Origin of the sequence: Pseudomonas sp. 22526, assembly GCF_052044735.1 — a bacterium.
GTDB lineage: Bacteria > Pseudomonadota > Gammaproteobacteria > Pseudomonadales > Pseudomonadaceae > Aquipseudomonas > Aquipseudomonas piscium.
The window spans coordinates 131,986-184,222 of sequence record NZ_JBQENK010000010.1; the positions used below are offsets into that span (position 1 = coordinate 131,986).

Sequence of the window (52,237 nt, forward strand, 5' to 3'; positions counted from 1 at the left end):
TTCGAAGTCCACTCAGTCAATGCCTCAGCGAGCCGCTCCATGACCCGACTGTTGATTGAATGCACCTATGTGTTCGAACACCCCGAGACCAACTCGGGCATCCAGCGTGTGGTGCGCAACGTTATCCGCGAGTTGCCCGCAGCCGATGCTTCGGTGGAATGCATTCCGGTGGTCATGCTCAAGGACAGGCTCTACCGGGTATTGAGCCTGAAACCTTTGAAAACCAAGCGCTGGAACCTGATGGGGTTGCGGGTGCGCCTGGAGCAGATGGCCAACCTGTTCTGGCTGCGCCACCGGACCCTGGAGCGACGCAAACCCTTTGCCGATTCGTACATCGCCCGGCGCTTGCTCTACATCGCGTGCCGCCTGACGGCCTTTGCCTTTCTCAGCATTCCCCTGCGCCTGTGCAACCGCTTGGTGAACGTGGATGAAATCCCCCAGCGCTGCGTACCTCTGCAACATCAACCGGGCGATCAACTGGTGTTGCTGGACTCATCCTGGCACGCCGACTTTTTCCCCTTGGCCGAACGGCTCAAGCGCGATGGCGTGGGTATCGTCTCGGTGATCTATGACCTGATTCCCCTGACCCACCCGCAGTTCTGCGACGCCGGGCTGGTGCGGGTGTTCAACCACTGGTTCGACTGGATAGCGCGCACCGCCGACGGCTACATCGCCATTTCCGCGACCATCCGCGACCAGGTCCGCGAAGAGATGCTCCGTCGGGTCGGGCGCCAGCAGGTGGCGCAGCGCTGGTTCGACTATTTCCACCTGGGTTCGGAGCTGGACCAGTGCAGCGAAAACGCTCGGATCAACCCGGACCTGGCCCAGCTGTTCAAGGACCAGGCAGCGGTCTTCCTGATGGTCAGCACCATCGAGCCCCGCAAAAACCATGGCTTCCTGCTCGATGCCTTCGAGCGTGTCTGGGCCAGCGGTTCCCAGGCTCGCCTGTGCATCGCCGGGCGCATTGGCTGGAAGTGCGAGGCGCTGATCGAGCGGATTCGCCGGCACCCGGAGTTGAACCGGCGCCTGTTCATGTTCAACTCCCTGGACGACAACAGCCTGGAGTACGCCTATTCCAAGGCGACGGCGCTGGTGTTCCCATCCCATGTCGAGGGTTTCGGCCTGCCGCTGGTGGAAGCCATGCAGCGCGGCTTGCCCGCCATGGGCAGCGACATCCCGGTGTTTCGCGAGATCGGCGGCGAGTTCATGGCCTATTTCGACCTGCACGATCCGCAGAGCCTGGCCGACCTGGTCATCCAGCAGGAAACCAGCGGCGTGTTTCCCGCGGCCCGCCATGTCGATGAGTGGCGCTGGCTGGGTTGGCGAGAAGCCAGTACCCAACTGGTCGAACGCATTGTCTTCCACAGGAACCACGCTCCCACGGTCATGGAGACGCACGATGCGGATAGCCCTTAACGCGCGCATTCTCCAGTCGCCCCGCACCGGTATCGGCCATTACGTAGCGGAACTGGCCTCGGCCCTGGTCACCGAACAGGGGCTGGAGCTGTCGCTGTTCCATGGCTGGGGCTGGAGCCCCGAACTGCCGGCGGCGGCCATGCCGGGTTATTCCCAAGTGGCCCCCTGGCTGCGGCGGGTCCCCGGGGCCTACCAGGCCCGGCGCTGGCTGGAGCAGCGACGTTTCGACCAGGGGCCGCACGCAGCGATCGACCTCTACCACGAACCCAGCCTGTGGCCGCTGGAGTTCGAAGGCCCGACCGTGATGACCCTGCATGACCTGACTCACCTGCATTACCCCTCGACTCAGCCGCCGGCACGCTTGAAGGAAATCGAGCGGCGCCTTGGCGCAGGCGTGGAACAGGCGCGGCTGATCCTGACGGATTCGCAGTTCATCGCCGATGAAGCCCAGGATTATTTCGGCCTGCCGCGCGATCGCTTTGTCGTGGCGCCGCTGGGCGTCGCCCCGCGCTTCCATCCACGTGAGCACGCCGAGCTGGAACACAACCTCGCAGTCCATGGCTTGCAGCCTCAAGGCTACTTCCTCTGCGTCGGCACCCTGGAGCCGCGCAAGAACCTGTCCCTGGCCTTGCAGGCCCACACACAGCTGCCGGAAACCCTGCGCCAGCGTTATCCGTTGCTGATCGTCGGCATGGCGGGTTGGGAGCAAGGCCAATTCAGCGACACCCTGCAAAAGGCCCTGGCCAGCGGCCATGTGCACCTGCTGGGCTACCTGCCGGACGAACAGCTGGCACAGCTGGTGGCCGGGGCCAGGGCCCTGGTTTTTCCTTCGCGTTACGAGGGCTTTGGTCTTCCGGTCCTCGAGGCCATGGCCAGCGGTACGCCGGTGGTACTGGCGCGATGTGCGGCAATGCCCGAAGTCGCGGGTGCGGCCGGCAACTATGTCGACCCCGACGATGTGGACGGCTTGCGCCACGCCATGCTGCGCCTGATCGAAGACGACGGCCATTGGCAGGCGTGCCGCGAAGCGGGGTTGGAACAGGCAACACTTTTTTCCTGGGGGCGCTGCGCGCGGATCACCGCGCATGCCTACCGTCAGGCCATGGGAGGCTGAATGCGGGTCTTACACTTCTACAAAACATACCTGCCCGACTCGATCGGCGGCACCGAACAGGTCATCTTCCAGCTCTGCGAAAGCGGTGCCCACTACGGTATCGATGGCCAGGTTCTGACGCTGAGCGCCGATCCCTCGCCTGGCACGCTGAAAGTCGGTCAGCATGAGGTGCATCAGGCGAAGCTGGATTTCCAGTTCGCCTCCACCGGTTTCTCCTACAGCGTGTTCAAGCAGTTTCGCGAAATGGCCGCCGAAGCCGACGTGGTCAACTACCACTTCCCCTGGCCGTTCATGGACCTGGTGCATTTCATGAGTGGCATGAACAAGCCCTGCGTGGCCACCTACCACTCCGACATCATCCGCCAGCGCCACCTGCTCAAGCTGTACCGGCCGTTGATGAACCGCTTCCTGGGCAGCGTCGACCGGATCGTCGCCGCATCGCCGAACTACCTGCACACCAGCGATGTGCTGCAACAATTCCCGGACAAGACCCGGGTCATCCCCTACGGCCTGAACAAGGCCGGTTATCCACAGCCCAATAGCGAACGCATGGCCCAGTGGCGCCAGCGCCTGGGCGAACGGTTTTTCCTATTCGTCGGGGTGATGCGTTACTACAAGGGCCTGCACATCCTGCTCGATGCCCTCAAGGACGTGGACTACCCAGTGGTGATCCTCGGTGCCGGCCCGCTCGAGGCCGAGCTACATGCCCAGGCCGCAGCGCTGGGCCTGCGCAACCTGCATTTCCTCGGCCGCCTGGGGGATGAAGACAAGGTGGCCTTGCTGCAACTGAGCTACGCCATCGTCTTCCCCTCGCACCTGCGCTCCGAAGCCTTCGGTATCTCGTTGCTCGAAGGCGCGATGTACGGCAAACCGATGATCTCCAGCGAGATCGGGACCGGCACCAGCTACATCAATATTCATGGCGAAACCGGCCTGGTGGTGCCGCCCAGCGATCCCCAGGCCTTCCGCGCCGCCATGCGCCAGCTCTGGGACAACCCGGAACAGGCCGCGCAGATGGGCCTCAAGGCCGAAGCCCGTTACCGGCAGCTGTTCACCGCCGACGAGATGGGCCGCAGATGGAGCGAGCTGTACCAGGAGCTGCTGGAGGAAAAAGCCCTGTCCTACGCCTGATCCGCCAGGCGCCAATCTGTAGGAGCGAAGCTTGCTCGCGATGCAGACACTGCGGTGGGTCAGGTACGGCCCTTTCGCGGGCAAGCCTCGCTCCTACGTCTGATCCGTCCAGCGCAAAGCCAGCGCTGCAGGCCGGCGCACCAGTTGCTCGACCTCGAAGCGCCACAAGCGCTCGGCGCCCGGGAAGGTTGCGATCTGCGGGTCGTCGAGCACGACTTCAGTGCGTCCGCTGAGCTGCAGCAGGTCGCCACGGCTGAAGTCGATGAACAGCAGGCCGGCGCGGGGGTTGAGCAGCAGGTTGCCCAGGGTGTTGAAGTGCAGGTTGCCGGCAAAATCCGGAATGCTCAGGCGGTTGCCCTCGACCCGCACGAAACCGGCCGGGCCGCCGCGGTGGGAAACATCGACCCAGAGCCGTCCCTCGACCTCCACGTAACTGGCGACAAAAAACGTATCGGCGCCCCGGATCATTGCCCTCGCCGCCTCGTCCAGCGCGTTCAGGCGCTGCACCGGCCTGTGCATGGCCAGCGGCACCGACTCGAACTGACGCAGCTGGATGTAGCGCGGGCAGTTGCCGAAGGACTGCTCGACGCCCAGGGCAAAGCCGCTGTCGTCCAGCTGGACGATCCGACCGTTGAGGCGGTTGCGCCGCCGGGTGTGCAGTTCGATGCCCAACAGGCCGACGGCCGCGCCCGACGTCAGTTGGGCAGGGTCTTCGGCGGCTGGCAGGCTGTCGAGCCGCAGCAACCCAGGGGTTGGCGAGTGAGCGAAACCGACAGCCCCTTCGAGCACGCTGGCCCAGGGGTTGCCCTGGTTATCCACAGCCCCGAGCAGCATGAACGGCAGCTGTTGATAAAACTGCCGGTGCTGGTCGGGCATCTCACTGCGGATGACCTTGCGCCCGACGACGTCCATGCGCTCGGCCACGCCGGCCTGGGCTTGCAGGCGGGTTTCGCCTGCGTGCCAGGGGGATTCGGTGTTCATGATGGGTCTCCCTGCGTCGATGACGCAGCAGTCAGCGGGCCCGGGGGGTGCCGGGCCGCCAGGTTCAGGCGCTTTGCAGGCCCACCGCGGTGCGCGGCATGCCGACGAAGCCGGGCAAGGCTTCGATGCGCGCCAGCCAGGCGCGGACCTGTGGATAATCCGCCAGCGACACATTGCCCTCGGGGGCGTGGGCGATGTAGCTGTAGCCGGCGATATCGGCGATGGTCGGTTCGCTGCCCGCCAGGTAAGGGCTGGCCGTCAGTTCCTGCTCGAGCACCTTGAGCAACGCATGGGAGCGGTCGATGGCCTCCTCGGCGTTGCGCTGGGCGCCGAATACGGTGATCAGCCGCGCCACCGCCGGGCCGAACGCAATAGGTCCCGCCGCCACCGACAACCAGCGCTGGACCCGTGCCGCGCCAACCGGATCGCTGGGCAGCCAACGGCCCTGGCCGTACTTCTGCGCCAGGTACACCAGGATCGCGTTGGAGTCGGCCAGCACCACGCCCTGGTCGTCGATCACCGGTACCTGGGCAAAGGGGTTCAGCGCCAGGAAGTCCGCCTGTTTGTGCTCGCCTTTCGCCAGATCGACGAAGATCAGTTCAAAAGGCAGCCCCAGCAGCGACAACATCAGTTCGACGCGATGGGCATGACCGGAACGGGGGAAGTTGTAGAGCTTGATGGCGTGCATGGCAGACTCCGCTGGGCAGGGGTGCGGCTCACAGGAGCGGCACTGACGGACGCCATCTTCCCTCTCGGGTCAAAACAACAGAATCACCAGAAAACACAATCCATCATTTCAGCCAGCGCAATGATCAGCGCTACGGCTGCAACGCCGGATGTTCGCGCAGTGCCTGCACCGCGAAGTCGACGAAACTGCGCACCCGCGCCGGGGCCTTGCGCCCGCCTTGGTACACCACATGGATCGGCAGCGGCGCCAGTTCGAACTCCGCCAAAACAATCTCCAGCTCGCCGGCCGCCAGCTTGCCCGCGACCTGGTACGACAGCACCCGGGTCAGGCCCAGCCCCAGGCACGCGGCACTGATCGCCGCCTGGTTGGCGGTGACCACCAGCCGCGGTTCCGGACGAACGCTCAAGGGGGTTCCCCCATCGTCGAACAGCCAGCTTCTGGACTGGCCGATGGAAGATGGGGCAATCACCGGCGCCTGGCGCAATTCCTGCGGATGTCGCGGCCGCCCATGCCGGGCCAGGAAAGCCGGGGACGCACAGATGACCCGCCGCACCTCGCCGACGCGCATTGCGTGCTGGCCGCTGTCGGGCAACTCACCGATGCGCACCGCGACGTCCATGCCCTCCTCGACCATGCTCACCACCCGATCAACCAGCAGGGCATTGATGCTGACCTCGGGAAAGCGTTCCAGGTAATCCACCATCAGCGGGGTCACGAACAACTCGCCAAACAGCACCGGAGCGGTGATCGTCAGTTGTCCGCGCGGGAGGGCATGGATGCCAGCGGCCGAGGCCTCGGCGTCCTGCAACTCGGCGAGGATGCGCCGGCTGTCTTCCAGATAACGCTGGCCGGCTTCCGTCAGCAGCACATTGCGCGTGGTGCGGGTCAGCAACTGGGTGCCGATACGCTGCTCCAGCGCCGCCACCGCCCGGGTCACGCTGGGCGCGGACAACCCCAGGCGCCGGGCCGCGGCAGCGAAGCCCTGCTCCTGGGCGACGCTGATGAACACCTGCATTTCCTGGAATCGGTCCATGGCGGTCCTCGCACTACGGCGCCCTGCCCCGGCACCGTCCCGCATGGACCGCCCGGGCTCAGGCAGGGACCTGGAGTCGCTGCCACAAGGCCTCATCATTGAAGTCCCGGATGATACTCCGCGCACCCGCCTCGCGAAGCTGTGTTTCCTCGAGCCCCGACAGCATGCCGAAGGTGTGGATGCCCGCCGCTACCGCCGAACGCACCCCGGCCAGCGAGTCCTCGAAAGCCAGCGCCTGATCGGCCGCTCACCTCCAGCAGTCGGAGGGCCGTCAGGTAAGGCAGCGGGCCATATAGGCCCGTTGTCAGCATCGTCGAAGCGCTGGGAAAAATTGAAACCGGATAACCAAATCCGTCTCAGCAGAAGCCCGGGCCTCGAGCTGAGAGGCCTGGATACACTTGGCTTGCCTAGTCCCCTGACATGCCGCCGGATACGCACGGGCGATGAAATTTGATCGTTGTTGAGGATTATTGATTCGGATTATCCAGCCACTCCGGGCAGCATCCACCACGCATTGAGCGACAGGCAAGCATCCGCTTCGCGTAGCTCAGGTCGGTGCCGGGGGCCAGCTCGGAACCTGAATGACAACGTTCATCACTTGGGAACAGAACACATGTGCATGTCGAATAAATGGATCGTGGGAATTGCCTTGAGCTGCATATTCCAGGTCGGCTGTGTCTCGAAGGTGGCGCAGCAAGAGCAATATTCAGGCTTCCTGGCCAATTATCAGGGACTGGAGGAACACACCACGCCGAGTGAACAGAAGGTGCTGCGCTGGGTGGCGCCAGGGTTCGATCCTCACGCCTATTCCACTGTCGTGTTCAAGCAGGTAGAGCTGTATCCAGCGCCGAAACCGACCGAGCGCGTCAACCTGCAAACCCTGAAAGACCTGCAGGTCAGCGCCAGCAACAGTATCAGGAACGCATTCGCTCCCACCTACAGGATCGTCTCGAATGCACAGCAGGCACCGGCCCATTCGCGGACATTGATCCTGCAGGCGGCTATCACCGACGTCAGCGCCAGCAACGAGGGCATGCATTGGTATGAGGTCGTGCCCATCGCCGCAATTGTCGGGGCAACCCAGGCAGCCACCGGCCATCGCGACCAGACGGCCGAGTTGTATCTCGAAGCCGACCTGATCGACGCCAAGACCGGGTTGCCGGTCGCCAAGATGGTGCGCAAGGTGTTCGGCGAGACCTTGAAAAACGCCAGCCAGCCAATAGTCGCCAATGACTTCAAGGCCGCCTTCAAAAGCATGACCAACGACATGCAGACACTGCTTTCCAGACAGTGACGACCGCGGGATACCCAGCGCAAACCTTGCATTGCCTGGAAAGGCCTGGGGTTTCAGAACGACAGTCACGCTGCGTCTGCCAAACACAGGCCGCCAGGCCAGGCAATGACGTCCAACGAGAGTCCGACTTGATGAAAATACTGAGTTTTACCTTATCGGCCTTTGTATTGCTCGCCAGCTCCGGTGCGTTGGCGGCAACGGTGGTTCCCCTGAAAGGCCAGACTTCCCAGACGATCCAGCAAGACACCAGTGCCTGCCAGTCGCAGGCCAATGCTCAGTTCCCGATACAAAACACCGTGCCTTACGGCGGCCGGATAAAAGGCGCGACTACCGCCGCCATCGCCGGGGCTACTGCTGCGGAGGTTCGGGGCCGGCAACATGAAAACGTCTATGACCATATCGACGACGATATCAAGCAAGACTATCGCCAGAACCATGCCCGCAGCGCCGCGACGGCCGGCGCAATGATCGGCGCATCGAGACAGCGCCAGGAACGCAGACAGGACCTTAAAACTACCGAGCAAAACGTCACCGCCAACAACTCCGTGTACAGCAGTTGCCTGCAACAGCGTGGCTACAACGTTCAGCCTTGATCCAGCCGTTCCTTTACAGGGCACAGGCATTCTTGATGCAGATGGTGAAATCGATCCAACCTGCTGCCCTGGAATGCCTGCAAGTTCATCCTTGCCCCTGAAGTAATGCCACTCTTCCCCTCTCCCTCTCTGTTCAACTCTTCGCTTCAATACAGGGCGCGGATATCGCCAGGTCGCACGCTTGTGCTTGAATAACGAGCCGTCCGATACTCTGCCTTGCAGTTGGATGGCGCAGATGGCTCGTACTGAGCGTCATCATGACCTCCGATTAAACCCCGTGGATTACCCTTGCCTGATTCCAGTGAGACTTTTGATGGGTTGTTCCAGCATTGTCCAGTGACGCTCTCTGCACCTTGCGTGCTTGCCCACGCCTAGCCGTTCATCTCCCCGACAAGCCTGTATTGCCTCAGATCCAGCCCAGCAAAGCCGTCCCTATACTCAGCCAGAACCACCTGAACGGAGGATTCGCATGCGCTACGCCTTCAAGTTGAAAAATGATTCCATGGTTCTTTTCGACCCGGATACTGCCTTGCTCTCCATCACGACACCTCATGGAGATGTTCAAAACTCCACGATAGGCAGAGCTGAATCGCGTCTACTGGGTCTGCTGCTTATGGAGCCGGGCCAGACTAAAAGCCGTGAGGAGATCATCGACTACGCCTGGAATGACCGCGTCGTCGCCTCCGGCAGTTTGAACCAGGCCGTTTTTTCACTTCGAAATATTCTCAACGACAGTCGAGATCATGAGATCTTGATGACGGTTCCTCGAAGAGGATATTGCTTCAACCGTCATTATGTAGTTGATGCACCGACAGACTTGCCGACGCCTTCAAATGAAGCCGCACAACCTGCCGCACCCGTCATTGAACAACTTCCACCAAGCGCGAAAGATCATCTTCCGTTGCCTTCAGAAAACCCCATAAAACCAACTCGCATCACAAAAGCCCAGTTGATCGGTTATGTCTTGACCTTGGGAGTCTGTGCCTTCACGGGTTTCCACACCGCCTTCGACACACCGAAAATAGAAGTTTCCAGCATAAAACAGAACGAGTTGGTCATCCATGCAGTCGCCAACAGTGTCGCCGAGGCTCAATCGCTGAGAGATCTTTCGGCTAAACAGGTTCAACAGTTTTCACCGAACTTGAAAGGCCAGGTCTGGTTGAATCTCGCTAAATCACACTATTCCGTTTCGTGCGTTCGCCCGGATCTAAGCACTGCAAACCTGCAATTGAACAGCGAACAGAAAGACCTCGCACTGATGATCCGGCAATGTCTGGAAGCCGCCCTATGAAGCCAACAATATCGTCAACCGCTCATTGGATAGTGCTTGCACTCATCAACGTCGCCTGTATTTTTTTACTGACTTATTCGCCATCCCATTACATGGAAAACACCAGCTATCAAACCATCACTCGACAATGGCTCGAAGATTCGAATCAGCTCAATACGGAAGAGTACCTGACTATCGGGCACGGTCGACTGACCCAAACCATGCTGGAAAGCCTGAACGGAAAAATTCGTAACGCTACTGTGTCGGCGGAGGTTATCCGAGAAAGCAAGCATCACTTTCAGATAAAGATCAGCACTGTGAAACTTAGCCAGGATAACGAGCTGTTCGCCATCGAAAAGACACCTGATCTCTTTTTCAAACGCCAATACGTTCTGCAAGAAGGCGCTGTTCTAAACTACGAATTGCTCCCTACCACCGATAAAAACACCCTGTGCGTTTATGTGCATGAACTGAGCCGCTTGCGCTGCATGAGTCACTAGAACCTCCCAGCGCTGTCACATGAATTTGACCAGACGACAGGGCTTGATGCGCTCCTGTCCTGCCTAACGCTGATTCAAACCGAAAAATAATAATCACTGATTTGAATCAGACGTTCCTTCCCCTGCAAGATCTCTCCACTCTGGCGTTCGGAGCCGTGCCTGTTGTCACTCGGCACAAAACCGGCTCCGCGCCCCCTCATTCGAACACTCTCCTGGGTGCCAGATGAAAACATACATTTTTTGCGAGTCGTCAAATCGATGATAACCAGAATCTTGGCAGTTCTATCTTTAGCTGCAATATCCTTTCATTCGGTGGCGCACGATGAATACTCTGCCGGCAGCACGGAAATCGAACTCTACCAAATAGAATTGAGTCCGAATGAGAAACTAAAGTTGTCGCAACTGAACATCTACTTTGAGAATGAATACCATGACGATGAAGGGGCAATCGATCCTCCCCCAGCACAAAATACCATTAATGAGATTCACGACTTTTCGCTGATTACACTTTGATCATGAGGCCTTGCCTGGCTACCTGACTTTCTGAAAAACAGGGACCACTGCTTGGTCATCAAAAATATGAGTTTCTGACTTTAATACGCATCCTGGGAGCAAGACTATCAACAGGCCAAGCCTGTGACAGTGATGCGCGCTGACCCTGTGTCCTGCCTGAAAGTTCATTAACAAAGAACGCATATCGATGCTGCTGAAAAACCTCGCAATCGCATCCTTTGGTTTAGTGTTTTCTCTCAAGGCCATCGCCAAGGACAAGGAGCTTTACAGCGCCGACCTGACGCGCATTAAAAACAGTAAAAAGACGCTGGGCAATGAAAGTTCCAGTTACAGGATTTGCACAGGCTATCTAGCCAATGATTATTTTGCCTTTGATGCAGCCGCCATCGGTCCATCACGTCAGAAAACGGCAATCTTTGGTTCACAAACAGCGCCATGCAAACTTGAAAACCTGAATTTGCCATCGAGCGACAGGTACGTTTTTTCAGCAGCCTTGGAGCTTGCGCCGAAGTCATTGACATAGACTCCTGAAAAAACGCTTGGCCTGAATTGCCCATATCGACTTTTTCCAACTCGAGGGAATAAGTATGCATTTTCGATTAAACGCACTGTCACTCAAGCAGAAAATCTTCTTCTGCCTTGCCGCCTATTTATGTGGTGTAGCCCTAGCCTGGTTGATTGACGGTTAATAACGGCGCCCAGGCCAGATCCCGCCCAGCCAAATCATATTATTTCGGACTCGACAGCAACTAGCACACGGGTTTCAGAGGCTGTGTTATTGGCTGAAGAACGCCCTGCTCATGGGCTGGCGAAGTTACGTAAAAATATCAAGCAATGACTTTTATCAGTCTTCGCGATCACTCGAACTCTCAGTACCCCCTCACAATCGACAACCTGTAGAAGGACACTGCTTCACATGCTATTTCGAAACCTTGGCTTCCTTTCACTGCTTTCGTTGCTGTCTTTTCAGGCATTGGCTGACGACAAAGGCCTGTATCTTGGGGCAGGCGTAAGTAATATCGAAACCGACAAATCCCATCTGAGCGATGAAGACTATAGCTATAAGGTTTTTGCAGGCTATCGTCTCAACGGTTATCTGGCCTTCGAGGGCGCCTTCGTGGATCTCGGCCAATTCAAGGACAAGAATCTCGATTTCGATGGTAAATCCGTTCAGGCCAGTGCCCATCTCGGCTTCCCGCTGGGACAACGGGTGCGAGTTTTCGGTAGTGTCGGTGCTCATGCCTGGGATGCCGGCGGTAATGCCAGCGATGATGACACCGGGGTGAGTCCGACCTACGGTGCCGGCGTTGAATTTGATGTGTTTCGCAACATCGGTATCCGCGCCGAATATGAAGTCCTGGAGGTCGGCGACATCAACCTGAATCAAACGACGGCATCGGCGTTTATTCTCTGGTAATGCCAACATGAATCGAGCGGCCATACTGGTCGCTCAAACCATCATCCTCGTCGGGCTTGCCGCCCAGGATTGCGAAGCAACCTGAACGACGGCAAACCGGTCGAACCGGCGCTGGCAAACCAATCCAATACCCGCGTGCGAAAAGCACGAAAAAGCGATTGGGAGCCAGCGCGCGAATAGCCCAGCATGCCCCGGCGCTGGAACGACACTCAATTCAGACACCGGGGTATATCTGTACAACCGGGTTGTGGATAACTCACTCCACCGTCACGGACTTGGCCAGGTTGCGCGGCTGGTCGACGTCAGTGCCCTTGAGCACCGCCACGTAATACGACAGCAGTTGCAGCGGGATGGTGTAGAGGATCGGCGACAGGATGTCGTGGATATGCGGCATGTGGATAACATGCGTGCCCTCGCCATTGGTCATGCCGGCTTTCTCATCGGCGAAGACGATCAGCTCGCCGCCACGAGCGCGGACTTCCTGCAGGTTGGACTTGAGCTTTTCCAGCAGCTCGTTGTTCGGCGCCACGGTGACCACCGGCATATCGTTATCCACAAGGGCCAACGGACCGTGCTTGAGCTCGCCGGCCGGGTAGGCTTCGGCGTGGATGTAGGAGATTTCCTTGAGCTTGAGTGCCCCTTCCATCGCCACCGGGAATTGCGCGCCGCGACCGAGGAACAGGGTGTGGTGCTTCTCGGCGAACAGCTCGGCGGTTTTTTCCACCGTGCTGTCCATCGCCAGGGCTTCGCCCAGGCGGGTCGGCAAGCGCCGCAGTTCTTCCACCAGGGTGGCTTCGACGCCTTCGCCCAGGGTGCCGCGGACCTGGCCCAGGGACAGGGTCAGCAACAGCAGGCCAACCAACTGGGTGGTGAAGGCCTTGGTCGAGGCCACGCCAATTTCACGACCGGCCTGGGTCAGCAGGGTCAGGTCGGACTCACGCACCAGCGAGCTGATGCCGACGTTGCAGATTGCCAGGCTGGCGAGGAAGCCCAGTTCCTTGGCGTTACGCAGGGCGGCCAGGGTGTCGGCGGTTTCGCCAGACTGAGAAATCGTCACAAACAAAGTGTCCGGCTGCACCACCACCTTGCGGTAGCGGAATTCGCTGGCCACTTCGACCTGGCACGGAATCCCGGCCAGCTCTTCCAGCCAGTAACGGGCAACCATGCCGGCGTGGTAGCTGGTACCGCAAGCGACGATCTGCACATTGCGCACTTTGGCGAACAGCTCGGCGGCCTGTGGACCGAAGGCCTGTACCAGCACCTGGTTCGGGCTCAGGCGACCTTCGAGGGTACGTTGCACCACGGCTGGCTGCTCGTGGATTTCCTTGAGCATGAAGTGGCGGAACTCGCCTTTTTCGGCGGCTTCGGCACCGTCGCGGTACTGCACGGCTTCGCGCTCGACCGCTTTGCCGGCGACATCCCAGATCTGCACGCTGTCGCGGCGAATCTCGGCGATATCGCCCTCTTCCAGGTACATGAAGCGGTCGGTTACCTGACGCAGGGCCAGTTGATCGGAGGCCAGGAAGTTCTCACCCAGGCCCAGGCCGATCACCAGCGGGCTGCCACTGCGGGCGGCGACCAGGCGGTCCGGCTGGCTGGCGCTGATCACGGCCAGGCCATAGGCGCCGTGCAGCTCTTTGACGGTGGCTTTCAGGGCCAGGGTCAGGTCGCCCAGGTCCTTGAGCTTGTGGCTCAGCAGGTGAGCGATGACTTCGGTGTCGGTGTCCGAGGTGAACACGTAGCCCATGCCTTTGAGCTGCTCGCGCAGGGCTTCATGGTTCTCGATGATGCCGTTGTGCACCACTGCCAGGTCACCGGAGAAATGCGGGTGGGCGTTGCGTTCGCACGGCGCGCCGTGAGTGGCCCAGCGGGTGTGGGCGATGCCCAGGCGACCGACCAGCGGCTCGCCGGCCAGGGCCTGCTCCAGCTCGCTGACCTTGCCCGGACGACGCATGCGCTCGAGCTTGCCATCGTTGGTCAGGACCGCCACCCCGGCGCTGTCGTAGCCGCGGTATTCGAGGCGCTTGAGGCCTTCGAGCAGGATGGCCGTGATATTCCGCTCAGCAACGGCGCCAACAATTCCACACATGGTTTCTCTCCTAGATGACTGCCGCGCAAATCAGCGTGATGCCGCGGGCTTGAATCTGGTCGCGGGCCTCTGCAGGCAGGCGATCATCGGTAATAAGGGTATGGACGCTGCTCCAGGGCAGCTCCAGGTTGGGAATCTTGCGGCCGATCTTGTCGGCCTCGACCATCACCACGACTTCCCGCGCCACCTCGGCCATCACCCGGCTCAGGCCGAGCAACTCGTTGAAGGTGGTGGTCCCGCGCACCAGGTCGATGCCGTCGGCACCGATAAACAGCTGGTCGAAGTCGTAGGAACGCAATACCTGCTCGGCAACCTGTCCCTGGAAGGACTCGGAATGAGGGTCCCAGGTACCGCCGGTCATCAACAGCACCGGCTCGTGCTCCAGTTCGCTCAGGGCATTGGCCACATGCAGCGAGTTGGTCATCACCACCAGGCCCGGCTGCTGGCCGAGTTCGGGAATCATCGCCGCGGTGGTACTGCCGCTGTCGATGATGATGCGTGCGTGTTCGCGAATCCGCGCCACCGCCGCGCGGGCGATGGCTTGTTTGTAGCGGGACACCGGCTGGCCGATATCGCTGACCAGTTCCTGCGGCATGGTGATGGCGCCGCCGTAGCGCCGCAGCAACAGGCCGTTGCTCTCCAGGGCCGCCAGGTCCTTACGGATCGTAACTTCCGAAGTTTCGAAGCGTTTAGCCAGCTCGTCCACACTCACTTCACCCTGTTCATTGAGCAAGGCGAGAATATTGTGGCGTCGTTGGGGTGTGTTGCGTTTCGACATGAGCACTTAAGTTTCGATTCGAAAGATAACGGAAGCAATCAAAACCTATTGGCGAATCGCCGTCAAGCCGGCGCAAGAAAAAAATCTGTGGATAAAAAGCATCGCGGGCAAGCCTCGCTCCTACAGAGGGAACGAAGCTTGCCCGCGAAAGCAATCTCGAGAGCACCGACCACTGCGTTGTGGATAACTCAGCTCTTCTTGATTTTCACCGGGCGTTTCCAGCCGTCGATGTTCTTCTGGCGGGCACGGGCCACGGCCAGCTGGGCTTTTTCCACAGTCTGGTTGATGGTGGAACCAGCCGCCGTGGTCGCGCCATCCTGGATATCCACAGGCGCCACCAAGGAGTTGTTGGAACCGATGAATACGTCTTCGCCCAGCACTGTCCGATGCTTGTTGGCGCCATCGTAGTTACAGGTGATGGTGCCAGCGCCGATATTGCTGCGCGCACCGATCTCGGCATCGCCCAGGTAGGCCAGGTGACCGGCCTTGGCGCCCTCGCCCATGCGTGCGTTCTTCAACTCGACGAAGTTACCCACATGGGCACGGGCTTCAAGGATGGTGCCCGGACGCAGGCGAGCGAACGGACCGGCATCGCTGCCCTCGCCCAGTACCGCACCTTCGATGTGGCTGTTGGCCTTGATCACCACACCCTTGCGCAGGGTACTGTCCTTGATCACGCAGTTCGGGCCGATCACCACGTCGTCCTCGATGACCACGCGGCCTTCGAGAATCACGTTGATGTCGATCAGCACGTCGCGGCCGACGCTGACTTCACCGCGCACGTCGAAACGCGCGGGATCGCGCAGGGTCACGCCCTGAGCCATCAGGCGGCGGGCCGCCCGCAGCTGGTAATGACGCTCCAGCTCAGCCAGCTGCTTGCGATCGTTGGCGCCCTGCACTTCCATGGCGTCGTGGGGTTGCTCGGTGGCCACCGCCAGGCCATCGCTGACCGCCATGGCGATCACGTCGGTCAGGTAATACTCGCCCTGGGCGTTGTTGTTCGACAGCCGGCTCATCCAGTCGCCCAGGCGATTGGCCGGTACCGCGAGAATGCCGGTGTTGCCTTCGGTGATCGCGCGCTGGGCTTCGTTGGTGTCCTTCTGCTCGACAATGGCGGCTACCTTGCCGGCAGCGTCACGCACGATGCGGCCGTAACCGGTCGGATCGGCCAGCTCGACGGTCAGCAGGCCCAGTTGCTCAGGGCCTGCCTGCTTGAGCAGGCGTTGCAGGGTTTCCACCTCGATCAGCGGCACATCGCCGTACAGGATCAGCACGGTGTCGGCGGTGATGAAAGGCACAGCCTGGGCCACGGCATGGCCGGTGCCAAGCTGTTTGTCCTGCAGCACGAAATTCAGGTCATCCGCCGCCAGGCGCTCACGCACCGCATCAGCGCCATGACCGATGACGACATGGATGCGTTGTGGATCGAGTTGCCGGGCGCTGTGGATAACATGTCCAAGCATGGAGTTGCCCGCCACCGGGTGCAGCACCTTAGGCAACGACGAACGCATGCGGGTGCCTTGACCGGCAGCGAGAATAACGATTTCGAGAGACATGACTGGCTACCAATCCTGGGTGGTCGGCGGCTGCGACCAAGAGGTGAATTACAAAAAAGAAAAAAGGGTAGCCGAGGCTACCCTTTTTAATCAATCACGCGGAAATCCCGCGGCTTAGCCGCCGAACTTCTTGCGGATCTGCTGGACGGTGCGCAGCTGGGCTGCGGCCTCGGCCAGACGTGCAGCAGCGGCACCGTAGTCGAACTCCGAGCCTTTTTCATGCAAGGCCTTCTCGGCAGCCTTGACGGCTTCCTGAGCGGAGGCTTCGTCCAGGTCGGCAGCACGCTGCACGGTGTCGGCAAGAACCTTGACCATGTTCGGCTGAACCTCGAGGAAACCGCCGGAGATGTAGAACACCTCGGCTTCCCCGCCCTGTTTGATCAAGCGGATCGGACCTGGTTTCAGGTTAGTGATCAGCGGAGCGTGACCCAGGGCGATACCAAGATCCCCCAGCTCACCGTGTGCGATCACCATCTCGACCAGACCGGAGAAGATTTCTCCTTCCGCGCTGACGATATCGCAATGGACTGTCATAGCCATCTGCTTGCCTCAACCTAAATTAGCGCCCGTTGCCGGGCGCCGGGATTACAGTTTCTTGGCTTTCTCGATCGCTTCTTCGATGCCGCCGACCATGTAGAACGCTTGTTCTGGCAGGTGGTCGTAGTCACCGTTGAGGATGCCTTTGAAGCCAGCGATGGTGTCTTTCAGGGAAACGTATTTGCCTGGAGAACCAGTGAAGACTTCAGCCACGAAGAACGGCTGCGACAGGAAGCGCTGGATCTTACGAGCGCGGGATACCAGTTGCTTGTCGGCTTCGGACAGTTCGTCCATACCCAGGATCGCAATGATGTCCTTCAGCTCTTTGTAGCGCTGCAGCACGTACTGAACGCCGCGAGCGGTCTCGTAGTGCTCGTTGCCGATCACGTTCGGGTCCAGCTGACGGGAAGTCGAGTCCAGTGGATCTACCGCTGGGTAGATACCCAGGGAAGCGATGTCACGGGACAGTACGACGGTGGCGTCCAAGTGGGCGAAGGTGGTCGCTGGCGACGGGTCGGTCAAGTCGTCCGCAGGTACGTATACCGCTTGGATCGAGGTGATCGAGCCTTGCTTGGTCGAAGTGATACGTTCTTGCAGAACGCCCATCTCTTCAGCCAGGGTCGGCTGGTAACCTACTGCCGAAGGCATACGGCCCAGCAGTGCGGATACTTCGGTACCGGCCAGGGTGTAACGATAGATGTTGTCGACGAACAGCAGAACGTCGTTACCTTCGTCACGGAACTTCTCGGCCATGGTCAGGCCGGTCAGAGCTACGCGCAGACGGTTTCCCGGCGGCTCGTTCATCTGGCCGTATACCAGTGCCACTTTGTCCAGAACGTTGGAATCCTTCATCTCGTGGTAGAAGTCGTTACCCTCACGAGTACGCTCACCCACACCGGCGAACACGGAATAACCGCTGTGCTCGATGGCGATGTTACGGATCAGTTCCATCATGTTTACGGTTTTGCCCACACCGGCACCACCGAACAGACCGACTTTACCGCCCTTGGCGAACGGGCAGACCAGGTCGATAACCTTGATGCCGGTTTCCAGCAGGTCGTTGCCGCCAGCTTGTTCAGCGAAGGTCGGCGCAGGACGGTGAATGCCCCAACGCTCTTCTTCGCCGATCGGGCCAGCTTCGTCGATCGGGTTGCCCAGTACGTCCATGATCCGGCCCAGGGTCGCTTTACCGACCGGTACGGAGATGGCTGCGCCAGTGTTGTTGACGTCCAGACCGCGCTTCAAGCCCTCGGTGGAGCCCATCGCAATGGTACGTACCACACCGTCGCCCAGCTGCTGCTGAACTTCCAGAGTGGTTTCGGCGCCTTGAACCTTCAAGGCGTCGTAGATGCTCGGTACGCTGTCGCGTGGAAATTCCACGTCGATAACGGCGCCGATGATTTGAACGATACGTCCGCTACTCATAGCTGGATCCTCTGAATATTTGAACCGTTAAACCGCGGCAGCGCCGCCGACGATTTCCGAGATCTCTTGGGTGATCGCAGCCTGACGCGCCTTGTTGTAGATCAGCTGCAAATCGCTGATCAAATCACCGGCGTTGTCGGTAGCGTTCTTCATCGCGATCATCCGCGCAGCTTGTTCAGCCGCGTTGTTCTCGACCACCGCCTGGTAGACCTGCGACTCCACGTAGCGAACCATCAAGCCGTCAAGCAGCTCTTTGGCGTCCGGTTCGTAGAGATAGTCCCAGTGGTGCTTGAGTTCTTGATCCGGGGTTGCCACCAGCGGAATCAACTGCTCCACCGTAGGCTGTTGCGTCATGGTGTTGATGAACTTGTTGGACACCACGGACAGGCGGTCAATCCGGCCGTCCAGGTAGGCATCCAGCATCACCTTGACGCTGCCGATCAGATCATTGATCGACGGCTCTTCACCCAGGTGGCTGATTGCAGCGACGACGTTACCGCCGAAGTTACGGAAGAAAGCCGCACCTTTGCTGCCAACCACGCACAGATCGATCTCGACGCCATTTTCGCGGTTTACCGCCATGTCCTTGACCAAAGCCTTGAACAGGTTGGTATTCAAACCACCGCACAGACCACGGTCACTGCTCACCACGATATAACCGGCGCGCTTGATTGCACGGTCGATCATGAACGGGTGGCGATATTCCGGGTTGGCGTTGGCCAGATGACCAATAACCTGGCGGATGCGCTCCGCGTAAGGACGGCTAGCAGCCATGCGCATTTGTGCCTTGCGCATTTTGCTGACCGCCACTTTTTCCATGGCGCTGGTAATCTTTTGCGTGCTTTTGATGCTCGCAATCTTACTGCGAATCTCTTTTGCGCCTGCCATGTAACACCTATCAGGTTAGCAAGCGGGAGCCTCGCGGCCCCCGCTGCGGCTTACCAGGTTTGGGTGGCCTTGAACTTCTCGATACCGGCTTTCAGGCCAGCGTCGATTTCGTCATTGAAGTCACCCTTCACGTTGATCTTCGCCATCAAATCGGCGTGATCGCGGTTGAAGTAAGCAATCAGCGCTTGTTCGAAGCTGCCGATCTTGGCGATTTCGACGTCAGTCAGGAACCCACGTTCAGCGGCATACAGCGACAGCGACATGTCAGCGATGGACATAGGCGCGTATTGCTTCTGCTTCATCAGCTCGGTAACGCGCTGACCGTGTTCAAGTTGCTTACGGGTCGCTTCGTCCAGGTCAGAAGCGAACTGGGCGAATGCCGCCAGTTCACGGTACTGAGCCAGAGCGGTACGGATACCACCGGACAGCTTCTTGATGATCTTGGTCTGAGCGGCACCACCCACACGGGATACCGAAACACCGGCGTTCACTGCCGGACGGATGCCGGAGTTGAACATGGCCGATTCCAGGAAGATCTGACCGTCGGTGATGGAAATCACGTTGGTCGGAACGAACGCGGAAACGTCGCCAGCCTGGGTTTCGATGATCGGCAGTGCGGTCAGGGAACCGGTCTTGCCAGTTACCGCGCCGTTGGTGAACTTCTCTACGTACTCTTCCGAAACGCGGGATGCGCGCTCCAGCAGACGGGAGTGGAGATAGAACACGTCGCCTGGGTAAGCTTCACGGCCTGGTGGACGGCGCAGCAGCAGGGAAATCTGGCGGTAAGCCACTGCTTGCTTGGACAGATCGTCATAAACGATCAGCGCGTCTTCACCGCGGTCGCGGAAGTATTCGCCCATGGTGCAACCGGAGTACGGTGCCAGGAATTGCAGGGCAGCGGATTCGGAAGCACTGGCAGCCACGATGATGGTGTTGGCCAGAGCGCCGTTTTCTTCCAGCTTGCGAACAACGTTGGCGATGGTCGATTGCTTCTGACCAACTGCTACGTATACGCAGAAGATGCCGCTGTCTTTCTGGTTGATGATCGCGTCGATCGCCAGAGCGGTCTTACCGATCTGACGGTCACCGATGATCAGCTCACGCTGGCCACGGCCGACTGGGATCATGGCATCGACAGCCTTGTAGCCAGTCTGTACAGGCTGGTCTACCGACTTACGCCAGATCACGCCTGGAGCAACTTTCTCGACCGCGTCGGTCTCGGTGTTGTTCAGCGGACCTTTGCCGTCAACTGGGTTACCCAGTGCGTCGACTACGCGACCCAGCAGTTCCTTACCAACCGGAACTTCGAGGATGCGGCCGGTGCACTTGGCGCTCATGCCTTCAGCCAGAGTCGTGTATGCGCCCAGTACAACGGCACCTACGGAGTCTTGCTCGAGGTTGAGTGCCATACCGTAGACACCGCCCGGAAACTCGATCATCTCGCCGTACATGACGTCGGCCAGACCGTGAATCCGCACGATACCGTCAGAAACGCTGACGACAGTGCCTTCGTTACGGGCTTGAGAGGTCACATCGAGCTTTTCGATGCGGCCCTTGATAATTTCACTTATTTCGGAAGGATTGAGTTGCTGCATTGCTCTGCTGCCCCTTCAAACTCAAGATTTCAATGCTTCGGCAAGTTTCGCGATTTTGCCGCGAATCGAGCCATCGATAACCAGGTCGCCGGCGCGGATGACGACACCACCAATCAGGGCAGCGTCCTCCGCAACTTGCAGGCGCACTTCCCGGTCGAGTCGTGCACTGAGAACCTTGGCGAGTTTGTCTTGCTGTTCTTGGTTCAACGCAAAAGCACTGGTGACTTCCACGTCTACCGACTTCTCTTGCTCGGCCTTGTACAGGTCGAACAGAGCGGCGATCTCCGGCAGAAGCAGGAGACGGTCGTTTTCGGCAACGACGTGGATGAAATTCTGTGCCTTGGCATCGAACTTGTCGCCGCACACGTCGATAAACGTGGCGGCCTTGTCTGCGCTCGTCAGTCGCGGGGCCTTGAGCACGCGCCGCATGGTGTCGTCTTGCGACACCGCTGCAGCCAGGCCGAGCATGGCTGACCAAGAGGCCAGCTGCTGGTGGGCCTGAGCGTGCTCGAAGGCCGCCTTAGCGTAAGGTCGGGCCAACGTGGTCAGTTCTGCCATGATCGCCCTCGCTTAAATTTCAGCAGCCAGTTTGTTAACCAGCTCCGCGTGCGCGTTTTGATCGATTGTGGCACCCAGGATCTTCTCGGCGCCGCCAACGGCCAGCACACCCAGTTGGGCACGCAGCGCGTCTTTGACACTGTTCAGTTCCTGCTCGATCTCGGCCTGAGCCTGAACCTTCACACGGTCAGCGTCGACACGGGCTTTTTCAACAGCCTCTTCGACGATCTGGTTACCGCGTTTCTTGGCTTGCTCAATGATTTCGGCTGCCTGAGCTTTTGCTTCGCGCAGTTGCTGACCCGCTTTCTCTTGGGCCAGTTCCAGGTCGCGAGCTGCTCGGCTGGCAGCGTCCAGTCCATCCGCGATCTTCTTCTGACGTTCGTGCAAAGCCGCGATGACCGGAGGCCACACGAACTTCATGCAAAACAGTACAAAAATGAAGAACGCAACGGACTGGCCAATCAGGGTTGCATTAATGTTCACGCCAACACCTCGCTCGTTCGTTGTCCATCACACCAATCAACTCGAAAATTCGAGTGATTAGCCAGCGAGTTGACCAACGAAGGGGTTCGCGAAGGTGAAGAACAGAGCGATACCAACGCCGATCATGGTTACGGCGTCGAGCAGGCCGGCAACGATGAACATTTTAACTTGCAGCATTGGAACCATTTCTGGCTGACGCGCAGCGCCTTCCAGGAACTTGCCGCCCAACAGGCCGAAACCAATTGCGGTACCCAGTGCGCCCAGGCCGATCAACAGTGCAACAGCGATAGCGGTTAGACCAACTACAGTTTCCATCTTTCCTCCCGACTTTTACGTCGTATGGTTTAGGTTTTTTAGATTAAAGCGGTAAAACAAATCGTTTCATCGTGCCCTATACGGGCCCCCTCCCGTTTGACCGGGAGGGACATCAGACTAGTCGAGACCGGTCTTAATGGTTCTCTTCGTGCGCCATCGACAGGTAGACGATGGTCAGCATCATGAAGATAAACGCTTGCAGGGTGATGATCAGGATGTGGAACACAGCCCACGCCCATTGCAGCACCACGCCCAGGCCGCTGAGCCAGAGCAGGCCGCTGCCGAACATCACGGCGATCAGGATGAACACCAGTTCGCCAGCGTACATGTTGCCGAACAGACGCAGTGCCAGGGAGATTGGCTTGGCGATCAGCGTCACGAATTCAAGCAGGAAGTTCACCGGAATCAGCAGCGCCTGAATGAAGATGTTCTTGCTGCCGAACGGGTGCAGGGTCAGTTCGCCGATGAAGCCGCCGATGCCCTTGATCTTGATGCTGTAGAAAATGATCAGCGCAAACACCGAGAAGGCCATGGCCAGCGTGGCGTTCGGGTCGGTAGTCGATACGGCACGGAAAGGAATGTGCGCATCGCCGGAGATCAGGATGGCCAGCTGAGGAATCCAGTCGACCGGGATCAGGTCGATGGCGTTCATCAGGAACACCCAGACGAAGATGGTCAGTGCCAGCGGTGCAATCACTGGGCTACGGCCATGGAAGCTGTCTTTCACGCTGCCATCGACAAACTGGACCAATACTTCAACGAAGTTCTGCAAAGCACCTGGCTGACCGGAAGTTGCCTTCTTGGCCGCCATGCGGAAAAGAAGAACGAAGATCAGACCCAACGCCACAGACCAGCCGAGAGTATCGACGTGGAATGCCCAGAAGCCCATTTCTTTGGCTTCTGCTGCGGTGTGGGCAAAGCCCCAGCCGCCATTAGGTAGCTGACCGAAGGTCAGGTTCTGCAAGTGGTGCTGGATATAGCCCGAAGCGGTTGTTTCTGCCATGGTTGCCTCAAACGCCCTAAGGTCTCGAAAGTCTTGTTCTCATAAGCAGGGGAGCGAACCAGCTGACCAGTTGGGTCAACACGAAGACGCCGAATACAGCTAGCGGCGCCAATGGCTTCACACCTGCGAACGTCAATGCAAAGAGCACTGCCGTCAAAATCAGTTTGCCCGCCTCGCCGGCATAAAAAGACCGAACGATGGCTTGAGCTGCTCGGGCGCCGGAAAACCGAAATGCCCTGTGAGCGAAATACACATTGGGTAGCAAGGCTATCAGTCCCCCGCAAAGGCCTGAGTATCCGGCTACGACTCCATGCCATTGCCAGAGCGCCAAGGCGGCCAGCAGTAAAACGACCAATTGAGCCAATAAAACCGGGAAAACCGCCAAGCGATGGAACGGCAAGCGGTTTGGCGTGCGGGTTTCCATCACTCTTGCTCCTCATGGGTCGGCTGCCAGAATTCAATAACTTGGCATAATTTGTGCCGACAAAATGCGCGCAGAGTATAGGGGCGGTTCAGCCCCTATTCAACTGCCGGGTAGTGATTTCCGACTGCACGCTACATGAGGAAATGTTTCAGCGGATGTGTGCAAGGACACCCTGGAGCTCATCGAGGGAGTTATACCCGATGACCAACTGACCTTTCCCTTTCTTTCCGTGACGAATCTGCACCGCAGAGCCTAGGCGCTCGGCCAGGCGTTGCTCCAGGCGCGCGATATCCGGGTCGGGTTTGACAGGTTCGGCAGGCTGCTGTTTGCCACTCAACCACTGGCGAACCAGGGCTTCAGTCTGGCGTACGGTGAGGCCACGTGCGACAACGTGTCGCGCCCCTTCAACCTGTTGATTTTCCGGCAAACCCAGCAAGGCACGGGCATGACCCATTTCCAGGTCGCCGTGGGACAGCATGGTCTTGATCACTTCAGGCAAAGCGATCAGGCGCAACAGGTTGGCGACGGTGACGCGGGACTTACCCACAGCCTCGGCAACCTGCTGCTGAGTCAGCTGGAATTCCTGCTGCAGACGCTGCAGGGCAACCGCTTCCTCGATGGGATTGAGATCTTCGCGCTGGATATTCTCGATCAGCGCCATGGCGATGGCGGTTTCGTCCGGCACATCGCGGACCATAGCCGGGATGGTTTCCTGGCCCGCCTGCTGGCTGGCGCGCCAGCGACGCTCGCCGGCGATGATTTCAAAACGGCCGGAACCGATCGGACGCACCACGATCGGCTGCATCACGCCCTGAGTCTTGATCGAGCTCGCCAGTTCCTCCAGCGCCTGTGGGTCCATGTCCCGGCGCGGCTGATACTTGCCGCGCTGGATCAGGTCCAGTGGCAGATGCTGCAGCTCACGCACATCGGCTTGAACCGCTTGTTCTTCCAGTGCGCTGACAGTCGGACCACTCAACAGTGCATCCAGTCCACGTCCGAGACCTCGTTTCTTGACGGCCATGGGGATTCCTTAAGTTGGCTGGGCAGCGGCTGCGCGTGAATTTTTCCGTTGCCGACGAACCATCTCGCCAGCGAGGGCCAGATAGGCGATGGCACCGCGGGACTGCTTGTCGTAGGCCAACGCCGGCATGCCATAACTGGGGGCTTCCGCCAGACGGATGTTGCGTGGGATCACCGTGTCGTACAGCTGATCGCCGAAGTGTTCCTTGAGCTGCGCGGACACATCGTTCATCAGGCTCAGGCGCGGGTCGTACATGGTCCGCAGCAGGCCTTCGACCTTGAGGTTCGGATTGAGCAATTCGGAGATGCGCTTGATGTTATCCACAAGGTCGCTCAACCCTTCGAGTGCGAAGTACTCGCACTGCATGGGGATAATCACCCCATCGGCGGCGACCAGGGCGTTGAGCGTGAGCATCGACAGCGACGGCGGGCAGTCGATCAGAATGTAATCGTAGTTTTCCCGGATCGGCGCCAGGGCGCTGCGCAGACGGCTTTCCTTCATCTGCATTTCCAGCAGAACGACTTCCGCGGCGGTCAGGTCGCGGTTCGCCGGCAGCAGTTGATAACCGCCGTGCTCGGAGTAGTGCATGGCCTGGGCCAGATCGCATTCGCCGATCAGCAGGTCGTAGACCGAATTTTCCAGGCCGTGTTTATCCACACCGCTACCCATGGTGGCGTTGCCCTGTGGATCGAGATCGATCAACAGCACCCGGCGCTTGGTAGCAACCAGCGATGCTGCGAGGTTGATGCAGGTGGTGGTCTTGCCCACACCACCTTTCTGGTTCGCTATCGCGAATACCTTAGCCATTCTTGCTTGTGTTCCCAATCATGCCGTGCGGCGCAGTATCAGCAGATGGCGTTGGCCTTGGCAACCGGGTACGGCCAGGGCGTGTTCGCTATCGAGGTGGAAGTCTGCCGGCAATGCTACCAGCTCATCGGCGGGATGAACGCCCTTCATTGCCAGCCAACGTGTATCGCGGTCGCCGAGGTGGCGAGTCCAGTTGGTGAAGTTCTCCATGCTGCTGAACGCCCGGGAAATGATCCCGTTGAATGGCTGCTGCGGCTGGAAAGCTTCGACCCGACTGTGGATAACATTCAGGTTATCCAGCTTCAGTTCCAGTTTGACCTGGGTCAGGAAGCGGGTTTTCTTGCCATTGCTGTCCAGGCAGGTCACTTGCGAATCCGGAAACAGGATAGCCAATGGAATACCCGGCATCCCGCCGCCACTGCCAACGTCCAGCCAGCGGCCGTTTTCGATGAACGACATCACGCTCAGGCTATCGAGCAGATGACGCGAGACCATTTCATCCGGATCGCGCACGGCGGTCAGGTTGTAAGCCTTGTTCCATTTGATCAACAGGGCCAGATAACCCAGCAGCAATTCGTGCTGGGCTTCTGTCAGGTTGACACCGAGTTGGCGAGCACCTGTGGATAACTCTTCTGCATGTTGCGAGGTGACCTGCGAACTCAAGCGCTTTGCTCCAACTGACGGCCCGCGCCGCGTTTTTTCAAGTGAATCATCAACAGGGAAATCGCCGCCGGGGTAACTCCCGGGATCCGCGAAGCCTGGCCCAGGGTTTCAGGACGAGTGGCGCCGAGCTTGCTCTGGATCTCTTTCGAGAGGCCGGAGATGTTGCTGTAGTCGATATCCACAGGCAGCTTGGTGTCTTCGCTGGCCCGCAGACGAGCGATTTCGTCCTGCTGGCGATCGATGTAACCGGCGTACTTGGTCTTGATCTCGACCTGTTCGGCGACCTGTGGATCTTCTGCGCCCTGCCCAGTCACTTCGACCAGACCAGCGTAGTCGATTTCCGGACGGCTCAGCAGATTCAGCAAGTTGTATTCGTGGGTCAGCGGCGTGCCAAACTTTTCGGCGATCGCATCGCCTTGTTCGGTACCCGGACGAACCCAGGTGCTTTTCAGGCGCTGCTCTTCCAGGGCAATGCCTTCGCGCTTTTTGCAGAACGCAGCCCAACGGACATCGTCGACCAGACCCAGTTCCCGACCTTTTTCGGTCAGGCGCAGGTCGGCGTTGTCTTCGCGCAGGATCAGGCGATATTCGGCACGGGATGTGAACATCCGATACGGTTCCTGGGTGCCCAGGGTAATCAGGTCGTCCACCAGCACACCGATGTAGGCCTCGTCGCGACGCGGGCACCAGCTGTCTTTGCCCTGCGCGCGCAATGCGGCGTTGGCGCCGGCGAGCAAACCCTGGGCGCCGGCTTCTTCGTAGCCGGTGGTGCCGTTGATCTGGCCGGCAAAGAACAGGCCGCCGATCACTTTGGTTTCCAGGCTGTACTTCAGGTCGCGCGGATCGAAGTAGTCGTACTCGATGGCGTAGCCGGGACGCACGATATGGGCGTTTTCCATACCGCGGATCGATTGCACGATCTGCAACTGCACATCGAACGGCAAGGATGTGGATATCCCGTTCGGGTACAGCTCGTGAGTGGTCAAGCCTTCTGGCTCGATGAAGACCTGATGGCTTTCCTTGTCGGCAAAGCGATGGATCTTGTCTTCGATCGATGGGCAGTAGCGCGGGCCGATCCCCTCGATCACCCCGGAATACATCGGCGAACGATCAAGGTTGGAAGCAATGATCTCGTGGGTACGAGCATTGGTATGGGTGATCCAGCAGCTGACCTGGCGCGGATGCTGCTCTTTCGAGCCCAGGAACGACATCACCGGAATCGGCGTATCGCCCGGTTGTTCGGTCATCACCGAGAAATCCACGGAACGGCCATCGATGCGCGGCGGCGTGCCGGTTTTCAGGCGGCCGACACGCAGCGGCAGTTCACGCAGACGATGGGCCAGGGCAATCGAAGGTGGATCGCCGGCGCGGCCGCCGGAATAGTTCTGCATCCCGATGTGGATAAGTCCACCGAGGAAGGTGCCAGTGGTCAACACCACGGATTCGGCGAAGAAACGCAGGCCCATCTGGGTCACTACGCCGCGAACCTGGTCCTGCTCGACGATCAGGTCATCGGCCGCCTGTTGAAATATCCACAGGTTCGGCTGGTTTTCCAGGATTTCGCGGACAGCGGCCTTGTACAGGATACGGTCGGCCTGGGCGCGAGTAGCGCGCACGGCCGGGCCTTTGCGGCTGTTCAACACCCGAAACTGAATACCACCTTTATCGGTAGCCATGGCCATCGCGCCGCCGAGGGCATCGATTTCTTTGACCAGATGACTTTTACCGATCCCGCCAATCGCGGGATTGCAGCTCATCGCTCCGAGGGTTTCCACGTTGTGCGTCAGCAACAGGGTTTTTGCCCCCATGCGTGCTGATGCAAGTGCTGCCTCGGTACCGGCATGACCGCCGCCGATGACGATCACTTCAAAACGGGAAGGGAAATCCACCACGCACCTCGTGCCTGCTTATATGGGTAAAAAAGGATGGGTTCTTGGGATAACGGACAAGTATAGGGTCTTCGCCCTTCCTAAAGAACCCTTTGCACAAAATTTAACCAGCTTGTGGATGACTCGCGGACAAAAGAAATTAAAAAGAAAGAAATTTATAAAATCTTTGTTTTTATGTTTATTCTTAGGCACCGACCTATCTGTGGATAGATTCATGCAGCCCTTTATTTTCAATGTGTACAGAGATTCAAAAGTCTGTGGTTAGGTGGCCACGAGGCCCTTGGATAACCGCTGTAAGCCTGTGGATTAAAGTGGTGCTTATCCACAGAGCGGGTTTTCCTCAGTTTTGAGGCCCTGTTATCAACTGAGCCTGAGGGCAGTTATTCACAGGGCTTAATCCACAGAAAAAAGGCTCAGACGACCAAAGGGCGCCCACGAGAAATCCACCGAAGCGCTCGATGGCGCCCGGCAAACTCGGAAATGATGGGAAGTACGGGGGATTGCAGGAGCGGGTTTGCCCGTGATGCCGGCGGAACACCGCCATTGAGCATCACGAGCAAGCGAGCCGTCGAACGGCTGCTCCTTGTAGGGGGATGGGGTTATTTACCGATGCAGAAGCTGGAGAAGATCCGGCCCAGCAGGTCGTCCGAGCTGAAAGCGCCAGTAATTTCTCCCAGGGATTGCTGGGCTTGGCGCAGGTCTTCAGCCAGCAGCTCGCCGGCTCCGGCCAGGGTCAATTGCGAACGGCCATGTTCAAGCGCGTCACTGGCGTGGTGCAGGGCTTCCAGGTGACGCCTGCGTGCGCTGAAGCTGCTTTCGGATGTCTGCTCGTAACCCATGCAGGCCTTGAGGTGTTCACGCAGCAGTTCCAGGCCCTCGCCTCCCGCCTTGGCACTGAGGCTGATCGTCACATGGCCATCGTCGCTGACCTCCAGGGCGATCGCTTCGCTGGTCAGGTCGGCCTTGTTGCGGATCAGCGTGACTTTCGCCGGATCCGGCCGCTGTTCCAGGAATTCCGGCCACAGGGCGAAGGGGTCCAGCGCTTCCGGTGCCGTGGCGTCGACCACCAGCAATACGCGGTCGGCCTCGCCAATAGCCTTGAGGGCACGTTCCACACCGATCTTTTCCACCTGGTCCTCGGTATCGCGCAGCCCCGCGGTATCCACAACGTGCAACGGCATGCCGTCGATGTGGATATGTTCGCGCAGCACATCCCGAGTAGTGCCGGCGATCTCGGTGACAATGGCCGCTTCGCGCCCGGCCAGGGCATTGAGCAGGCTGGACTTGCCGGCATTGGGTCGGCCAGCAATGACCACAGTCATACCGTCACGCAACAAGGCACCCTGCCCGGCTTCGCGGACTACAGTGGATAACTCGTCGCGCACTGCATCAAGCATCTGCAGGACGTGGCCATCGGCCAGGAAGTCGATTTCTTCCTCGGGAAAATCGATGGCCGCCTCGACGTAGATACGCAGTGCGATCAATTGTTCGGTCAGGTTATGCACACGCTTGGAGAACGCTCCCTGCAAAGAGCGCAGTGCGTTGCGCGCGGCCTGTGCGGAACTGGCTTCGATAAGGTCGGCGATGGCTTCGGCCTGGGCCAGGTCGAGCTTGTCATTGAGGAACGCGCGCTCGCTGAATTCCCCCGGCCGGGCCAGGCGACAGCCCAGCTGCAGGCAACGCTGCAGCAACATATCCAGGACGATCGGGCCGCCATGGCCCTGAAGTTCCAGCACATCTTCGCCGGTAAAGGAGTTCGGCCCCGGGAAATACAGGGCGATCCCCTCGTCCAGGACCTCGTCCCGATCGCTGAAAAACGGCCCGTAATGGGCATAACGCGGTTTCAACTCGCGGCCGCTGATGGCCTTGGCGGCAACGCTGGCCAGCGGTCCGGAAATACGCACGATGCCCACACCACCACGCCCCTGGGCAGTGGCTACGGCTGCGATGGTTTCACGAGGGACATTCATAACCCGCTCCAGACATAAAGAGGCAGACAAAAGTGACAGATAGCAAAACGCCCCACTAGGGGGCGTTTTGAGTGGTTATCCACAGAGTAGGTCAGGCAGCTGCTTTCTTGGTAGCGGCTTCGATCTTACGTGTGATGTACCACTGTTGGGCGATCGACAGGCAGTTGTTCACAACCCAGTACAGCACCAGACCCGCCGGGAACCACAGGAAGAAGAAGGTGAAGATGATTGGCATCATTTTCATCACCTTGGCCTGCATCGGATCCGGAGGAGTCGGGTTCAGCTGCTGCTGGATGAACATGGTGGCGCCCATGATGATCGGCAGGATGAAGAACGGATCCTTGATCGACAGGTCGGTAATCCACAGCATGAACGGCGCCTGGCGCATTTCCACGCTTTCCAGGAGTACCCAGTACAAGGACAGGAACACCGGCATCTGCACGAGGATTGGCAAGCAACCACCCAGCGGATTGATCTTCTCTTTCTTGTACAGCTCCATCATGGCTTGCGACATTTTCTGCCGGTCGTCGCCATATTGCTCTTTCAGAGCCGCCAGTTTCGGCGCCACTGCACGCATGCGCGCCATGGATTTGTAGCTGGCCGCCGACAGCGGGAAGAAGATCCCCTTGATCAGCATGGTCAGGAAGATGATCGACCAGCCCCAGTTACCCACAATGCTGTGGATATGTTGCAGCAGCCAGAAGATCGGCTGGGCAATGAACCACAGAATGCCGTAGTCGACGGTCAGTTCCAGGCCTGGAGACAACTCTTTCAGTACGGCCTGGCTTTTCGGACCGGCGTACAGAGTGGCGGTGGTTTCAGCCTTGGCACCTGGTGCAACGGTCAGCGCCGGGCCAGTGAAACCGATGATGTAGTTGCCTTGGTTGTCCTTGCGGGTCTGCACCACGTTGCTTTCGTTCTTCGCCGGGATCCAGGCGGTCACGAAGTAGTGTTGCAGCCAGGCAACCCAGCCACCTTGCACGGTTTCTTTCAGCGAGCCCTTGTCGATATCTTTCATCGACACTTTTTTGTACGGCTCGGAACTTGTCCACAGGGCGGCGCCCAGGTAAGTCGCGGTGCCGGTGGCGGTGCTGGAAGAAGGATCGGAGCTGGCGTCGCGTTTGAGCTGGGCAAACAGGTTGCCAGTCCAGGCCTTGTCGCTGGTGTTGTCGATCAGATAGGTGACTTTCAGATCGTACAGACCGCGGGTAAAGGTGAAACGCTTGATGTAGTTGACGCCGGCGTCGCTGAATTTCAGGTCGACATTCAGCTGGTTCTGGCCGTCAGCCAGTTGATAAGTCTTTTTCTCGGCCGAATAAACCGGGCGCCCTGCAGGGCGAGCATCCGGACCGTTGACTCCGGTCAGGCCGCTTTGCGCCAGATAAGTACGTTCGCCACCGTTATCGAACAGTTGGAACGGAATTTCCGGATGGTCCTGGCGACGTGGATACAGCGGCAGCTTCAGCTGGGCGATATCACCACCTTGAGGATCGATAGCCAGATCGAGCACATCCGTTTTTACCTGGATGAGGTCTTTGCTTGCCGCTACCGGAGTTTCGGTAGGGGTGCTGGTATCGGTATTCGCGCTGGGTACATCGGCACTGGCGGAAGCATTGTTACCAACAGGCGTATCCGGTAGAGCCGGGGTGGCGGTGTTGGCAGCAACATTCTGAGTCGGCAGGGCAGCCTGGCCATAATCCTGGTTCCACTTAAGAACCATGACGTAGGACACGATTGCCAGGGCGACGATCAGGATCGTGCGTTTAATATCCATGATTACTCGGCCATCGAAGAAGAACGGGAGGTAGGGATAGGTGGAACCGGGTCATAACCACCGGGATTCCACGGATGACAGCGACCTAAACGACGAAAGGTCAGCCAGCCACCGCGCAGAAGGCCATGATTTTCGATGGCTTCATACGCGTAGCAGGAACAGCTGGGGTAGAAACGACAGTGACTGGCCATCAGAGGACTAATGGCATAGCGGTAAAACTGGATCGGAACGAGTGCCAGTTTACGCATTCGGGCTGTCTACCCCTACAGTTTCGGTTTTGACTGCTGGTGCCGGCTTGTTACGGGCCAGACGCTTCCAGAGCTTGTCGAAATGCTGAATCAATTCGGGGTTTTCTACATCGCCCAAACCTTTGCGCGCGACGATAACGATGTCCCAGCCGACCAGAGAATCCTGGTTCAGGCGAAACGATTCGCGCATCAGACGTTTGAGGCGATTGCGCTCAACGGAGAGCTTGACGCTCTTTTTTCCGATAACCAGCCCCAGACGGGGATGATCCAGATCGTTGTTGCGCGCAAGGAGCAGGAGATTTTTCCCCGGAACCTTGCCGGTAGGGGAGTCAAAGACTGCCTTGAAATGCCGGGGGGTAAGCAGACGCTTTTCCCGACTGAAGTCCTGACTCACCTCCAGTGCCGGAGTATCAAACTGCCAGACGCGCACGACCTTTGGCGCGACGACGCGACAGGACGGCACGACCGTTCTTGGTAGCCATGCGAGCACGGAAACCGTGGGTACGAGCGCGTTTGATAGTGCTTGGTTGGAAAGTACGTTTCATTGTCGTGTTACCTGGTTCGTCCACAACGGGCCGGAATGGCCCCCGTTTTAAGAGATCGGCGATTCTAGAGAAAGCAAGCCTCTAGGTCAATTTCCAACCAGCTTTTCCTTTATCTGGGTATGTCCGCCTCCGAGGCTGAAGAACCGGTCAGCCAGATATAAAAATAAAGAAGGGAATTATTTAAAGCTTTTCTGTAAAGCTTATAAAGGCTAGGGACGCCCCTATCTGTGGATAACTACATTCAGCCCTTATAAGACGTGCTGTACAGAGAATGACAACACTGTCGAGAAACGGTGTTCTGCCTGTGCTGCGCTATCGGAAAAGCTGTGTGTGGAAAGGTGAGTTATCCACAAGCGGGTTATCCACCGATTTTCGCCCCCAGTTGTACAATGCCCTCAGGCGTGGTTATCCACAGAGCTTATGCACATACCATTGGTCGTGTTTTTTCGGGATAAAGCGTTGATTCATAGCGTCCTGTGATCAACCTACATGTGGATAAGTGTGCGTCTGGTCGTTACAATGGCGGCTTGTTTTTGCCTCACCGGCTTTCAACTTAGGGGATATCCGTGTCAGTGGAACTTTGGCAGCAGTGCGTGGAGCTTCTGCGTGATGAGCTGCCTGCCCAGCAATTCAACACTTGGATCCGTCCGCTACAGGTCGAAGCCGAAGGCGACGAGTTGCGTGTATACGCACCGAATCGTTTTGTTCTCGATTGGGTCAACGAAAAGTACCTGGGCCGTGTGCTCGAGCTGCTGGATGAGCATGGCAATGGCATGGCGCCGGCGCTTTCCTTATTAATAGGCAGCAAACGCAGTTCCGCTCCTCGTGCGGCACCTAATGCGCCATTGGCCGCCGCCGTTGCCTCGCAGGTTCAGCAGGCAGCTGCCGCCCCGGTCGCTGCGCCGGCTCCGGCCGCACCGAGCAAGCCGGCGACCCAGAAAGTCGCCGAAGTCAGCGAAGAACCCTCTCGTGACAGCTTCGACCCGATGGCGGGGGCCAGCTCGCAGCAGGCTCCAGTGCGCGCCGAACAGCGCACCGTTCAGGTAGAAGGTGCGCTCAAGCACACCAGTTACCTGAACCGCACTTTCACCTTCGAAAACTTTGTGGAAGGTAAGTCGAACCAGCTGGCCCGCGCCGCGGCCTGGCAGGTAGCCGACAACCCCAAGCATGGTTACAACCCGCTCTTCCTTTATGGCGGCGTAGGTTTGGGTAAGACCCACTTGATGCATGCTGTGGGTAACCATCTATTAAAGAAGAACCCGAATGCCAAGGTCGTGTACCTGCATTCCGAGCGCTTCGTGGCGGACATGGTCAAGGCGCTGCAACTCAACGCGATCAATGAATTCAAGCGCTTCTACCGTTCGGTGGATGCTTTGCTGATCGACGATATCCAGTTCTTCGCCCGCAAGGAGCGTTCCCAGGAAGAGTTTTTCCACACCTTCAACGCCCTGCTCGAAGGCGGCCAACAGGTGATTCTCACCAGTGACCGCTATCCGAAGGAAATCGAAGGCCTGGAAGAACGCCTGAAATCGCGCTTCGGCTGGGGCCTGACCGTGGCGGTAGAGCCACCGGAACTGGAAACCCGGGTCGCGATTCTGATGAAGAAAGCCGACCAGGCCAAAGTCGAACTGCCCCACGATGCGGCGTTCTTCATTGCCCAGCGGATTCGCTCCAACGTGCGTGAGCTGGAGGGTGCACTCAAGCGTGTCATCGCCCACTCGCACTTCATGGGGCGCGACATCACCATCGAGCTGATTCGCGAATCGCTGAAGGACCTGCTGGCCCTGCAGGACAAGCTGGTCTCTGTGGATAACATTCAGCGTACAGTCGCCGAGTACTACAAGATCAAGATCTCCGATCTGCTGTCCAAGCGTCGCTCGCGCTCTGTCGCGCGTCCGCGCCAGGTGGCCATGGCCTTGTCCAAGGAACTGACCAACCACAGCCTGCCGGAAATCGGCGACGTGTTCGGCGGCCGCGACCACACCACGGTCTTGCACGCATGCCGCAAGATCAATGAACTTAAGGAATCCGACGCGGACATCCGCGAGGACTACAAGAACCTGCTGCGTACTCTGACCACTTGATGACTCCAGCGCAGCTTATTAAGGCAAGGGACTAGACCATGCATTTCACCATTCAACGCGAAGCCCTGTTGAAACCCCTGCAACTGGTCGCCGGCGTCGTCGAACGTCGTCAGACCTTGCCGGTACTTTCCAACGTGCTGTTGGTTGTCGAAGGCCAGCAACTGTCGCTGACCGGTACCGACCTGGAAGTCGAGCTGGTCGGTCGCGTGCAGCTGGAAGAGCCGGCAGAGCCAGGCGAAATCACTGTCCCGGCGCGTAAGCTGATGGACATCTGCAAGAGCCTGCCGAACGATGCCCTGATCGACATCAAGGTCGACGAGCAGAAGCTGGTGGTCAAGGCTGGCCGTAGCCGCTTTACCCTGTCCACCTTGCCGGCCAACGACTTCCCGACTGTGGAAGAAGGCCCGGGGTCGCTGACCTGCCAGCTGGAGCAGAGCAAGCTGCGTCGCCTGATCGAACGCACCAGCTTCGCCATGGCCCAGCAGGACGTGCGCTACTACCTCAACGGCATGCTGCTGGAAGTTTCCGCCGGCATCATCCGTGCCGTGGCCACCGACGGTCACCGCCTGGCCATGTGCTCGATGCAGGCCGATATCGGTCAGCCGGATCGCCACCAGGTGATCGTGCCGCGCAAGGGCATCCTGGAACTGGCCCGCCTGCTCACCGAGCCGGACGGCAATGTCAGCATCGTGCTGGGTCAGCACCACATCCGCGCGACCACCGGCGAATTCACTTTCACTTCCAAGCTGGTCGACGGCAAGTTCCCGGACTACGAGCGCGTGCTGCCGAAGGGCGGTGACAAGCTGGTGCTGGGCGACCGTCAGGCGCTGCGCGAAGCCTTCAGCCGTACCGCGATCCTGTCCAACGAGAAGTACCGCGGTATCCGTCTGCAACTGGCCAACGGCCAGCTGAAAATCCAGGCCAACAACCCGGAGCAGGAAGAGGCGGAAGAAGAAGTCGGCGTGGAATACAACGGCGGTTCGCTGGAGATCGGCTTCAACGTGAGCTACCTGCTCGACGTGCTGGGCGTGATGACCACCGAACAGGTACGCCTGATCCTGTCCGATTCCAACAGCAGTGCGCTGGTGCAGGAATCCGACAACGACGACTCGGCCTACGTTGTCATGCCGATGCGCCTGTAATCATGCTCAGCGGAAGCTAGATGTCCCTCAGTCGCGTCTCGGTCACCGCGGTGCGCAATCTGCACCCGGTGACCTTCTCCCCCTCCCCCCGCATCAACCTCCTCTACGGCGCCAACGGCAGTGGCAAAACCAGCGTGCTGGAAGCCATCCACTTGCTGGGGCTTGCTCGCTCGTTTCGCAGTGCCCGTTTATTGCCGGTGATCCAGTATGAGCAACTCGCCTGTACGGTATTCGGTCAGGTCGAGCTGGCGGAAGGAGGACATAGCAGCCTGGGGATATCTCGAGACCGCCAGGGTGAGTTCCAGATCCGCATCGACGGGCAGAACGCCCGCAGCGCGGCGCAGCTGGCGGAGATCCTGCCCCTGCAGTTAATCAACCCGGACAGTTTCCGCTTGCTGGAAGGGGCTCCGAAAATCAGGCGCCAGTTCCTCGATTGGGGCGTGTTCCACGTGGAACCGCGCTTCATGTCAACCTGGCAGCGCTTGCAGAAGGCCCTGCGGCAGCGGAACTCATGGCTGCGGCATGGTACACTTGACGCCGCTTCGCAAGCAGCCTGGGACAGGGAACTGTGTCAGGCCAGCGCTGAAATTGATGAATACCGCCGCGCTTATATCAAAGCCTTGAAACCAGTCTTTGAGCGGACCTTGAGCGAGCTGGTAGAGCTCGAGGGCTTAACGCTTAGCTATTACCGTGGTTGGGATAAAGAGCGAGAGCTCAGTGCAGTGCTCGCGACATCCCTCCATCGTGATCAGCAAATGGGTCATACCCAGGCTGGCCCCCAACGTGCTGATTTGCGTCTCAGATTGGGCGCACACAACGCTGCGGACATCTTGTCCCGCGGTCAGCAGAAGTTGGTGGTCTGTGCCTTGCGGATCGCCCAGGGGCACCTGGTCAGCCAGGCCCGGCGCGGTCAGTGTATTTATCTGGTGGATGACTTGCCGTCCGAGCTGGACGAGCAGCATCGCCGCGCACTTTGTCGCTTGTTGGAAGACTTACGCTGCCAGGTGTTCATCACCTGTGTAGACCACGAATTATTGAGGGAAGGCTGGCAGACGGAAACGCCAGTTGCCCTGTTCCACGTGGAACAGGGCCGTATCACCCAGACCCACGACCATCGGGAGTGAAGGCATGAGCGAAGAAAACACGTACGACTCGAGCAGCATTAAAGTGCTGAAAGGTTTGGATGCCGTACGCAAACGTCCCGGTATGTACATTGGTGACACCGACGATGGCAGCGGTCTGCACCATATGGTGTTCGAGGTGGTCGATAACTCGATCGACGAAGCTCTGGCCGGCCACTGCGACGACATCAGCATCATCATCCACCCGGACGAATCCATTACCGTGCGTGACAACGGTCGCGGCATCCCGGTAGACGTGCATAAAGAAGAAGGCGTTTCCGCAGCCGAGGTCATCATGACCGTGCTGCACGCCGGCGGTAAGTTCGACGACAACTCCTACAAGGTATCCGGTGGTCTGCACGGTGTGGGTGTGTCGGTAGTGAACGCCCTGTCCGAAGAACTGGTCCTGACCGTTCGCCGCAGTGGCAAGATCTGGGAACAGACCTACGTTCACGGTGTGCCTCAGGCGCCTATGGCGATCGTCGGTGATAGCGAAACCACCGGTACCCAGATTCACTTCAAGGCTTCCAGCGAGACCTTCAAGAACATCCATTTCAGCTGGGACATCCTGGCCAAGCGGATTCGTGAACTGTCCTTCCTCAACTCCGGTGTCGGTATCGTTCTGAAGGACGAGCGCAGCGGCAAGGAAGAACTGTTCAAATACGAAGGCGGCCTGCGCGCGTTCGTTGAATACCTGAACACCAACAAGACTGCGGTCAACCAGGTGTTCCACTTCAATGTGCAGCGTGAAGACGGCATCGGCGTGGAAATCGCCCTGCAGTGGAACGACAGCTTCAACGAAAACCTGCAGTGCTTCACCAACAACATTCCTCAGCGCGACGGCGGCACCCACCTGGTGGGCTTCCGTTCGGCACTGACGCGTAACCTGAACAACTACATCGAGCAGGAAGGTCTGGCGAAGAAGCACAAGGTCGCCACCACCGGTGACGATGCCCGCGAAGGCCTGACCGCGATCATTTCGGTCAAGGTGCCGGATCCGAAGTTCAGCTCCCAGACCAAAGACAAGCTGGTGTCTTCCGAAGTGAAGACCGCGGTCGAACAGGAAATGGGCAAGTACTTCTCCGACTTCCTGCTGGAAAACCCGAACGAAGCCAAGCTGGTGGTCGGCAAGATGCTCGACGCCGCCCGCGCCCGTGAAGCGGCGCGTAAGGCCCGTGAGATGACCCGCCGTAAAGGTGCGCTGGATATCGCCGGCCTGCCGGGCAAACTGGCGGACTGCCAGGAAAAAGACCCTGCCCTTTCCGAACTCTACCTGGTGGAAGGTGACTCTGCTGGCGGCTCCGCCAAGCAGGGACGCAACCGCAAGACCCAGGCGATTCTGCCGCTCAAGGGCAAGATCCTTAACGTCGAGAAAGCGCGCTTCGACAAGATGATTTCCTCGCAAGAGGTCGGCACCTTGATCACTGCACTCGGCTGCGGCATCGGCCGCGAAGAGTACAACATCGACAAGCTGCGTTATCACAACATCATCATCATGACCGACGCCGACGTCGACGGTTCGCACATCCGTACCCTGCTGCTGACTTTCTTCTTCCGTCAGCTGCCGGAGCTGATCGAGCGTGGCTACATCTACATCGCTCAACCGCCGCTGTACAAGGTCAAGAAAGGCAAGCAAGAGCAATACATCAAAGACGACGACGCCATGGAAGAGTACATGACGCAGTCGGCCCTGGAAGATGCGAGCCTGCACCTGAACGAAGACGCACCGGGTATTTCCGGCGAGGCGCTGGAGCGCCTGGTGAACGACTTCCGCATGGTCATGAAAACCCTCAAGCGTCTGTCGCGCCTGTACCCTCAGGAGCTGACCGAGCACTTCATCTACCTGCCGGCCGTGAGCCTGGAGCAACTCTCCGATCACGCGGCCATGCAGGATTGGCTGGCCCAATATGAAGTCCGCCTGCGCACCGTCGAGAAGTCCGGCCTGGTCTACAAGGCCAGCCTGCGTGAAGACCGTGAACGTAATGTCTGGCTGCCAGAGGTCGAACTGATCTCCCACGGCCTGTCGAACTACGTCACCTTCAACCGCGACTTCTTCGGCAGCAATGACTACAAGACCGTCGTTACCCTCGGCGCTCAACTGAGCTCCCTGCTGGACGAAGGCGCTTATATTCAGCGCGGCGAACGCAAGAAGGCGGTGACCGAGTTCAAGGAAGCCCTGGACTGGCTGATGACCGAAAGCACCAAGCGCCACACCATCCAGCGATACAAAGGTCTGGGCGAGATGAACCCGGATCAGCTGTGGGAAACCACCATGGACCCAAGCGTGCGTCGCATGCTCAAGGTCACCATCGAAGACGCCATCGGCGCCGACCAGATCTTCAACACCCTGATGGGTGATGCGGTCGAGCCTCGTCGCGACTTCATCGAAAGCAACGCCCTGGCGGTATCCAACCTGGACTTCTGATCCGGGTTGCATCGCCGAAATAAAAAAGGCCAACGCTCAGCGTTGGCCTTTTTTATTGCCCGGCTAAAAGGTCGCCCTACTCCGCCGCCGAGACACTTTCCAGGCGATAGCCATAGCCATAGATGGTCAGCAGCTGCCAGCCACGATCCGCGGTCAGCCCCAGCTTGTTGCGCAAGCGGTAGATGTGAGTGTCCAGGGGACGGGAAGAGACAATTTCCTCATGGGTCCAGAAACGCTCGTAGAGGTATTCCCGGGATAGAGGGCGACCCAGATTGGCGAACAGGCAGCGGGCCAGGCGGTACTCGCGTTCGGTGAGGCTGATCGGGCTGCCGGCTCGGGTCACGGTCAGCTCGGCGTCGTCGAAGGCCAGGTCGTTGAAGGTCTGCACCTCGACGGCCGCCGAACGCTGCAAGCCATGGCGGCGCAGGACGGCGGTCACCCGTGCCTTGAGTTCGTTGGGGCGGAACGGTTTGCTCACATAGTCGTCGGCACCGGTGTTCAGGGCCTGGACGATATCGCTCTCGGCATCGCGGCTGGTGAGCATGATGGCGGCCGGTGGCGCCTCCATGTGTTCGCGGGTCCAGCGCAGCAATGAGAGTCCGCTGAGGTCCGGCAGTTGCCAGTCGAGAATCAGCAGGTCGAAGGTCTCGCGCCGCAGCTGCCGCAGCAGGTCCTCGCCACGCTCGAAGCTGTGCAGCGTCCATGGCTGTTCCCCGGGGCCGGGGATCTGTCGCAGTGTCTGTTCCACCCGCGCCAGTTCGGCGGGCTCGTCATCCAGTATTGCGACACGCATGCGGGGCAGTTCCTTTTATCGCGAGAGAGTGCTGATGGCTTTATTTGAGGCCTTTCCTGGCGCTGAGTTTAGGCTGATCAGACGAATCTGAACAATTGTGGCGAATTGCTCTGGTTCATACCTTTGCTCGGTACGCTGATGTCATATAGCCGGTAGCCGACAGGAGCACTGTCCATCCGGCCTGCATTCATTGCAGAACGATACCGGCTCGAACGTGCAAGGAAAAGGACTATGGGGAACATCCTGGGGAAGGGGCGGTTGCTCTACGCGCGCATTGCGCAGGCAGCGGACCTGGCTCGATTTACCACTCTGATGCTCGCGGCTTGCCTGAGCCTGGGGTCGACCGCGGAGCAGCCTGTGCTGCCGTCTTCGGATTACGCCTTGCCGGTGCAGCGTTATTTCAGCCCGTCTGTAACCACTATCGGGTTCAGCGACTCCCAGGGGTTCGCCCCGATCAGCGCGCCACAGACACAGATGGCGCAGCCCATGGTCTATCAGGAGCAGCAGCGTTGGGTGTTCTAGATCAGACAATTCTGAACAAATATTGCAAACCGGCCCGGCCTCCACGGCATGTCGGTAAATTTGTAGTCGCTGAGTGGCACACAGGGGCAATCGGAAGTGCTCCGACACAGGGAGTGTCAACCGCCGGATTGGCGGACGTCAGGCCGGGGCTTGTCTTCGGTTTGCAGTACAGGGGAATACAAGGAGTGCCTCCTCAGGACGTAATGCTCCGACACAGGGATGTGTCATCCCTCCTCTCCCGCGCGGCCCCACGGCGCCGCCAGCCAACAAACAACTCCTCATTTTTTATCTGTGAAGGCCTCTGATGAAGACATTCGGCGCTGAGTTTTTCGGTACGTTCTGGTTGGTCCTGGGCGGATGCGGGAGCGCCGTGCTGGCGGCCGGCGTTCCGCAGTTCGGGATCGGTTATCTGGGGGTAGCCCTGGCCTTTGGCCTGAGCGTCCTGACCATGGCTTATGCATTGGGTCCGATTTCCGGGGCTCACCTCAACCCTGCGGTCTCGGTTGGCCTGTGGTTGAGCGGGCGTTTCCCGGGTAGCCGGCTGCTGCCTTATATCGTCGCCCAGGTTCTCGGTGGACTTGCCGCGGGTGGCGTACTGTTCCTGATCGCTTCCGGCAAGGTCGGGTTCGACGCTTCGGCGGGCTTCGCGGCCAACGGTTACGGTGAACACTCGCCTGGCGGCTACTCGATGTTCGCCGCGCTGTTGACCGAAGTCGTGCTCACGGCGATGTTCCTCCTGATCATCCTGGGCGCCACCGCCAAGCGTGCACCAGCCGGTTTTGCCCCGATTGCCATTGGCCTGACGCTGACCCTGATCCACCTGATCAGCATTCCGGTCACCAATACCTCGGTCAACCCGGCCCGCAGCACCGCGGTCGCCTTCTTCGCCGGCGAGTGGGCAGTGTCCCAGCTGTGGCTGTTCTGGGTAGCACCTCTGTTGGGCGCAGGGCTGGGAGCTCTGGCCTATCGCTTGATCTCCAGCGAGCGGGACTGACCTGAACGGCTGGATGCGCCGATTCGCATCCAGCCGGCATGGAGCCAGACAACACAGCCGCTCTTTAGCGGTTGTGCTGTTTGTTCCGTAAAGGAATGACCCTGGCCGGCCTTGGTTCAAGAGGTATGGTCAGAACGCTAACAATGCAGTTCTAATGGCACGGACTTCAGAAGAGCGCGACTACGGACCTATGAACCCATGACCTCCTTGCATATCCGCCACCGGGCCATGCTCGTTTCATTTCTGCTCGGCAGCACACTGGCCTTTTCCACGGCGCAGGCTGCCATTGCAGCGCCCAAGCGCCCTCCCTATATCGATGACAACCAGCAATGCCGTGGCCAGCCGCTGCCGGCGACGGTCGAGCACCTCACGGGCGAAGCCTGGAAGCTGGATGCCAAGGGCAACCAGATGCCCCTGGAAGAAGGCATGAGCGTCGATGAGCTCGAAGGGGTGAAGACCTCGCCGTCGGCATTCGTCAGCCTGTCCCTGGGCGATGGCTCGCTGGTGGTGCTGCCCTCCAGTTCCCAGATCACCCTGCACCTGAACGAGGAACATGCGATCCCCCAGGTCGCGCTCGAGCAGGGGCAGATCGAATCCTATGTCATCAAGCGCCCGAGCGATTACGACCGCTTCCAGATCGTCACCCCGATCGGCGTGCTGGGTGTACGCGGCACACACTTCCGGGTGCGTAACGACGATCAGCAGTCGCTGGTGGAAGTGCTCAACGGCCAGGTAGCGGTCAATCGCGAAGACGGCGAAGCGCCGAAAAAGACCAAGGGCAAGAAACGCCCTGTGGATAAACCGGTGGGACCTGTGGCGGGTGAAGTCCAGGTCATGGGGCGGCAAGGTTTGCGCATCCAGAAAGAAGGCCCGCTGAAACCGGTCGATCTGTTGCCCGCGCCGCAGCTGATGGGCCAGGCGGGCCAGACAGGTGGTCTGCCGGTCTGGCAACTGATCATGAAGCCCTTGCCGGGCGCCAAGCGTTACCGGGCCCAGGTGGCGACCGACAAGACCTTCCTCAATATCAAGCAGGAACAGTTTTCCAGCACGCCGGAAGTCAACTTCAGCGGCCTGGAAGCCTTTTTTTATCATGTCCGCCTTTCTGCTTTCGATGAGCACGGACTCGAAGGAGAGACGGGGGTCTATGACATCTTCTATTACCCCAGGACCACGCGTGTTCAGTAACTGCGCGGCGGTTTGTCGGTGAGGCGCTGGCGCCGACCCGAGGGCCGGGAGCCGACGCAAGCCCAGCGACTGTTTGGCGGTCTGGTGCGGGAATGGGCATGGGTCAGCCTGATCCTGCTGCCCTTGACCGCCCTGTTGTCGCTGAGCCACGGGCTGGCGCTGAATAACCTGCTGTATGACAACCTGCGGCGGCTCAGCCCGCTGCCGGTCGATTCGCGCCTGCTGCTGATCACCATCGACGACTACAGCCTGCAGCAGCTGGGCCAGTGGCCCTGGCCGCGTACCCTGCACGCCGACCTGCTGGATCGGCTGACGGCGGCCAAGGTCCAGGGCGTGCTGTTCGACGTGATCTTCAGCGAACCTGACAGCGTCCCCGAGAACGATCAGCGCCTGGCCCAGGCGATCTGCCGCGAGGGCCAGGTATTCCTGCCCCTGCTGCGCGAGAGCGTGGCCCGCTACGGCCAGCCACTGGGTGAGATCGAGCCGGTGCAGCCGTTGAACCAGTGCGCCAAGGCGGTCGGCCATATCAATGCCGAAGCCGACACCGACGGTACGGTCCGCAGTGTCTATCTGCGCGAAGGCCCACCGCAGGCGCCCAAGGGGCAATTGGCCTGGCTGCTTTATCAACAGGCGCACTCGGCGGGCACTGCCCTGTCGATGCCTGGCTCGGACAGCGCGCAGATCACCCAGGGCTGGCTGCGCAGCAACGAAATACGCATCCCCTTCATCAGCGCCCAGGCCGGGTTCCCCAGCGTTCCCTATGTCAGCGTATTGCGCGGTGAAGTCCCGCCGGAGCTGTTGCGCGACAAACTGATCCTGATCGGCACCACCGCCCCCGGCCTGGGCGACCGTTACGTCACCCCGCAGTCGGCCAGCGTCGGCACCACCCCGGGTATCGAGATCCAGGCCAACCTGCTCAATGGTTTGTTGCAGCAGCGCACTATCGTCGCCCTGGGCCAATGGCCGGCAGCGGCGCTGTCGGTGCTGCTGGTGGCGGCCCTGCTGGGATTGCTGCTGGTACGGCCGCGGCATGCGTTGTGGCTGACCCTGGCCTGCATGGCGGCGGCCCTGCTCGGTTCGGCCGGGCTGCTGCGCCTGGGGCTGTGGTGGCCGCCGGTGGCCAGCCTGCTGGGGATGCTGCTGGCCTACCTGATCTGGAACTGGCGTCGCCTGAGCGTGATCCTGGCCTACTTCGGCTGGGAACTGGCGCGCCTGGACAGCGAACCCAAGGTATTGCCCGAACGCCGGCGCACCCAGACCCCCGTCGGGGATGTGCTGCAGGGGCAGATCGTGGCTCTGGAGCAGGCCTTGAGCCGCACCCGCGACACCCGCCGATTCATTGCCGACGGCCTGGAATACCTGCCGGTGGCCACCCTGATCAGCGATCCGGACGGCCGCGTGCTGTTGGCCAACCGCAACGCCCGCGAAGTGTTCGGCAACGCGCTGATCGGCGAGGATCTGGTCCAGCAGTTGGCGGGCCTGGGTTATCCCGGTTTGCAGGACGGAGAACGCCCTGCCCTGTCGCAACTGCAGCCTTTGGAATTTCGGGATATCGAACAGCGCAGTCTGCGTGTGGACCTGGCACCCTTGCTGCCGATCGACAGCGATACCCCGATCGGCTGGCTGCTGAGCCTCACCGACTTGAGTCTCGAACGGGATGCCGAACAGCAGCGGGCAACCCTGTTGCGCTTCCTGTCCCATGACCTGCGCGCACCCCATTCGGCGATCCTGGCCTTGCTTGATGTACAGCGGCACCAGGGCTCGGGCGACACGCGGATCTATAGCCAGATCGAACTGCAGGTGCGTCGCGCCCTGGGGCTTACCGAAGCCTTCGTGCAACTGGCGAAAGCCGAGTCCGAGGCCTATCAGTTCCAGCCGAGCATGTTCGCCATGCTGGTGCTGGATGCGTTCGACCAGGCCATGACCATCGCCCAGCTGAAAAACATCCAGCTGGTGCATGACCTCGACGACGATGCCGAAGGCATGGTGCTGGCCGATCAGTCCCTGCTGACCCGGGCCTTGTTCAATCTGCTGGAGAACGCCATCAAGTACAGCCCGTCGGGCTCGACTGTCCGCGTGCAAGTCGCTTGCACGGAAGGCTGGCTGATCTGCGATATCACCGACCAGGGCAAAGGCATTGCGGCCGATGATCTGCCGCAGTTGTTCGTGCAGTACCAGCGCTTCGCCTCGGCCCAGGGCAGCGAAGGCCTGGGGCTTGGCTTGTCGATGGTCAAGGCGGTGGTCGACCGGCATGAAGGGCGGATTGTCTGCCGTAGCGTGGTCGGCGAGGGGACGACTTTCAGCCTGCAATTACCCTTGCTCACAGACTGAATATCGACAGGCGAAAAAAAACCGGCACCAGGCCGGTTTTTTCGCATCCAAAAAACTTATGCACGTTTTTCGGAATTTTATGGGTTTATAAAATATGTATATAAATCATAAATTTACGAATTTTATATAGCGATTTCCGCTAAAACGGTGCACAGGTTATCCACAGAAACTCAGATGGCCATTTTGTCCGGCGCCGCGGCTACCGGAGGCAGCGAACCCATGTCCCGCTGCGCCTGCTCATTCCAGGCCGCGACCCGGTCGTTGAGCTCGGCGATGGCCCGTGGTCCGGAGCCTTCGGCGTACATCGGCGCACCGATCACCACGGTGATGGTGCCGGGGTGTCTGACCCAGCCGGTCTTCGGCCAGTATTTGCCGGCGTTGTGCGCTATTGGCAGCACTGGTAAGTCGGCATTGACCGCCAGGGCGCTGCCGCTGCGGGAAAACTTGCCCATCTGGCCGTAAGGCACCCGGGTGCCTTCCGGGAAGATCAGTACCCAGACATTGTCCTTGAGCAGCTCGTCGCCTTTGCTGGCGACCTGCTTGAGCGCGGCCTTGGGGTTGTCGCGGTCGATGGCGATCGGACGCAGCATGGCCATGGCCCAGCCGAAGAACGGCACATACAGCAGCTCACGCTTGAGCACCTGGCTCAGCGGTTCGAAATAGGCCGAGAGAAAGAACGTCTCCCAGGTGCTCTGGTGGTTCGAGACAATCACGCAAGGGCGCTCAGGGATGTTTTCCGCACCCTTCACTTCCACGTCGATCTTGAGAAACACCTTGGTCAGCCACAACGCGCAGCGGCACCAATAGACGTTGATAAAGCGATAGCGCGCCTTGAACGGCAGGAAGGGCGCGATAAAAAAGCTCAGGGAGCACCACAGCAACGAACTGGTGCCCAGCAGCAGGTAAAAGAAGAAGGTTCTGATTGCCTGCAGGATCGACATAGCGGCGTTTACCGTTGCGGGCATTGCCCGCCTCTAAAAAAGCGCACCCCCGAACAGTCCTTGGCCAGGATGTCAGAAGAACTCTCTAATTGTGGATAAGTTCAGCGGCAACTGCCGCCAGGTCGTCAAAAATCAAGGTGCCTACCGGTAGGGTTTTCCCCAGGGTCTTTTCGCCTTTCCCGGTCTTTACCAAAACTGGCTGAGAGTCGACGGCTTTTGCGGCCTCCAGGTCACCGAGACTGTCGCCCACAAACCATAGACCAGCCAGATCCACTTCGTAGTGCCGGGCAATGGTCTGCAACATGCCAGGCTTGGGCTTGCGGCAGGCGCAGCCTTCGTCCGGGCCATGGGGGCAGTAAACGATGAGGCCGAGTTCGCCGCCCTGCTCGGCCACCAGAGCGCGCAGGCGCTCGTGCATGGCGTCGAGGGTGGCGACATCGTAGTAACCGCGAGCGATGCCCGACTGGTTGGTAGCGACCGCTACCGTCCAGCCGGCCTTGCTCAACTGCGTGATGGCTTCGACCGAGCCGGGGAGTGGAATCCACTCCTCCACCGATTTGATGTAAGCGTCGGAGTCGTAATTGATCACTCCGTCCCGATCGAGAATCAGCAGTTTCACGTATGCCTTACCCCAGCAACGAGATGTCGGCGACACCGAGGAACAGGCCCCGCAGACGTGCCAGCAGCGCGTAGCGGTTGGCCCGCACGTTGGCGTCTTCGGCATTGACCATCACCTTCTCGAAGAAGGCGTCGACCGGCTCGCGCAGGGCGGCCAGGCGGGCCAGGGTCTCGCTGTACTGACGCGCCGCGGCCATTGGCTGCACGGCCTGGTCCGCTTGCTGGATCGCCGAGTACAGGGAGAACTCGTTGGCGTTGTCGAAGTACTTGGCTTCCACGGTGGTCGGCACGCTGCCTTCGACCTTGCTCAGCAGGTTCGAGACGCGCTTGTTCACCGCGGCCAGCGCGGCGGCTTCCGGCAGCTTGCGGAAGGCCTGCACGGCCTGCACGCGCTGGTCGAAGTCCAGGGCCGAACCCGGCTTCAGGGCACGGACCGACAGGTAGGTGGCGACATCCACGCCTTCGTCTTCGTAACGGGCACGCAGACGGTCGAAGATGAACTCCAGGACCTGATCGGCCAGGCCGGCGCTCTTGACCTTGCCGCCGAACGCGCTGACGGCGAACGCCACGGCTTCGGTCAGGTCCAGGTCGAGCTTCTTGTCGATCAGGATGCGCAGCACGCCCAGCGCGGCACGACGCAGCGCATACGGGTCCTTGCTGCCGGTTGGCAGCATGCCGATGCCGAAGATGCCGACCAGGGTGTCGAGCTTGTCGGCGATGGCCACGGCGGCACCGGTGACGGTGCTTGGCAGCTCGGCGCCGGCGCCACGCGGCATGTACTGTTCGTTCAGCGCCAGGGCGACGTCTTCCGGCTCGCCGTCATTGAGGGCGTAGTAGTAACCGGCGATGCCTTGCATCTCCGGGAACTCGCCGACCATTTCGGTGGCCAGGTCGCACTTCGACAGCAGGCCCGCGCGAGCGGCCCGCTGGGCGTCGCCGCCGATGCGCGGGGCGATGAACGCGGCCAGTTTCGAGACGCGCTCGGCCTTGTCGTAGACGCTGCCCAGCTTCTCCTGGAACACCACGTTCTGCAGGCGCTGGTTGAAGTCTTCGAGCTTCTGTTTCTTGTCCTGCTTGAAGAAGAACTCGGCGTCGGTCAGGCGTGGGCGAACGACTTTCTCGTTGCCCTCGATGATCTGGCGCGGGTCCTTGCTTTCGATGTTGGCCACGGTGATGAAACGCGGCAGCAGCTTGCCGTCGACGTCCAGCAGGCAGAAGTACTTCTGGTTGTCCTGCATGGTGGTGATCAGGGCTTCCTGCGGCACTTCGAGGAAACGCTCCTCGAACGAGCACACCAGCGGCACTGGCCATTCCACCAGAGCGGTCACTTCGTCCAGCAGATCGGCTGGAACGATGGCAGTACCTTCCTGCAGGCGCGCCAGTTCTTCGGTGCGCTTGCTGATCAGCTCGCGACGCTCGTTGGCGTCGGCCAGCACGTAGGCGGCACGCAGGTCGTCCAGGTAGTTGGCCGGCGAGGTGATGCGCACGCTTTCCGGGTGATGGAAGCGGTGACCACGGGAGTCGCGACCGGCTTTCTGAGCGAGGATGGTGCAGTCGATGACCTGATCACCGAGCAGCATCACCAGCCATTGGGTCGGACGCACGAACTCTTCCTTGCGCGCAGCCCAACGCATGCGTTTCGGAATCGGCAGGTCGTTCAGCGAGTCTTCGACGATGGTCGGCAGCAGGCTGGTGGTCGGCTTGCCCTTGATGCTCTGGCTGTAGCGCAGCTTCGGCCCGCTCTGGTCGATTTCGCTCAGGTCCACGCCACATTTCTTGGCGAAGCCCAGGGCGGCCTGGGTCGGGTTGCCTTCGGCGTCGAAGGCGGCCTGGCGCGGCGGACCGTCGAGGTTGATGCTGCGATCCGGCTGCTGGGTGGCCAGGCCACTGATCAGCACCGCCAGGCGGCGTGGCGCAGCGTAGACATGCTTGGCCTCGAAGTTCAGGCCGGCGGCCTGCAGGCCTTTTTCGATACCGCCCAGGAAGGCTTCGGCCAGGGTGTTCAGGGCTTTGGGTGGCAGTTCTTCAGTGCCCAGTTCAACCAGAAAATCTTGCGCACTCATTGTGCCGCCTCCAACTTAGCCAACACTTCATCACGCAGGTCCGGGGTTGCCATCGGGAAGCCCAGCTTGGCGCGGGCCAGCAGGTAGGCTTGCGCAACGGAACGCGCCAGGGTGCGCACACGCAGGATGTACTGCTGACGCGCCGTCACGGAGATCGCGCGACGGGCATCCAGCAGGTTGAAGGTGTGCGAGGCCTTGAGGACCATTTCATAGCTCGGCAGCGGCAGCGGCTGGTCCAGCTCGATCAGGCGCTTGGCTTCGCTTTCGTAGAAATCGAACAGTTCGAACAGCTTCTCGACGTTGGCGTGTTCGAAGTTGTAGGTCGACTGCTCCACTTCGTTCTGGTGGAACACGTCGCCGTAGGTCACCTTGCCGAACGGGCCATCGGCCCAGACCAGGTCGTAGACCGAATCCACGCCCTGCAGGTACATGGCCAGGCGTTCCAGGCCGTAGGTGATCTCGCCGGTCACCGGGTAGCACTCGATGCCACCGGCTTGCTGGAAGTAGGTGAACTGAGTCACTTCCATGCCGTTGAGCCAGACTTCCCAGCCCAGGCCCCAGGCGCCGAGGGTCGGCGATTCCCAGTTGTCTTCGACGAAACGGATGTCGTGCACCAGCGGGTCGAGGCCGACGTGCTTGAGCGAGCCCAGGTACAGCTCCTGGAAGTTTTCCGGGTTCGGCTTCAAGACCACCTGGAACTGGTAGTAGTGCTGCAGACGGTTCGGGTTTTCGCCGTAGCGGCCGTCAGTCGGGCGACGACTGGGCTGCACATAAGCGGCGTTCCAGGTTTCCGGGCCGATGGCGCGCAGGAACGTGGCGGTATGGAAAGTGCCGGCGCCTACTTCCATATCGTAGGGCTGAAGTACCACACAACCTTGCTCGGCCCAGTATTGCTGGAGGGCGAGGATCAAGTCTTGGAAGGTACGCACGGCTGGCGTAGGCTGGCTCACGAAATTCACCTGTTACTTGGGCTGCGATTTAAAGAGCGGGAGTATACCCGATTCAGTTGTGCGCACGCCCACTGGAGCCTTATGCCACGCTGCTTTTGGTGCAACGAAGATCCCCTGTACATGGCGTACCACGATCAGGAGTGGGGCGTGCCGCTACGCGATGCGCAGCGTTTGTTCGAGTTGTTATTGCTCGAAGGGTTCCAGGCCGGCCTGTCCTGGATCACCGTCCTGAAGAAACGCGAGCGTTATCGCCAGGTGCTGTTCGGCTTCGATGTGCAACGCGTGGCGCAGATGAGCGATGCACAAATCGACGAGTTGATGCTCGATCCCGGGATCATCCGCAACCGCCTGAAACTTGCTGCCGCCCGGCGCAATGCCCAGGCCTGGATGGCGCTGGAGGACCCGGTGGCATTCCTCTGGTCGTTCGTCGGCGGGGTGCCCAGGGTCAATCATTTCAAGGACCGCAGCGAGGTTCCGGCGGTGACCCCAGAGGCCGAGGCGATGAGCAAGGGTCTGAAAAAGGCCGGCTTCACCTTTGTCGGTCCGACCATCTGTTATGCGCTGATGCAGGCTTCGGGCATGGTGATGGATCACACTCGGGACTGCGATCGCTACGCCATCCTCGCTCCACAGGCTGTGTGAAAACTGCTGCGTTCGGCAATACGGCGTTAAAAACAGGCTCGGAATGCTCATTTAGGCCCCTAAACTCCGCTTCCTCGCCTGTTTTTGCCTTGTCTTGCCTTCACTCGCGACGTTTTCACATAGCCTGTGATGGCCGGTTAGAATAACCGGCTTGCGACAAGGTTCATGACCCGGATATCAGGAGTCACCTGTGGATAAGTTTAAAGGCGCCCTGCTGGTAGGCGCTCTGCGATTGTTTGCCCTGCTGCCCTGGCGCGCGGTGCAGGCCGTCGGTTCGGCCATCGGCTGGATCATGTGGAAGACCCCCAACCGTTCCCGCGATGTGGTGCGGATCAACCTGGCCAAGTGCTTTCCGCAGATGGACGCTGCCGAGCGCGAACGTTTAGTGGGACAGAGCCTGAAAGACATCGGCAAGTCCCTGACCGAAAGCGCCTGCGCCTGGATCTGGCCGGCCGAGCGCTCGATCGCCCTGGTGCGTGAAGTCGAAGGCCTCGAGGTGCTGCAAGAGGCGCTGGCGTCGGGCAAGGGCGTGGTTGGCATCACCAGCCACCTGGGCAACTGGGAAGTGCTCAACCACTTCTATTGCAGCCAGTGCAAACCGATCATTTTCTACCGCCCGCCGAAGCTCAAGGCGGTGGACGACCTGCTGCAGAAACAGCGGGTCCAGCTGGGCAACCGCGTGGCGCCGTCCACCAAGGAAGGCATCCTCAGCGTCATCAAGGAAGTGCGCAAAGGTGGTGCGGTGGGCATTCCCGCCGACCCGGAACCGGCCGAATCCGCCGGGATCTTCGTGCCCTTCTTCGCCACCAAGGCGCTGACCAGCAAGTTCGTGCCGAACATGCTCGCCGGCGGCAAGGCGGTCGGGGTGTTCCTGCATGCGCTGCGCCTGCCCGACGGTTCGGGCTACAAGGTGATCCTCGAAGCCGCGCCGGATGCGATGTACAGCACCGATACCGAAACCTCCTGCGCGGCGATGAGCCAGGTGGTCGAGCGCTATGTGCGGGCTTATCCGAGCCAGTACATGTGGAGCATGAAGCGTTTCAAGAAACGTCCGGCCGGCGAAGAACGCTGGTACTGACCGCCTGGCACGATCTGTGGATAACCTTTCGCCCAAGGTTATCCACAAAGGCTGAAGCAGAGCACAGCATATGCCCGATTCGCGCAAATCCCTGAGGATCAAGATCCAGCACGAAAGCTTCGGCGAGTGCCTGGGCCAGACGCGCAACCTGTCTGCCAGCGGGGTCTACGTCCAGCACCCGGCATTGGCGGCGCTGCCCAAGGGCGCGGTGGTTTACGGCCAGGTGCAAGGCCTGCCGATGAACGCGCCGCGGGTGAAGATGGAGGTGGTGCTGGTGGATGCCGAGGGGATCGGCCTGCGTTACCTCTGAGCCCGTGCCTGTAGCCGCTGCCGAGCCTGCGAGGCTGCGATCGACCGCGAAGCGGTCGTAAAACCAGGCGCTGCGATCTGCCAGGCAATCCTGGTGCGCAGGTTCAGCGAGGACTGCGTCCTCGTGCGCAGCCTCGCTCACTCGGCAGCGGCTACAGTCAGCCTTTGGTCTGGCGCTCGAGTTTCTTGAGAAACACCGTCATTTCCTTTTCCGCCTGCTTGTCGCCATGCCCGCGGGCCGCTTCCAGGCCCTGCTCCCAGGCCTGGCGCGCCGCCGGATAGTCTTCCAGGCCCTGGTAGGCCTTGCCCAGCAGCTTCCACGCCGCCGAATACTTGGGGTCGAAACCGACGCAGCGTTGCAGGTGCTCGGCGGCCTTGGCGTATTCGTGCAGATCCAGATAGCCCTTGCCCAGGCCGAAGCGCAGCAGCGAGTTATCCATGCCCTTGGCGAGCATTTTTTCCAGGGATTCGAGCATGGGGCACCTCGAGATAAGGGGAGTCAGCGGGATCGTTATCGCGGG

General features: G+C 59.8%; 51 protein-coding genes and 1 pseudogene (1 of these 52 cut by a window edge). 21 read left to right on the forward strand and 31 right to left on the reverse strand.

Annotated features, from left to right (window positions below):
- The 4 genes in view from ACTJKT_RS17060 to ACTJKT_RS17075 are tightly spaced (each overlapping or abutting the next) and all read left to right on the forward strand, a layout consistent with a single transcriptional unit that may run on beyond the window.
- Positions 1–43, forward strand: the 3' end of a protein-coding gene (locus ACTJKT_RS17060) for an ABC transporter ATP-binding protein (protein WP_440787877.1). It extends 1,223 nt beyond the left edge of the window; 43 of the gene's 1,266 nt are visible here — the last part of the coding sequence; the start codon falls outside the window, past its left edge; its stop codon occupies positions 41–43.
- Positions 40–1,416, forward strand: coding sequence for a glycosyltransferase family 4 protein (locus ACTJKT_RS17065; RefSeq protein WP_440787879.1), 1,377 nt, complete (start codon positions 40–42; stop codon positions 1,414–1,416). The genes ACTJKT_RS17060 and ACTJKT_RS17065 overlap by 4 nt, the downstream gene beginning before the upstream one ends.
- Positions 1,400–2,530 carry a glycosyltransferase family 4 protein gene (locus ACTJKT_RS17070; protein ID WP_440787881.1) on the forward strand — a complete coding sequence of 377 codons (1,131 nt, stop codon included), beginning with the start codon at positions 1,400–1,402 and terminating at the stop codon, positions 2,528–2,530. Before ACTJKT_RS17065 ends, ACTJKT_RS17070 begins: the two co-directional genes overlap by 17 nt.
- Entirely contained in the window at positions 2,531–3,661 is a 1,131-nt protein-coding gene (locus ACTJKT_RS17075) for a glycosyltransferase family 4 protein (RefSeq protein WP_440787883.1), read from the forward strand. It begins immediately after the preceding gene.
- A gap of 93 nt (positions 3,662–3,754) precedes the next feature.
- Here the strand turns inward: ACTJKT_RS17075 and ACTJKT_RS17080 are convergent, their stop codons facing one another.
- From ACTJKT_RS17080 to ACTJKT_RS17095, 4 genes and pseudogenes are all read right to left on the reverse strand, one after another.
- The gene (locus ACTJKT_RS17080; protein WP_440787885.1) at positions 3,755–4,642 is read right to left on the reverse strand and encodes a pyridoxamine 5'-phosphate oxidase family protein; all 888 of its coding nucleotides are present in this window, start codon (positions 4,640–4,642) and stop codon (positions 3,755–3,757) included.
- 64 nt (positions 4,643–4,706) lie between these two features.
- The gene (locus ACTJKT_RS17085) at positions 4,707–5,330 is read right to left on the reverse strand and encodes a glutathione S-transferase family protein (protein ID WP_440787887.1); all 624 of its coding nucleotides are present in this window, start codon (positions 5,328–5,330) and stop codon (positions 4,707–4,709) included.
- 130 nt (positions 5,331–5,460) lie between these two features.
- Positions 5,461–6,363: a LysR family transcriptional regulator gene (locus ACTJKT_RS17090; RefSeq protein WP_440787889.1), complete on the reverse strand. Its 903-nt coding sequence runs from the start codon at positions 6,361–6,363 to the stop codon at positions 5,461–5,463.
- Positions 6,364–6,421: 58 nt separating this feature from the next.
- A pseudogene (locus ACTJKT_RS17095) lies at positions 6,422–6,653 on the reverse strand (HAD-IA family hydrolase); the annotation flags it as partial.
- 323 nt (positions 6,654–6,976) lie between these two features.
- Here ACTJKT_RS17095 and ACTJKT_RS17100 point away from each other — a divergent pair.
- From ACTJKT_RS17100 to ACTJKT_RS17125, 6 genes are all read left to right on the forward strand, one after another.
- Positions 6,977–7,657: a DUF3313 domain-containing protein gene (locus ACTJKT_RS17100; RefSeq protein ID WP_440787989.1), complete on the forward strand. Its 681-nt coding sequence runs from the start codon at positions 6,977–6,979 to the stop codon at positions 7,655–7,657.
- A gap of 131 nt (positions 7,658–7,788) precedes the next feature.
- Complete coding sequence (locus ACTJKT_RS17105; protein WP_440787990.1) at positions 7,789–8,250, forward strand: hypothetical protein; 462 nt, start codon at positions 7,789–7,791, stop codon at positions 8,248–8,250.
- A gap of 469 nt (positions 8,251–8,719) precedes the next feature.
- Positions 8,720–9,541 (forward strand): winged helix-turn-helix domain-containing protein, encoded by an 822-nt coding sequence (locus tag ACTJKT_RS17110; protein ID WP_440787891.1) that lies wholly within the window; start codon positions 8,720–8,722, stop codon positions 9,539–9,541.
- The gene (locus ACTJKT_RS17115; RefSeq protein WP_440787893.1) at positions 9,538–10,020 is read left to right on the forward strand and encodes a hypothetical protein; all 483 of its coding nucleotides are present in this window, start codon (positions 9,538–9,540) and stop codon (positions 10,018–10,020) included. The genes ACTJKT_RS17110 and ACTJKT_RS17115 overlap by 4 nt, the downstream gene beginning before the upstream one ends.
- A 700-nt stretch (positions 10,021–10,720) precedes the next feature.
- Positions 10,721–11,056 carry a hypothetical protein gene (locus ACTJKT_RS17120; RefSeq protein ID WP_440787894.1) on the forward strand — a complete coding sequence of 112 codons (336 nt, stop codon included), beginning with the start codon at positions 10,721–10,723 and terminating at the stop codon, positions 11,054–11,056.
- A 393-nt stretch (positions 11,057–11,449) separates the two neighbouring features.
- Positions 11,450–11,950: an outer membrane beta-barrel protein gene (locus ACTJKT_RS17125; RefSeq protein ID WP_440787896.1), complete on the forward strand. Its 501-nt coding sequence runs from the start codon at positions 11,450–11,452 to the stop codon at positions 11,948–11,950.
- Positions 11,951–12,206: 256 nt separating this feature from the next.
- On the opposite strand, the gene glmS is transcribed toward ACTJKT_RS17125, so the two are convergent.
- From glmS to rpmH, 21 genes are all read right to left on the reverse strand, one after another.
- Entirely contained in the window at positions 12,207–14,039 is a 1,833-nt protein-coding gene (gene glmS / locus ACTJKT_RS17130; protein WP_440787898.1) for a glutamine--fructose-6-phosphate transaminase (isomerizing), read from the reverse strand.
- Between the two features lie 10 nt (positions 14,040–14,049).
- Positions 14,050–14,817, reverse strand: coding sequence for a DeoR/GlpR family DNA-binding transcription regulator (locus ACTJKT_RS17135; RefSeq protein WP_081363134.1), 768 nt, complete (start codon positions 14,815–14,817; stop codon positions 14,050–14,052).
- 188 nt (positions 14,818–15,005) lie between these two features.
- Positions 15,006–16,373 carry a bifunctional UDP-N-acetylglucosamine diphosphorylase/glucosamine-1-phosphate N-acetyltransferase GlmU gene (gene glmU / locus ACTJKT_RS17140; protein ID WP_440787900.1) on the reverse strand — a complete coding sequence of 456 codons (1,368 nt, stop codon included), beginning with the start codon at positions 16,371–16,373 and terminating at the stop codon, positions 15,006–15,008.
- 114 nt (positions 16,374–16,487) lie between these two features.
- Complete coding sequence (locus ACTJKT_RS17145) at positions 16,488–16,913, reverse strand: F0F1 ATP synthase subunit epsilon (RefSeq protein WP_025806881.1); 426 nt, start codon at positions 16,911–16,913, stop codon at positions 16,488–16,490.
- A 45-nt stretch (positions 16,914–16,958) separates the two neighbouring features.
- Complete coding sequence (gene atpD, locus ACTJKT_RS17150; protein WP_009041461.1) at positions 16,959–18,335, reverse strand: F0F1 ATP synthase subunit beta; 1,377 nt, start codon at positions 18,333–18,335, stop codon at positions 16,959–16,961.
- Positions 18,336–18,362: 27 nt separating this feature from the next.
- Entirely contained in the window at positions 18,363–19,223 is an 861-nt protein-coding gene (atpG, locus tag ACTJKT_RS17155) for a F0F1 ATP synthase subunit gamma (RefSeq protein ID WP_025806880.1), read from the reverse strand.
- Between the two features lie 50 nt (positions 19,224–19,273).
- Positions 19,274–20,818 carry a F0F1 ATP synthase subunit alpha gene (gene atpA, locus ACTJKT_RS17160; RefSeq protein ID WP_009051698.1) on the reverse strand — a complete coding sequence of 515 codons (1,545 nt, stop codon included), beginning with the start codon at positions 20,816–20,818 and terminating at the stop codon, positions 19,274–19,276.
- A 21-nt stretch (positions 20,819–20,839) separates the two neighbouring features.
- Positions 20,840–21,376 carry a F0F1 ATP synthase subunit delta gene (locus ACTJKT_RS17165; RefSeq protein WP_007924505.1) on the reverse strand — a complete coding sequence of 179 codons (537 nt, stop codon included), beginning with the start codon at positions 21,374–21,376 and terminating at the stop codon, positions 20,840–20,842.
- A 12-nt stretch (positions 21,377–21,388) separates the two neighbouring features.
- The gene (locus ACTJKT_RS17170; protein WP_007924504.1) at positions 21,389–21,859 is read right to left on the reverse strand and encodes a F0F1 ATP synthase subunit B; all 471 of its coding nucleotides are present in this window, start codon (positions 21,857–21,859) and stop codon (positions 21,389–21,391) included.
- Between the two features lie 57 nt (positions 21,860–21,916).
- On the reverse strand, positions 21,917–22,174 hold the full coding sequence (gene atpE, locus ACTJKT_RS17175) for a F0F1 ATP synthase subunit C (RefSeq protein ID WP_002555987.1): 258 nt from the start codon (positions 22,172–22,174) through the stop codon (positions 21,917–21,919).
- 133 nt (positions 22,175–22,307) lie between these two features.
- Complete coding sequence (gene atpB, locus ACTJKT_RS17180; protein ID WP_025806879.1) at positions 22,308–23,177, reverse strand: F0F1 ATP synthase subunit A; 870 nt, start codon at positions 23,175–23,177, stop codon at positions 22,308–22,310.
- Between the two features lie 16 nt (positions 23,178–23,193).
- Complete coding sequence (locus tag ACTJKT_RS17185) at positions 23,194–23,601, reverse strand: F0F1 ATP synthase subunit I (protein ID WP_016703952.1); 408 nt, start codon at positions 23,599–23,601, stop codon at positions 23,194–23,196.
- Positions 23,602–23,749: 148 nt separating this feature from the next.
- Positions 23,750–24,622: a ParB/RepB/Spo0J family partition protein gene (locus tag ACTJKT_RS17190; protein ID WP_102676302.1), complete on the reverse strand. Its 873-nt coding sequence runs from the start codon at positions 24,620–24,622 to the stop codon at positions 23,750–23,752.
- A gap of 9 nt (positions 24,623–24,631) precedes the next feature.
- On the reverse strand, positions 24,632–25,429 hold the full coding sequence (locus ACTJKT_RS17195; protein WP_009051700.1) for a ParA family protein: 798 nt from the start codon (positions 25,427–25,429) through the stop codon (positions 24,632–24,634).
- 18 nt (positions 25,430–25,447) lie between these two features.
- Positions 25,448–26,092, reverse strand: coding sequence for a 16S rRNA (guanine(527)-N(7))-methyltransferase RsmG (rsmG, locus tag ACTJKT_RS17200; RefSeq protein ID WP_009051701.1), 645 nt, complete (start codon positions 26,090–26,092; stop codon positions 25,448–25,450).
- Positions 26,089–27,981 (reverse strand): tRNA uridine-5-carboxymethylaminomethyl(34) synthesis enzyme MnmG, encoded by a 1,893-nt coding sequence (gene mnmG, locus ACTJKT_RS17205; protein ID WP_025806877.1) that lies wholly within the window; start codon positions 27,979–27,981, stop codon positions 26,089–26,091. The genes rsmG and mnmG overlap by 4 nt, the downstream gene beginning before the upstream one ends.
- A 599-nt stretch (positions 27,982–28,580) precedes the next feature.
- Positions 28,581–29,951 (reverse strand): tRNA uridine-5-carboxymethylaminomethyl(34) synthesis GTPase MnmE, encoded by a 1,371-nt coding sequence (gene mnmE, locus ACTJKT_RS17210; protein WP_440787906.1) that lies wholly within the window; start codon positions 29,949–29,951, stop codon positions 28,581–28,583.
- Between the two features lie 91 nt (positions 29,952–30,042).
- Complete coding sequence (yidC, locus tag ACTJKT_RS17215; RefSeq protein WP_440787908.1) at positions 30,043–31,725, reverse strand: membrane protein insertase YidC; 1,683 nt, start codon at positions 31,723–31,725, stop codon at positions 30,043–30,045.
- 2 nt (positions 31,726–31,727) lie between these two features.
- Complete coding sequence (gene yidD, locus ACTJKT_RS17220) at positions 31,728–31,973, reverse strand: membrane protein insertion efficiency factor YidD (protein ID WP_010465488.1); 246 nt, start codon at positions 31,971–31,973, stop codon at positions 31,728–31,730.
- A complete protein-coding gene (gene rnpA / locus ACTJKT_RS17225; protein ID WP_025806875.1) occupies positions 31,966–32,367 on the reverse strand; it encodes a ribonuclease P protein component in 402 nt (133 codons plus the stop codon). Before rnpA ends, yidD begins: the two co-directional genes overlap by 8 nt.
- A 16-nt stretch (positions 32,368–32,383) precedes the next feature.
- The gene (gene rpmH, locus ACTJKT_RS17230) at positions 32,384–32,518 is read right to left on the reverse strand and encodes a 50S ribosomal protein L34 (protein ID WP_003213577.1); all 135 of its coding nucleotides are present in this window, start codon (positions 32,516–32,518) and stop codon (positions 32,384–32,386) included.
- Positions 32,519–33,084: 566 nt separating this feature from the next.
- Between rpmH and dnaA the strand changes: the two genes are divergently transcribed.
- Genes dnaA through gyrB form a run of 4 tightly spaced genes read left to right on the forward strand, consistent with a single transcriptional unit; the run spans position 33,085 to position 39,290 of the window.
- Entirely contained in the window at positions 33,085–34,602 is a 1,518-nt protein-coding gene (dnaA, locus tag ACTJKT_RS17235) for a chromosomal replication initiator protein DnaA (RefSeq protein ID WP_307949426.1), read from the forward strand.
- 38 nt (positions 34,603–34,640) lie between these two features.
- Complete coding sequence (gene dnaN, locus ACTJKT_RS17240; RefSeq protein ID WP_009046209.1) at positions 34,641–35,744, forward strand: DNA polymerase III subunit beta; 1,104 nt, start codon at positions 34,641–34,643, stop codon at positions 35,742–35,744.
- A gap of 20 nt (positions 35,745–35,764) precedes the next feature.
- Entirely contained in the window at positions 35,765–36,868 is a 1,104-nt protein-coding gene (recF, locus tag ACTJKT_RS17245) for a DNA replication/repair protein RecF (protein ID WP_007924472.1), read from the forward strand.
- A 4-nt stretch (positions 36,869–36,872) separates the two neighbouring features.
- Complete coding sequence (gene gyrB, locus ACTJKT_RS17250) at positions 36,873–39,290, forward strand: DNA topoisomerase (ATP-hydrolyzing) subunit B (RefSeq protein WP_023967687.1); 2,418 nt, start codon at positions 36,873–36,875, stop codon at positions 39,288–39,290.
- 76 nt (positions 39,291–39,366) lie between these two features.
- On the opposite strand, the gene ACTJKT_RS17255 is transcribed toward gyrB, so the two are convergent.
- A complete protein-coding gene (locus ACTJKT_RS17255; protein WP_007921041.1) occupies positions 39,367–40,083 on the reverse strand; it encodes a response regulator transcription factor in 717 nt (238 codons plus the stop codon).
- 231 nt (positions 40,084–40,314) lie between these two features.
- Here ACTJKT_RS17255 and ACTJKT_RS17260 point away from each other — a divergent pair, with 231 nt between their 5' ends.
- From ACTJKT_RS17260 to ACTJKT_RS17275, 4 genes are all read left to right on the forward strand, one after another.
- On the forward strand, positions 40,315–40,605 hold the full coding sequence (locus ACTJKT_RS17260; protein WP_440787913.1) for a hypothetical protein: 291 nt from the start codon (positions 40,315–40,317) through the stop codon (positions 40,603–40,605).
- A gap of 304 nt (positions 40,606–40,909) precedes the next feature.
- Positions 40,910–41,599 (forward strand): aquaporin Z, encoded by a 690-nt coding sequence (gene aqpZ, locus ACTJKT_RS17265; RefSeq protein WP_440787915.1) that lies wholly within the window; start codon positions 40,910–40,912, stop codon positions 41,597–41,599.
- A gap of 198 nt (positions 41,600–41,797) precedes the next feature.
- A complete protein-coding gene (locus ACTJKT_RS17270; RefSeq protein WP_440787916.1) occupies positions 41,798–42,784 on the forward strand; it encodes a FecR family protein in 987 nt (328 codons plus the stop codon).
- Between the two features lie 12 nt (positions 42,785–42,796).
- Positions 42,797–45,115 carry a CHASE2 domain-containing protein gene (locus ACTJKT_RS17275; protein ID WP_440787917.1) on the forward strand — a complete coding sequence of 773 codons (2,319 nt, stop codon included), beginning with the start codon at positions 42,797–42,799 and terminating at the stop codon, positions 45,113–45,115.
- A gap of 170 nt (positions 45,116–45,285) precedes the next feature.
- On the opposite strand, the gene ACTJKT_RS17280 is transcribed toward ACTJKT_RS17275, so the two are convergent.
- From ACTJKT_RS17280 to glyQ, 4 genes are all read right to left on the reverse strand, one after another.
- Positions 45,286–46,056: a lysophospholipid acyltransferase family protein gene (locus ACTJKT_RS17280; protein WP_440787991.1), complete on the reverse strand. Its 771-nt coding sequence runs from the start codon at positions 46,054–46,056 to the stop codon at positions 45,286–45,288.
- 85 nt (positions 46,057–46,141) lie between these two features.
- On the reverse strand, positions 46,142–46,675 hold the full coding sequence (gmhB, locus tag ACTJKT_RS17285; protein WP_440787918.1) for a D-glycero-beta-D-manno-heptose 1,7-bisphosphate 7-phosphatase: 534 nt from the start codon (positions 46,673–46,675) through the stop codon (positions 46,142–46,144).
- Positions 46,676–46,682: 7 nt separating this feature from the next.
- Complete coding sequence (gene glyS, locus ACTJKT_RS17290; RefSeq protein ID WP_440787919.1) at positions 46,683–48,737, reverse strand: glycine--tRNA ligase subunit beta; 2,055 nt, start codon at positions 48,735–48,737, stop codon at positions 46,683–46,685.
- Entirely contained in the window at positions 48,734–49,687 is a 954-nt protein-coding gene (glyQ, locus tag ACTJKT_RS17295; RefSeq protein WP_003177094.1) for a glycine--tRNA ligase subunit alpha, read from the reverse strand. Before glyQ ends, glyS begins: the two co-directional genes overlap by 4 nt.
- A gap of 81 nt (positions 49,688–49,768) precedes the next feature.
- Here glyQ and ACTJKT_RS17300 point away from each other — a divergent pair, with 81 nt between their 5' ends.
- The 3 genes from ACTJKT_RS17300 (at position 49,769) to ACTJKT_RS17310 (ending at position 51,717) form a co-directional block, all read left to right on the forward strand.
- Positions 49,769–50,329: a DNA-3-methyladenine glycosylase I gene (locus ACTJKT_RS17300; RefSeq protein ID WP_440787920.1), complete on the forward strand. Its 561-nt coding sequence runs from the start codon at positions 49,769–49,771 to the stop codon at positions 50,327–50,329.
- Between the two features lie 190 nt (positions 50,330–50,519).
- Positions 50,520–51,407 carry a lysophospholipid acyltransferase gene (locus ACTJKT_RS17305; RefSeq protein WP_023967681.1) on the forward strand — a complete coding sequence of 296 codons (888 nt, stop codon included), beginning with the start codon at positions 50,520–50,522 and terminating at the stop codon, positions 51,405–51,407.
- Between the two features lie 70 nt (positions 51,408–51,477).
- Positions 51,478–51,717, forward strand: coding sequence for a PilZ domain-containing protein (locus ACTJKT_RS17310; protein WP_440787921.1), 240 nt, complete (start codon positions 51,478–51,480; stop codon positions 51,715–51,717).
- Between the two features lie 157 nt (positions 51,718–51,874).
- On the opposite strand, the gene ACTJKT_RS17315 is transcribed toward ACTJKT_RS17310, so the two are convergent.
- Positions 51,875–52,192 carry a tetratricopeptide repeat protein gene (locus ACTJKT_RS17315; protein ID WP_009046223.1) on the reverse strand — a complete coding sequence of 106 codons (318 nt, stop codon included), beginning with the start codon at positions 52,190–52,192 and terminating at the stop codon, positions 51,875–51,877.
- Positions 52,193–52,237 lie beyond the last annotated feature (45 nt).

Excerpts from the sequence above, each read along its gene's own strand:
- rpmH (WP_003213577.1), bottom strand. The coding sequence starts at position 32,518 with ATGAAACGTACTTTCCAACCAAGCACTATCAAACGCGCTCGTACCCAC.
- atpD (WP_009041461.1), bottom strand. The coding sequence starts at position 18,335 with ATGAGTAGCGGACGTATCGTTCAAATCATCGGCGCCGTTATCGACGTG.
- ACTJKT_RS17135 (WP_081363134.1), bottom strand. The coding sequence starts at position 14,817 with ATGTCGAAACGCAACACACCCCAACGACGCCACAATATTCTCGCCTTG.
- ACTJKT_RS17280 (WP_440787991.1), bottom strand. The coding sequence starts at position 46,056 with ATGTCGATCCTGCAGGCAATCAGAACCTTCTTCTTTTACCTGCTGCTG.
- ACTJKT_RS17090 (WP_440787889.1), bottom strand. The coding sequence starts at position 6,363 with ATGGACCGATTCCAGGAAATGCAGGTGTTCATCAGCGTCGCCCAGGAG.
- ACTJKT_RS17185 (WP_016703952.1), bottom strand. The coding sequence starts at position 23,601 with ATGGAAACCCGCACGCCAAACCGCTTGCCGTTCCATCGCTTGGCGGTT.
- ACTJKT_RS17105 (WP_440787990.1), top strand. The coding sequence starts at position 7,789 with ATGAAAATACTGAGTTTTACCTTATCGGCCTTTGTATTGCTCGCCAGC.
- ACTJKT_RS17270 (WP_440787916.1), top strand. The coding sequence starts at position 41,798 with ATGACCTCCTTGCATATCCGCCACCGGGCCATGCTCGTTTCATTTCTG.
- atpB (WP_025806879.1), bottom strand. The coding sequence starts at position 23,177 with ATGGCAGAAACAACCGCTTCGGGCTATATCCAGCACCACTTGCAGAAC.
- ACTJKT_RS17145 (WP_025806881.1), bottom strand. The coding sequence starts at position 16,913 with ATGGCTATGACAGTCCATTGCGATATCGTCAGCGCGGAAGGAGAAATC.
- ACTJKT_RS17165 (WP_007924505.1), bottom strand. The coding sequence starts at position 21,376 with ATGGCAGAACTGACCACGTTGGCCCGACCTTACGCTAAGGCGGCCTTC.
- ACTJKT_RS17065 (WP_440787879.1), top strand. The coding sequence starts at position 40 with ATGACCCGACTGTTGATTGAATGCACCTATGTGTTCGAACACCCCGAG.
- ACTJKT_RS17310 (WP_440787921.1), top strand. The coding sequence starts at position 51,478 with ATGCCCGATTCGCGCAAATCCCTGAGGATCAAGATCCAGCACGAAAGC.
- ACTJKT_RS17120 (WP_440787894.1), top strand. The coding sequence starts at position 10,721 with ATGCTGCTGAAAAACCTCGCAATCGCATCCTTTGGTTTAGTGTTTTCT.
- gyrB (WP_023967687.1), top strand. The coding sequence starts at position 36,873 with ATGAGCGAAGAAAACACGTACGACTCGAGCAGCATTAAAGTGCTGAAA.
- ACTJKT_RS17115 (WP_440787893.1), top strand. The coding sequence starts at position 9,538 with ATGAAGCCAACAATATCGTCAACCGCTCATTGGATAGTGCTTGCACTC.
- ACTJKT_RS17100 (WP_440787989.1), top strand. The coding sequence starts at position 6,977 with ATGTGCATGTCGAATAAATGGATCGTGGGAATTGCCTTGAGCTGCATA.
- ACTJKT_RS17075 (WP_440787883.1), top strand. The coding sequence starts at position 2,531 with ATGCGGGTCTTACACTTCTACAAAACATACCTGCCCGACTCGATCGGC.
- ACTJKT_RS17260 (WP_440787913.1), top strand. The coding sequence starts at position 40,315 with ATGGGGAACATCCTGGGGAAGGGGCGGTTGCTCTACGCGCGCATTGCG.
- ACTJKT_RS17085 (WP_440787887.1), bottom strand. The coding sequence starts at position 5,330 with ATGCACGCCATCAAGCTCTACAACTTCCCCCGTTCCGGTCATGCCCAT.
- glmS (WP_440787898.1), bottom strand. The coding sequence starts at position 14,039 with ATGTGTGGAATTGTTGGCGCCGTTGCTGAGCGGAATATCACGGCCATC.
- recF (WP_007924472.1), top strand. The coding sequence starts at position 35,765 with ATGTCCCTCAGTCGCGTCTCGGTCACCGCGGTGCGCAATCTGCACCCG.
- ACTJKT_RS17190 (WP_102676302.1), bottom strand. The coding sequence starts at position 24,622 with ATGGCCGTCAAGAAACGAGGTCTCGGACGTGGACTGGATGCACTGTTG.
- ACTJKT_RS17070 (WP_440787881.1), top strand. The coding sequence starts at position 1,400 with ATGCGGATAGCCCTTAACGCGCGCATTCTCCAGTCGCCCCGCACCGGT.
- yidC (WP_440787908.1), bottom strand. The coding sequence starts at position 31,725 with ATGGATATTAAACGCACGATCCTGATCGTCGCCCTGGCAATCGTGTCC.
- dnaN (WP_009046209.1), top strand. The coding sequence starts at position 34,641 with ATGCATTTCACCATTCAACGCGAAGCCCTGTTGAAACCCCTGCAACTG.
- ACTJKT_RS17255 (WP_007921041.1), bottom strand. The coding sequence starts at position 40,083 with ATGCGTGTCGCAATACTGGATGACGAGCCCGCCGAACTGGCGCGGGTG.
- ACTJKT_RS17315 (WP_009046223.1), bottom strand. The coding sequence starts at position 52,192 with ATGCTCGAATCCCTGGAAAAAATGCTCGCCAAGGGCATGGATAACTCG.
- aqpZ (WP_440787915.1), top strand. The coding sequence starts at position 40,910 with ATGAAGACATTCGGCGCTGAGTTTTTCGGTACGTTCTGGTTGGTCCTG.
- atpA (WP_009051698.1), bottom strand. The coding sequence starts at position 20,818 with ATGCAGCAACTCAATCCTTCCGAAATAAGTGAAATTATCAAGGGCCGC.
- ACTJKT_RS17110 (WP_440787891.1), top strand. The coding sequence starts at position 8,720 with ATGCGCTACGCCTTCAAGTTGAAAAATGATTCCATGGTTCTTTTCGAC.
- ACTJKT_RS17125 (WP_440787896.1), top strand. The coding sequence starts at position 11,450 with ATGCTATTTCGAAACCTTGGCTTCCTTTCACTGCTTTCGTTGCTGTCT.
- glmU (WP_440787900.1), bottom strand. The coding sequence starts at position 16,373 with ATGTCTCTCGAAATCGTTATTCTCGCTGCCGGTCAAGGCACCCGCATG.
- yidD (WP_010465488.1), bottom strand. The coding sequence starts at position 31,973 with ATGCGTAAACTGGCACTCGTTCCGATCCAGTTTTACCGCTATGCCATT.
- ACTJKT_RS17080 (WP_440787885.1), bottom strand. The coding sequence starts at position 4,642 with ATGAACACCGAATCCCCCTGGCACGCAGGCGAAACCCGCCTGCAAGCC.
- ACTJKT_RS17300 (WP_440787920.1), top strand. The coding sequence starts at position 49,769 with ATGCCACGCTGCTTTTGGTGCAACGAAGATCCCCTGTACATGGCGTAC.
- mnmE (WP_440787906.1), bottom strand. The coding sequence starts at position 29,951 with ATGAATGTCCCTCGTGAAACCATCGCAGCCGTAGCCACTGCCCAGGGG.
- ACTJKT_RS17195 (WP_009051700.1), bottom strand. The coding sequence starts at position 25,429 with ATGGCTAAGGTATTCGCGATAGCGAACCAGAAAGGTGGTGTGGGCAAG.
- atpG (WP_025806880.1), bottom strand. The coding sequence starts at position 19,223 with ATGGCAGGCGCAAAAGAGATTCGCAGTAAGATTGCGAGCATCAAAAGC.
- glyS (WP_440787919.1), bottom strand. The coding sequence starts at position 48,737 with ATGAGTGCGCAAGATTTTCTGGTTGAACTGGGCACTGAAGAACTGCCA.
- atpE (WP_002555987.1), bottom strand. The coding sequence starts at position 22,174 with ATGGAAACTGTAGTTGGTCTAACCGCTATCGCTGTTGCACTGTTGATC.